Raw genomic sequence first — 57,671 nt, forward strand, 5'->3', positions numbered from 1 at the left:
TTCGCGGTCCCTTCGCTTCTTCCGGATTTCTCACGGACCGCCTCTTCGCGACATCCCTGTCGCTCGCCCTGAAATCCCTCATCCGCTCAGCGGTTCTGACGGCCTCCCCAACCCTCCGCTGTTATCTCTTCTTTTTGTGTTGGGTACTTTATCACTGAGGGTTTTTTGGGACTGGCTTTGACTTTGACTGTGGCTTTAAGTCCAGCAGACAACACAGCACCACAGTTAACACAAAGAAATCACAGGCGGGGGTTGGTGAGAGGCATCCGAAGCGCTGAGGAACAACCGGAGGCGAGGATGAGCCGACAGGACGTCGGCGAAAGGACGGTTCGCGCCAGGGATGGCGCGTCCGGACGGTCCGTCGGCCGCAGGGCGTGACGAAGGCACCCCGCAAAGCGGGGCGCGCAGGCAGCCGGACGCCGGGATTGTTAAGGGGCGGGCGTCCGCCCCTTGACGCGTCCGCCTGCACGGACAACCTGAAACTCCCGACCGCCTGGCGGGCGTAACCTTCTCAGAGCCAGCCCGCTGCAAAGCGTAACCTACTCATAGCCAGCCCGCTGCAAAGCGTGCCCCGCCGCCAGGCGAAAACGCCCTCAGATCAGCGCCCCACCATCATATTGGCCACCAGATACTTACGTCCATGCTCATCCTCTTCGGTGTAAACACCCTGCAGCTCCGGGGAGAAGCCGGGCAGCAGATTCAGCCCCTCCTCTAGCGCCAGGAAGTAACGCTGCACCGCGCCGCCCCAGACTTCTCCCGGCACGACGCACAGCACGCCCGGTGGATAAGGCAGCGCGCCTTCCGCAGCGACCCGGCCTGCGGCCTCGGCGATAGGCACCAGCTCCACTTCGCCGCGAATATAAGCCTGATGTGCATCCTGCGGATTCACGCTGACCGGCGGGAACTCCGCGGCGCGGAACATCAGGCGCTGTAGATCCTTCACGTTATGACTGACGTAAAGGTCGTGCATCTCCTGACAGAGGCGACGCAGGGTATAGCCGGCATAACGTTGCGCGTTTTTGCGGTAAATCGTCGGCAGCACTTCGGCCAGCGGCGCATCCTCTTTAACGTGCTGCTCAAACTGCGCCAGCATCGCCACCAGATTCGTCATCTTCTCCGGGCTCTCAGCCGGGGTCAGCAGGAACAGGATCGAGTTGAGATCGCACTTCTCCGGCACGATGCCGTTTTCACGCAGGTAGTTGGCCAGAATGGTGGCCGGGATCCCAAAATCACTGTATTCCCCGCTGGCCGCATCGATCCCTGCCGTGGTCAGCAGCAGCTTGCAGGGATCGACCCGATACTGATCGCGCGCGTAACCCGCAAAACCGTGCCACTTCGCCTGCGGTTCAAAGCTGAAGTAGCGCAGATCGCGGGCGATCGTTTGCGTGGGCGCATCCTGCCAGCGCTGTCCATCAACGATCTCCGGCACAAACGGCAGGATCATTTCGCAGCGTTCCAGGATCGCTTTACGCGCCTCAATACCCAGCGTGACGCACTCATCCCACATGCGACGTCCCGCTTCGCCCTGATGCATTCTGGCGTTGATATCCAGCGCGGCAAACAGCGGATAAAACGGACTGGTTGAAGCATGCAGCATAAAGGCGTTATTCAGTCGCTTATGCGGGCAGAAGCGCCGCTGTCCGCGAATGTGGTTATCTTTTTTATGAATCTGCGAGGTCTGCGAAAAACCGGCCAGCTGCTTATGTACGGACTGCGTGACAAAGATGCCAGGATCGTTTTCATTCAGCTCCAGGGTCAGCGGCGAACAGCCTTCCATCAGCGGAATGAACTGCTCATAGCCGAGCCACGCGGAATCAAACAGGATGTAATCACACAGATGACCGATGCGATCCACCACTTGGCGGGCGTTGTAGACCGTGCCATCGTAGGTGCCGAGCTGGATAATCGCCAGACGGAAAGGCCGCGCCTCTTCTGCACGCTGGGGGGCGACGACCGCGATCTGCTCGCGCAGATAAGCCTCATCAAAGCAGTGCGCGTCAATGCCGCCAATAAAGCCGAAAGGGTTACGTGCTGCTTCAAGATAAACCGGGGTCGCGCCCGCCTGAATCAGCGCGCCATGATGGTTCGACTTGTGATTGTTACGGTCAAACAGCACCAGATCACCGCGGGTCAGCAGCGCATTGGTCACTACTTTATTAGCGCTTGAGGTGCCGTTGAGCACAAAGTAGGTTTTATCGGCGTTAAACACCTTTGCCGCATACTTCTGTGCATCTTTAGCCGAACCTTCGTGGATCAGCAGGTCGCCCAGTTTGACGTCGGCGTTGCACATGTCAGAGCGGAAAACATTCTCGCCATAGAAGTCATAAAACTGTTTGCCCGCCGGATGCTTTTTAAAGAATGCCCCACCCTGATGTCCGGGGCAGGCAAAGGTGCTGTTCTGCATATCGACATAGCGGGTCAGCGTCTCGAAAAAGGGTGGCAGCAGCGCCGCTTCATACGCCTGCGCAGCGGCTTCCAGCGCAAGCCACTCCTGCGGCTCGCCATTCAGCTCACCGCTAACGCCAGGCAGGTGCATCACCTCTTCTTCAAACGCATTCGCGACAAACACCGGCAGATTAAAACCGGTGTGACGCAGCAGCGCCAGCACACCGCTGCGGGTATCCGCCAGCGAGACGACGACCGCCGCCACATCCGTAAAGTCGGTATTATCCAGCGTCACTACGTCACGCGCGGTGTTCAGGGTCAGGCTGGGTGCGACAGCAGCGCTGGCAGCAATTTTCAGTGGAGTCATAACAGGATCCCTAACGTCAGGGAGGGCGTGCCAGAAGCACAATTATGGGGACAGCGCCCCGGCGAATAATTGACCGTCAGAAGGCATAGTGCAGTGTGGCGAGCAGATCCACAGCCGCTGCCTGGCTGGCCTCACCGCATGGTGAATAACGGAGAGTGTGGAAAAGAGGAAAACCCGGTGAGCGCCGGAAAAAGCGAACGGTAATCCGGGCAAGTGCGCGGTGAACCGGACATGGCGACGTCCTCTGTGGTGAACAAGCAGGGCCAAAACGTGGCGGTCATAATGTCATCTTTTTTATGCACGAACAACCCGACCCAGGGAATTATTCAGTCATGTAATAAAAAGATAACAACATGATTTTTATAGTCTATTTATTATAAAAAATTCATAATACGACTAATTATATGAATTATATGCAGATTTATGCAAACGTCATGCTGCGCAATTTTGCGCTCCTGCAGTGGCCTTCATCCGCAGACTCGGCCATTGCCCTACCGCATTACCGCAGCCAGGCGTAAACTGATCCTCTCATTCCCACTCTGCCGGAGGCTGCATGTTCAAGGCACTGGTCATTGAAAATGACGAACAAGGTTACCGTTCCCTGCTGAAAGATCTCCCCGAATCCCAACTGCCCGACTACGATGTCACGCTCGACGTCAGCTACTCATCCCTGAACTATAAAGATGCCCTGGCTATCTGCAACAAAGGCCCGATTGTGCGCCAGTTTCCGATGGTGCCAGGTATCGATTTTGTCGGCCGCGTGACGGCCAGCCGTCATCCCGACTGGAAAGAGGATGATGTGGCGCTGCTGACGGGCTGGGGCGCAGGCGAAAAACAGTGGGGCGGCCTGGCGCAGAAAGCCAGCGTCAGCGGCGACTGGCTGGTGCGCGTGCCCGCCTCTCTTAGCCCGCTGCAGACCATGGCCATCGGCACAGCAGGGCTGACCGCTATGCTCTGCGTCATGGCGCTGGAAAAACAGGGCATCACGCCCGGACACGGACCCGTGCTGGTGACCGGTGCCAGTGGCGGCGTCGGCAGCTACAGCGTCAGCCTGCTGGCGCGTCTGGGTTATCAGGTGATCGCCTCCAGCGGGCGCGCCAGCGACCATGCGTATCTTATCGATATACTGGGCGCGGCATCGGTGATTAACCGCGAAGAGCTTTCTCATCCCGGCAAGCCGCTGACAAAAGAGCGCTGGGCCGCCGCGATAGACAGCGTCGGCAGTCACACTCTGGCGAACGTGCTGGCCGGCATTCAGCGTGACGGCGTGGTGGCTGCCTGCGGTATGGCGCAGGGACTCGACCTGCCCGCCAGCGTCGCACCTTTTATTTTGCGTGGCATCACGCTGGCGGGTGTCGACAGCGTGATGTGTCCGAAGCCGCTTCGTCAGCAGGCATGGCAGCGGCTCGGTGAGCTGCTGGATAGCGATCGGCTCCGCAAACTGAGCCGGGTGATCCCGCTGAGTGAAGCCAGAGAAGGTGCGCAGGCATTGCTGGATGGCAGCGTACAGGGTCGTCTGATTGTCGACTGTCGCTAACCCGCGTTTAAAGGCGCGTATCGCGCGCCTTTATCGACTGGTTCGCTGCAGTCGTTTGATCAACCCTTCCAGCGCGAACTGCGTGCCCTGCTCCATCACGGACTTCGGATCGCCGCTGAACTGATGGCACTCCGCATCGTCCCTGCCGTCGGGCAATACCCAGCCAAACCAGATAGTGCCTGCTGGCGTGCCATCTTCGCCACCATCGGGTCCGGCATAGCCGGTAATCGATAACCCCACCGGTTCACCAGAGCGGGCGCAGGCTCCCTGTACCATTTCACGTGCCGTCTGCTCGCTCACCGCCGTGTGCTGTTTCAGCGTATCAGGATGCACGCCCAGCAAACGGATTTTGGCATTTTCGCTGTAGGTGACGAAGCCGCTGGTATAGAAGTCGCCGCTGCTTTCCACCGCGGCCAGCGTCATGCTGATCAGCCCGGCGGTACAGGATTCGGCGGTCGTCAGATGAAGTCCGGAGGAGAGTAAAATGTTACCCAGTTGCTCAGCGGTTTGATCTAATGATTTTGCCATTATGGTCTCCTGAATCTTCTGTCCTGAACACCAGGTATAGCGCAAAACCAGTGATTAAAAACACGCAAAGCAATGTTTTTAAAGCGAAACGGCCAGAATACACAGCACAATATCGGGCGGTTTACACGTAGCCTGTTTCCCCCTCAGCAACAGAGACTGAGAGCAGTAAGTCAGCATTTTACGAATCTGTGAGTGTGCCGGGTAACGTCTGTTGAAGCTGATGCCGTTTAGTCAATCTCCTAAAACGTAGTGACACAGGAGCGAATCACCTGATTAGTTGTTAGTATTCACTCGCTTGCTCGCTGGCATCACAAAAACAGTTCTGCATAAAAGCCGTAAAAAAACAAAACAGCAGGCTGATCAAGCGAGGCTCTTATCCCATCTATTGCACTTAAGAATGGGATTCAACAGCTTTATGAATTCATCAATAACCACAGCGCACAAATTGTTAACCCGAATGCATCTGCGTTTATCAATACGTAAAGGAAGAGAGTTATGGCGCAAAAACCTGTGGTTGTTATTCACTACTGTATGCAATGCAACTGGCTGATGCGGTCAGCGTGGATGGCACAGGAACTGTTGCATACCTTCGCTGAGGATCTGGCAGAGGTCACGCTGAAACCCGGCACCGGCGGTATTTTTGAGATTACGCTGGATGGTCATCTGCTGTGGGAACGTAAGCGGGACGGTGGTTTCCCGGATGCGACTACCCTGAAACAGCGCGTGCGCGACATCTGTTTCCCGGATCGTACCCTGGGCCACATCGACAAGAATAAAGGTGAAATCAGCTGATTAACTGTGGGTGATTTTATCAGCCGCGTCGTGCAGCGCCCTAATCAGCGTCTGCAGCGCGGCTTCTGAAATATCTTCCTGCGCCAGTCGTTGATTCAGAGCCACCTTCAGCCCGTGAATTGCCTGCTCCACAGCAGGAATGCTGCGGTTATTGACCACGATTGCCAGCGTAGAGAGACGCGTAATCAGGCTGGCTACCGTTTCGCGATTATCCGCCAGCTGCGCCTCACCAGCCGCCGTCAGTCGGTAGGCTTTACGCGCTGCCTGCGCATCCACCACCTGAATCGCCTCCATCTCTTCCAGCAGCGTCAGGTTGGGATAGATGATCCCCGGACTGGGCGAATACTCTCCCTTTGACAGCTCCTCAACGGACTTGATCAGCTCATAGCCGTGCGCCGCATTCTGCGCCAGGAAATGGAGCATCAGCAGGCGTATCTCACCCGCTTCCAGCATCTTTTCACGTCGTTTACGTCGTCCGCTGCAGCCGCCTGCGCGCGAAGTCTGTTCGTCAGATGACGTGGAAGTCGGATGCTGTTTCATGGCCTGCCCTGCTGAGAAAAGTGGGATTGATGGTAGTGCGCCGCCTGGCAAAACTCAATTGCCAGCGCGGCTTACTTCTGATGCCAGTAGGCCACCGCCCGCACGAAGTCGCTGTCGAGACCACGCTGCGATGTAAAGTAGTCAGACAGCGCTTTAACAAACTCCCCCTCGCCGGTCAGCCAGATAAAGTAATCCTCCGTCGGAATAGCGATTTGATCCAGCCGGGTAATCAGCTGGCTGAGCTGCGCTTTCTGCATCTGACCGCTGCCCAGCCAGTTTGCCGTTACGCCTGTCGTATCTGTAAAATAGTCGCGACCGGTCGCTTCATCGGTAAAGGCATAGAGATGCAGCGCCTGGGCGCGGGCATCACGCTGACGGCGGGCAAAAGCGGGCAGCCCGGTTTCGTCGCAGACGTAAAGCTGAAATGCGTAATCGGTCGGCACCACCAGCGAGCCGCGTGGCCCACCAACAATCAGTTGATCGCCTACCTGCGCCTGCGCGGCCCAGTCACTGGCTACGCCCTGCTGATGAATATAGAAGTCGAGGGTCAGTGAAGACTCACCATCGAATTCCAGCGGCGTGTAATCACGCGCCTGCGGACGTAAACCTTCAGGCCAGACAATGCCTGCGTCGGTAATCTGTGGCAGAGCCAGAGTTTCGCCTTCAGCAGCAGGGAAAAACACCTTGATGTGGTCATCAAAGCCTGGCGACGTAAAGCCTGCCAGATCGCTGCCGCTGAACCGGATGCGCCAGAATTTCCCGGCAATATGCGTTTTACTCTCGACCTGGATATGGCGAAAACGCAGTTCATTGCGGACGCGCTGCGGCGTTCGCTTTTCGGCTGTTGTAGTCAAAATCTCTCTCCTGAAACAGGGTCTATGCCCGATAGTCAGGGGCATACCCGCCATGATTAAACAACAATGGAATAACAATCATTCTCATCTGAAGCCACAAGATTAGCTATGATATATCTTCGGCACAAGAACGAAAAATGCGATTCTGCGACTTAAGATATATTTTAAACAGCGTCGTAAGAGAAGTAATACGGACGGAACGTGGCATGAGTGAGAAGCATCAGAGATGCAGCATGCAGGTAAAGAGTGTTTCAGATGCAGGCGAGTGGGCCTCAGAGAGGAAGCCGCAGGTGCAGAGTGTGAGCAGGTCAATCAGGCGGAAGCTGTCCGGCTCCTGACGAGCCGGGCATCATCTCGCGCCGCCGGTTCTGGCAGCACATCAACACTTACAGCGTGTCGTTGAATCCGGAAAGGGAGGCATTACTGCTGGTGTGATCCGGCAGTTCACCATCACCCAGGATTTCATGCTGGGTGACCTGAGAGTGTGGATGCAGTCCGGCAGGCGGTGAGAAAGGCTCAGCCTGCTGCGCCATCGCCATTGCAGGCAATGCCAGGATCAGGGAAATCATTAAGCGTCGCATAGTTGTCTTCGATTGTCGTTTTGGCCAGAAAAGGCCTGAAATGCAGATGAATGTTCCAGCCCTGCCACAGAAGTACGATGATTCAGATATGGCAGGGTTTCGGGGGAGGATTTTACGCCAGAATAGCGACTTATTTTATAAAATCGTGCGGTTTGTCACGGTTTATCGCACGAAAGATGCATTGGCAGAAGCGATCGCCCCTGCCCTGCCGGCTACGCTTGCATCACCGGAATAGAAAAAACACCGCTGAGCCAGTCGGGCTTACAGTGCGCAAAATCAAGACGCAGCAGGTCTTTGCCCGGACGGCGTGACACGCCCAGCATGGGCAGATGCTGATAGTAGATATCCTCGATAAAGCGCGTCAGCTGCTCCGGCCTGCCGCTCCAGCGGATCGACGCATAAAGGCCACACACCTCGCTCCAGCTGGCGGTATTGTCACCCAGCAGCCCGGCATGTTGTGGTGCCAGCGCCTGAAACAGGCTGATATTCTGCTGGTCAGCAGAGCTATGGCCGGGACCATACTGAAAACCTAACCAGCCGTGCGTCGTATGGCTGCCCGCCAGCGCGACCAGATGCCGTGCCTGCTCTGCCACACGGTGGTCGTGGTCGGCAATATACTCACCAAACCTGCACTCCCACTCCAGTGTCTCTCCGCACAGGTGCAGTTCTTCCTCACGTTCCACCAGCGTCGCACGCTCTGCCAGCGAGCGCACCAGAATGCGCCCATGGAAGTTTTTAACCGGCAAATGAGGAATACGGCGAAACGCGCCAGGCGTCAGTGCAAAGTGGCCTTTGAACACCCTCGTGAAGTTTTGCTGATTATCAAAGCCAAAACGTACGGCGATATCGATCAGCGTCATACGCGTCAGACGCAGCGCCATGGCCGCCATCGTCAGACGCCGTTTGCGGGTATACGCCGCCAGCGTCTGTCCGGTCATCTCCTTGAACATGCGCTGCATGTGCCATTTGGAATAACCTGATTTCAGGGTGATTTGATCGATATTGAGATCGTCGGTGAGGTTGGCTTCTATCCACTCGACCAGATCGTTGATGTGCTGTTTTTTAATGGCCTGACTAAGCATGATGGCGATTTACGACGCGGGTTAGGACTGGAATTTCAGTTACAAAAGGATAACAAAAATCGCAAATCGGTGTAAGGAATGGGTAAGCATTGCGCGCCCGTTCAGGGCGTTTCCGCATTAATTGCTTAGGTTACTAACTAAAAAAGGCTGGCTTACGTCAGCCTTCTGATTATTGATAAAAACTGCGCCGGATAGCGGCAAGACGGAGCCTGCGAAGGGAACACGGTCAGATCGGAAAGTCGCAAAACCCGTCATCCCTGACACGCCTGGCCCGCGCGATTACGCACCTCATCCCTGAGGTGCGCCCGTAAACGGGCCAACGCGTTGCGTTGTACAAAAACGCCTGGCGTTTTTGTCCCTGGCGCGGGACGCTTTCCTCTTCTGCCCGTGTTACCTGCGCGTTGGGCTTAGTCGTTGCTGCCAGCATCACCCGGAATGAGCTTTGTCAGCTGCCTGAATATAGATCCGCATCAGCCTGACTCATGCCTGCGACAACTAATGACTACGCATACCCGCCGCAGTCATCATCATCCGGAACAGCGAGGCGACAACACCCAGCGCCAGCACGCTGGCGGCGTAGATAAACACCAGCCACATCACCCGCTTCCACCACGGTGCTTTCATCTCTGCGTTGTGGTTGTGGTCTTTCATGCTGCTAAGGCTTTTCATATCAATGATATCCTGCGTCTGCTTTGATTTTTCCACGGAATACGTAGTAGCTCCAGAAGGTATAGCCCAGGATCATCGGGATAATCAGCAGGCTACCCACCAGCATAAAGGCCTGACTCTGCGGAGGTGCCGCAGCGGCCCAGATGGTCACGGATGGCGGAATAATGTTTGGCCAGATACTGATGCCCAGTCCAGAGAAGCCCAGGAAGATTAGCGCCAGCGTCAGCAGGAACGGTGAATAGTGTGCCTCGCGTTTGATGGCGCGAATAATGCCCCACGAGCAGAGCAGCACCAGCACCGGAACCGGCAGGAACAGGAACAGATTTGGCGTGCTGAACCAGCGATGAGAAATGTCGGCATGCGCAAACGGCGTCCACAGGCTGACGATGCCAATAATCACTAATAGCGCAATCACCAACGGCGTCGCCAGCGCAGACATCTTACGGTGTAGTTCATTCTCGGTCTTCATGATGAGCCAGGTACAGCCCAGCAGCGCATAGGCCACTACCAGACCCACACCGCAGAACAGCGGGAACGGTGCCAGCCAGTCCATTGCGGAACCGGCAAAGCGGCGCCCCTCAACAGGAATGCCATCCAGCAATGCACCGACCGCCACACCCTGACTGAAGGTGGCGATAATCGAACCGGCAATAAACGACTTGTCCCAGAATGCACGATGGCCTTCCACCGCTTTAAAGCGGAACTCGAAGGCAACGCCGCGGAAAATCAAACCAATCAGCATGGCGGTCAGCGGAATCGACAGTGCATCGGCGATGACTGCATAGGCCAGCGGGAACGCACCGAACAGGCCTGCGCCTCCCAGCACCAGCCAGGTCTCATTACCATCCCAGACCGGCGCGACGGTATTAACCATCATGTCGCGCTCGCCAGCATCTTTATTGAACGGGAACAGCAGACCAATGCCCAGGTCGAAGCCATCCATCACGATATACATCAGGGTTGCGAAGACGATAATCACAAACCAGATAACGGAAAAATCGATCATCTTAGTGGTCTCCATCCTTAAAGGTGGCAGCGGAAAGTGGACGCGCTGGCGTTTTCTTCTGACCCGGTCCACCCTCTTCGGTGGTATGACCTTCGCCGACAACCGGTCCCTGCTTAATCAGACGCATCATGTAGTGATACCCCACGCCAAACACCGAGCTATAGACCAGAATAAAGGCCAGCAGGCTGATGCTCATGTGCATATCGCCATGTGCCGAGACCGCATCGATGGTACGCTGAACGCCATAAACCACCCACGGCTGACGACCGATTTCAGTAGTAAACCAGCCAGCCAGAATCGCAATCAGACCCGATGGTCCCATCAGCAGCGCAAACCACAGGAACGGACGCGACTCATAAAGACGCCCTTTAAAACGCAGCCACAGGCTGATCACGCCGAGCGTGATCATCAGCAGGCCCAGCGCCACCATCACGCGGAAGGACCAGAAAATCACCGTTGAATTAGGTCGATCCTCTTTCGGGAACGACTTCAGCGCCGGAACCTGCTTGTCCAGACTATGCGTCAGAATCAGACTGCCGAGATAAGGCACTTCCAGCGCATATTTGGTGCGCTCCTGCTCCATGTCGGGAATACCAAACAGAATCAGCGGTGTGGCTTCACCCGGCGGGTTTTCCCAGTGTCCTTCAATTGCCGCGATCTTGGCAGGCTGATGCTCCAGTGTGTTCAGACCGTGAGCATCACCAATCATTGCCTGAATCGGCGCGACGATCAGCGCCATCCACAACGCCATGGAGAACATCCTGCGGATGGCAGGATTATTGTTGCCCTTCAGCAGATGCCAGGCCGCCGACGACCCAACAAAGAAGGCACTCGCCAGGAACGCCGCCACCGACATATGGAACAACCGGTAAGGGAAAGAGGGGTTAAAGACGATTTTGAACCAATCCTGCGGAACCACGATGCCATTCTGAATGATGTAGCCTTGCGGCGTATGCATCCAGCTGTTAGAGGCCAGGATCCAGAAGGTCGAAATCAGTGTCCCCAGGGCGACCATGCAGGTGGCAAAGAAGTGCAGACCCGGACCTACGCGATTCCAGCCAAACAGCATCACGCCCAGGAAGCCCGCTTCCAGGAAGAACGCCGTCAGCACTTCATAGGTGAGCAGCGGGCCGGTGATACTGCCGGCAAACTCTGAGAAGCCGCTCCAGTTCGTACCGAACTGATAAGCCATTACCAGCCCTGATACCACACCCATACCGAAGTTAACGGCAAAGATTTTGGACCAGAAATGGTAGAGATCGCGATAGGTTTGATCGCGGGTTTTGAGCCACATACCTTCGAGTACAGCCAGGAAGCTGGCGAGACCGATGGTGATGGCGGGAAAGATAATATGGAAGGAAACAGTAAATGCGAACTGAATCCTGGCCAGATGAAAGGCATCTAATCCGAACATTGCTTACCTCTTTGCCACATAGAACACCATGTATTTACTTATTATTAACAACTTAAGCCTGATGCGCTGACTTCTCTGCGCTTATTGAAATTCCCGCCGCAAATTTAGAACTATCCGCGACGAGGAAACAGAAACAGTGGGGTTAATGAAAACTATAACAGTCTTTGTTGATTTTGATCATTGTTTTTAGCGGGAATTATTTATTTAAAAATAAGGATTAAAGGTTAATCAGAGCGTATTTATGTGTCGTTAATGTTACGGTATTTGTCACTTTAAAATTTCACGTCGGCAAAGCAACACCTGACTAAAAAAAGCCTTCAACCGGCTGTTTTCAGAAGCTATTTTTTTATAAATCCGGTTTTAAAAAAGGGCAAAATTGAGAGTAAATAATTTAAATAACCTTATTTCTTAAAGAGTTACATTAGTAAATAGTTATCTGAACCGCTTTGTTTAATTTTTTGCTTTACCCGGGTTAATCCAGACCTGGATCCTGGCGAAAAATAGCCAGAGCAGCGCAGTTAAGCGCCACCAGAGATGTTAATAAAATGGGTCAAAAAGCCGTTATGAATTAACAGCACGTACGAAGCAGTCAGTTATTCCAGGCCTGAGCTTGATAAAATGATTTAATAACCAGCAAAGAGGCGTAAAAACCGCTGGGGTTATTTTCGCTGCCGTTACGTTATTCCGGTTTCAGGGAGTGAAGTAAGAGAAGAGCAGATCAGAAATCTTCTGCCAGCATCCCCCACTTCACGACGAGATAGCTGACAGGCTGAGAATTTTACTCAGCTGCAGATTTTTCACGCTGTGCCAGAATCCGGCTCAGATTCAGCTCCAGCCAGTCCGCCAGCCCCACCACCTGTTCACTGACTTCGCGGCCAAGCGGGGTCAGACGATACTCTACGTGCGGCGGCACAACATCGTAAGCGATGCGCTGCACGAAGCCATCTTCCTCCAGATAGCGCAGATTCTGCGCCAGCATCCGTTCGCTGACGCCACCGACCGCACGGCGCAATGCACTGAAGCGTAGCGTCTGATCCTGCAGGGCCAGCAGGATCAGTACGCTCCAGCGGCTGGTCACCCGTTTTAGTACGTCGCGCGACGGACAGTTAACGTTAAGCAGTTCACCACGACTAAATTTTTCACTGAGTTTTTCAGACATTTAATCTGCACACCTCAAACTAACAATTCTGTAAGTACTTACTAAAAATTAGTTTATATCTTAGTCTGGATTTCACCAACAGCCACAGGAGTCATCCCATGATTGCAGTTACAGGTGCCACCGGCCAGCTGGGCCGAATCGTTATCGATGCATTACTGAAAAAAGTGCCGGCGGCAGAAATTGTTGCCGCTGTGCGTACGCCCGCCAAAGCGGCCGATCTTGCTGCGCTGGGCGTGATTGTGCGCCAGGCCGATTATGGCCAGCCAGAGACGCTGGAGGCCGCTTTTGCAGGCGTGGATAAGCTGCTGCTGATCTCGGGCAGTGAAGTGGGCCAGCGTGAGGCGCAGCATAAAGCTGTCATCGACGCTGCAAAGGCGGCAGGCGTGGGCTTTATCGCCTACACCAGTCTGCTGCATGCGGATACCTCACCGCTGGGTTTAGGTGTTGAACATCGCGCGACTGAAGCGCTGCTGAAAGCCTCGGGTATCCCGTTTGCCCTGCTTCGCAACGGCTGGTACACCGAGAACTATGCCGCCAGCATTCCTCCGGCGCTGGCGCATCATGCGTTTATCGGCGCGGCGGGTGAAGGCCGCATCGCCTCAGCTGCCCGTCAGGATTACGCTGAAGCGGCGGCTGAAGTGATGACCCGTGACGATCAGGCGGGCAAAGTCTATGAGCTGTCCGGCGACGACAGCTACACGCTGGCGCAGTTTGCTGCGGAGATTGCCGCACAGAGTGGGGAGAAGGTCGATTACGTCAACCTGTCTCAGGCTGACTTTGCCGCCGCGCTGAAAGGCGCTGGCCTGCCAGAAGGTCTGGCAGAGATGCTGGCAGATTCTGATGCTGGTGCAGAAAAAGGGGGTCTGTTTGATGATTCGCGTCAGCTGAGCAAACTGATCGGTCGCCCGACCACAAGCTGGCAGGCGGTGATCCGCGCAGCATTGGCGAACCATTAATCCAGCCTTCTCAGAGCGGGCAACCTGGCCCGCTCACTTCCCACTCCTGCCCTGATTTCCGTTGCGTATGCCATTTTCTGCACCCTTTGCAGCTGCGGTTTCTTTTACAAAATGTGAATAAACGCCAGTTTTCTTCAGGTTAAATTTTTTTATTCGGGTCGCTAAGAGATTCATCTGAAATGCGTTTTTTGTGAACACCGCTATATTTGGTTGAATTGACTGGAATTTATTAAAAAAGCTCGATTAATCGACAATTTTTATTACGTTCATAGATATTCTGCATTGTTGTTCCCTGGGATGAGAGGTCTATAATTTGTCCTTTGTGCAACCACGACCGCTCAGGAGGCCGTTATTAATACCCATCGCCAGCAACAAAATGCACTTGAAGAGGTTCGTGCCGGGGCGGAAGTTGAGTATCAATACGATCCCCATGAACTGAAACTGGATCGCATGCAGGATTCTGAACCGGAACCGGAGCTGATTGAAGGCTTACCGGCGCCGGATGCGCTCACGCCTGCCGATCGTTATCTGGAACTGTTTGAACATGTCCAGATGTCGCGGATTTTCGAGGACAGCAAAACCTTCCCCGACTGTTCGCCTAAGTACGATCCGCTGGATGTGCTGATGCGCTATCGTCGACAGAAACGCAGCAGTGATTTTGACCTGTCGCGTTTTGTTGCCGATCACTTTTATCTGCCTGGCGTAAACGAAAGTTTTTATGTCTCCAACCCGGATAAATCGCTCAATGAGCATATCGATGACCTGTGGCCAGTTTTGACCAAAATGCCACAGCAGCATATGCCGCACTCATCGCTGCTGCCGTTACCAAAACCTTATGTAGTTCCGGGCGGACGCTTTGGCGAAACTTACTACTGGGACTCCTACTTCACCATGCTGGGCCTGGCGGAGTCGGGCCGTGATGACCTGCTGCGTCACATGGCGGATAACTTTGCCTGGCTGATCGATAACTACGGTCATGTGCCAAACGGCAACCGTACTTACTATCTCAGCCGTTCCCAGCCGCCGGTATTTGCCCTGATGGTGGAGCTGTTCGAAGAAGATGGCGTGCGCGGTGCTAAGCGCTATCAGGAACAGCTGATGAAGGAGTACCAGTTCTGGATGGATGGTGCCGGCTCACTGATGCCAAACCAGGCTTATCGTCACGTCGTGCGGATGCCAAATGGCTCGCTGCTGAATCGTTACTGGGATGACCGCGATACGCCACGTGATGAGTCGTGGATGGAAGATGTCGAAACCGCGCGCGAATCCAGACGTCCGGCCAGCGAAGTCTATCGTGACCTGCGTGCTGGTGCAGAGTCGGGCTGGGATTACTCCTCGCGCTGGCTGCGTAACCCGAAACGGCTGTCGAGTATCCGTACAACGCAGTTTATCCCCATCGATCTGAACGCGTTCCTGTACAAGCTGGAGCTGATGATTGCCACTCTGTCGCACGCCAAAGGTGAAGAGCTGACGGCGCTGGCCTGGCAGAAAAAAGCGGAAACGCGGAAACGTGCTATCACCCGTTACCTCTGGGATAGCACCGCTGGTGTGTTCCGCGACTACGACTGGCGTCGTGAACGTTTCGGTGCTTTTACCGTTGCCTCTGTGGTTCCGCTATTTGTGGGTCTGGCGACGCCGCATCAGGCGCATCTGCAGGCAATCTCACTGCGTCATCTGCTGCTGAGCAACGGTGGCCTGCTGACTTCAATGGTGGAAAGCGGTGAGCAGTGGGATCGTCCCAACGGCTGGGCACCGATGCAGTGGATGGCCGTTGTTGGCCTGAATAACTACGGTGAAGAGACGCTGGCAAGTGAAGTCGCGGTAAACTGGCTTAATACGGTGAATAACTTCTATCAGCTTCACCACAAGCTGGTCGAGAAGTATGACATCAGCGGAGAACGCGCGCGCCCCGGCGGCGGCGGTGAATATCCGTTACAGGATGGCTTTGGCTGGACGAACGGCGTTACCCGTAAGCTGATGACGATGTATGGGCATTTAATGGCTGACTGAGTGTCGCAGCCTCCAAATTACTAAAACGCAAAAAGCCGGGCAATTCCCGGCTTTTTTCATGCAGGCTGTCAGGCGTTACTTCTTCGCTTCAGTGCCCGGCTGTGATGCACGTTGCAGGAACTGCTGAGTCACGTCAGGCAGGTTCTGCAGCAGCCACTCCGCCATGGCCACTTCCTGATCGCGGATCTCGTTGAGAATGCGAACGCCCTGCGTATCGCCTACCTGCTCCGCCGCGGCGATCAGGCTGGTGTAGCTGGCGATCTCAGCATTCTCAAAAACGTAGCCACTGATGGCACCCTTCACCACTTCATCTGAGTTAAACATACCGCCCACCGCCTGGCCGGTCGCCGCCATTTTACCCATCGCATCTTTCATCACAGAGTGATCGATACCGTGGCTGTCGAGCAGTTGTTCCAGCAGGGTCAGCTGATGCTTAGTCTCTTCCAGATGTTGCGCCAGACGCTGTTCCAGCGCCGGATAGTGTTCAAGACGGCCTGACATCTTGCTCAGCATGCTTTCTGCCTGCTTTTCCATCGCATGCGCATCGCGCAGCCAGTCATGATAGTGTTCGATCGCTGTCATGTGTTACTCCTTAAGAGACAGTAATAGCTTCGGCTACCGAGGTGAGTTTCTCATCGGTTTGTTTCTCTTCATCCAGAGTCGCGGCCAGCAGCTCTGCCGCTTTGGTATAACCCAGCTTCAGCGCCAGCGCATGCAACGTACCGTAAGTCGCAATCTCATAGTGCTCCACTTTCTGCGCTGCACCGATCAGCCCCTGATCGCGGATTTCGCCCTTCTCGACCGAGTCAATAATTTCCTGCGCCTCTTCAACCAGACCCTCGAGCGCATGGCATTTCATTCTTTTGATTTTGACTTCAGGTGTTACTTCCACCAGTTCATCAAGTCGTTCAATCTGAGCACGGGTCTCTTCCAGGTGCTGATTGAACGCAGCGATAAGGTTTTCGTCACTGGCTGCGCGCGCCATTTTAGGCAATGCACGGGTTATCTGTTTCTCAGCGCTGTATACATCGGATAGGTCATGGATGAACAGATCGTTTAACGTTTTCACTGTCATAAGATAGCCTCATTGTTTAAAAAGCTGCGTCGATAATAACGCAACGCCAGTCATGTCGTTGACACCTGAAAAGTCTAGTGGAGATTCTTAATATCGCACGTTTCATCAGCCTGAATTTAAGACAGAACTAGCATATAAAATGCATTTTCCTTTTCACAGCAGTGATTTAGCGGATAAATTTTTTATGGCTCCGGCTTCGCCAGGCAGGTTGAATTTGTACAAAGCAATAAATCGCTGCATAAATTTTTTCAGATTATGTGCATGAAAAAAGCGCCATTTAAAACTTAGTTGTACAGGACTTTATTAATTCGTATAACTTTAAACGATAGAAAATAAAAAACCGGCAGGGAAATCCCAACCGGTTTAATTAACGGTGTCTCTCTGTGCCGATGATAAATCAGCGACATAATTCAGGAGGTAATTATCTTGCAGGCAAATAAAAAGAGAATCTGCACAGCCCGGCAAACGCATTAAACTGCTGTTACAGCAACCTTAAAAGCGTTTAGCTTCTGCGGCTTACCTTACCTCCCTTGCGTCCGGCTTCAATGGCACGTTCGGGATCGTTCTTAAAATTCCCGCCGCTTTTCTGACCGCCCTTGCGTCCTGCTTCCGCAGCACGCTCCTTATCAGCCGCAAAATTTCCGGCCCCACCGCGATATTGAGTCATTCTGTGTTCCTCTTTGAAGTTGAAATCAGAATTTGCACAGTTAATGCTTCATCAGGCCGATTCAGCAACATAAATGTAGACAGAAAATCGGACCGATCAAGAAAGACAAATAAAAATCTGTTACAGCATCACCTTATTGGCAGTACAAACTTCATCCGGATTGGTAACGCCTTTCAACTATCGCTCTGTACTATTTAAAAAAGGGATACGGCGTAAAAAAGATTGCTTACAAAAATCGCCGCGCCCTATTAATCGATCATTTTCGAAAAATGTCCAATTGAAAAAATAGTAACCGAAGCGGTATTGAGAAAACTACATCAATATCAGTTAGTGAAGATGATCAACAAACGATCAAATTCCCTAAGCGAAGCGGCAAATAACACTAATTTAGTTTTTCATGACGTTATAAATAAGCGAAGCGTAAAGAGTTAAATCCACCCGCTTAAAATAGCTGAAATTGATCATTAAATGATCAGTTATGCTGTTTTAACGAGAGTTTTAATTCAAATAACACTTCTGATTCTGGAGTGGTAATACCAGGTAAGCGAAGCGGAAAAAGCGAGGCAATTTGCTTCTAAAAACCATAATTAAGAATAATACGAAAAACCTTTTTTTGTCGGTTACTACTGCTTTATCGCACGTCGCGCCAAAGGCAAGGCTCAAAATTATGGATTAAAGGTAGCCGGGACGAGAGATAAGATGACGTACTAACAGCAGGCCAGGCTGCTGTCCGGTCCAGTAGAGCAGTATCAGAAGGGATCCGGGAAAGCGGGCTCAAAGGCCACACCGCGTTTGCCATTTTTCTTAATGCGGTACATGGCTTCATCAGCCCGTGCCAGGGCGGTATCAAAGTCATCTTTTACCCGAACCTGTGACACGCCTACTGACGCGCCTATGTGCGCTTGCCCGTTAGCCAAATCAAAAGGGGTAAGTACCGCGTCAAGGCAGGCATGCGCCAGCTGTCTGACCTGCGGCTCGCTTAGTGCAAACGGCAATAGCAGGACGAATTCATCGCCGCCAAGCCGGCCGATGATAACCTCTGCCGGGGAAAGATCAGTCAATCGCTGACTTAACTGAATTAACACTTCATCACCGCTGCGATGCCCCAGGGTGTCGTTGACGTTTTTAAAGTTATCCAGATCAATAAAAACAACGCAGAGCGGCCCCTGCGCTTTCATTTCACAGAAATCATTTTGCAGAGCATGGCGATTGTTGAGCAGCGTAAGAGGATCGTGCAGCGCCAGCAGGGCGAGCTGCTCTTCATATTGCTTCTCTTTGGTCATGTCGATGTGAGTGCCAATGACTTTAACCGGCTCGCCGTGCGCGTTCCACTCACTGACCCGACCGCGATCCAGCACCCACGTGATACTGCCATTTTTGGCAATCATGCGATGCAGCGCTTCGTAGTAAGGCGCTCTTCCGGCAATGTGATCGTTAAACGCTCGCAAAACCTCGGCGGCGTCATCGGGATGCAGGCTCTCTTTCCACGATTCGAAGTTGGCGTCGGTCTCTTTTGGCTGGAAGCCGAGCATCGCGCCCCAGCGCCGGTTAAAGATCACCAGCTTGCCGCTGGGAATATCGAGCTGCCACAGAAACAGTCCGGTGCCATCCAGCGCCGCATTGAGTTTGGTGCGGGCATCATGCGCTATACGCTTCAGACGCGCATTGTGCTTTTTCAGGTTCTGTATTTGCAGACGCAGCGCTTCTTCTGACATAACCATGTAAGAGGAGGAAAAAGGGGTATTGTGCCTGTCAGGATGATTCTGTAAAGGGTGGCTTATAAAACACGATTAGCCACGGTCAATTGCAGGCTGGACAGGATATCAGGCGGTGCCAGTCTGGCAACGCAGCACAGAGGCGAAGCGGCAAATTGATTTCGCCATGAAATCTGTTTGTATCGTTGTAGAATTGAGACAAGCAATGGGCCGGAGAGCGGTGAAAATCAGAATCTTCAGGCAGTAGTGAGTACATCGGTATTACATTCCACTGACCGCAGCAAGGCGCTGTGCATAACCCGCGGCTACGCCAGACCAGGAACCCAATTACCTTACGTGTCACAGCCTGCCGCGGTTAAACCCCACAGTGGCGGTGCCTTGCCGGGTGAGTCAGGTTTACGGATTAAGGACGTCAGGAGCAGATGAAACAGCAAAATAAACAAAAGAGAAAGGATAGTAAGGCAGCGCTGCAGGATTGTGTCCTGTCAGACGCTGGCTCAGCGTAATTCTGACTATGCTAAAAAGCTTAATTAAGTTAACGCCCTCACAGCATCTTTATTGTGCGAGCTTATAAAGTTGACCAGGCGTAACCCCGAACATGCTTTTAAAATTTCGCGTGAAATGTGCCTGGTCGGTGAAACCTAATTGAGCTGAAATGTCAGATATAGCTTTCCCCTGAATAATCATATTCTTACCTTGACGCAATCGTGCTCCTTTAATCCATGCAAAAGGCGGAAGTCCCTTAACGTTAGTAAACATTCTGACCAGTTTGACGGGTGAGACGCCTGTTTCATTTGCCAACATTTGAAGCGTAGGAGGAAAATGAAAATCATCCATTAGTCTCCTTACCACATAATCAACAACAGTTTTATCTGTTGTTTTTATCGCGATATGCGGATGTGCGCCTGACCGAGAAAGCACTGATTGCAGAACACTCGCCACGCGTTCGTTAATCTCGCAATCTGACGTGTGGCGATCGAGTGCAAATGCAGCGACCTGACGTATTTCCGCTGCCACATCAGGCGCTGCGATAATGTTTTTTTTGAAATGATCATCACAATGGAGACCGGTAAATTCCATCATTGACTCGGGGGAAACATAAAAGCTGTAGTAGTACCATTCATAGGGTGTAGGCTCAGCAGCCTGAATCTGACCTGGATTATAAATGGTTATCTCATCAACACTGGCCTCAGCATTTTTTCCATCTAACTAAATCTTTTCTCTTCCCGAGACATTAGCACCAATGTAGAACTCATCATGAGAGTGCTTTGGAAAAATATGATTGGTGCTGTCTGATAATGTGACCTCAATTCCGGCGATCTTCCGATATATCGTGATACCCATCTGATTCAACCTTTCCTTTCGGCTTTACGCCCCATATCTCTGACGCAAGAGAGAAGAAAAATATTAACAGAATTGCAACAAGTGAGGAAAGTGATGGCGATAATCTCGGGTCAAATAACTGAAAAATGAAAGTAAAAATCGGATTTACAGAAATAAAAACCATAACTCTGGCAGGTGGTAAAGATTTTATGCCGTACTGCAGACACCAAAGTGGTATAACCACGCCACATATAGCAAGGATGACGATACCCGGTGACAGGGTTTCACCTATCGCACTATAACCAAATGAATCCATGCTATAACTCATTGTTATAAATACTGTAATGTAAAAGCGATGTGCCATGATCGAAGAGGGTAAGCAACCTTTGTCACTCAGTTTTCTGCTAAAAATATTAGAGAAGATACTGAAGACAGAGCAGAGCACCGCCATCATCACGCCAGCCATAACGTCTGATGAAGAATAGTTATAGATAAACCGGCCCTGATGCAAACTAATCAGAGCGAGCCAAAGAGAACAAACAGTAATCCCGGAAATATATATAGCTTTGTATTGATGAGATTCATTTTTAAAAAACATTGGTGCAATGAAAATAATCATTAACGGTGCTACGCCTGTTATAATAGCAGACGCCACCGCGGGCTCAAGACACTTCATGCAATAGAAAAATGTTATCCAGGAACCCGCTGTAGTAATATTTAAAATTACTACGGGTGCAAAAAATCGCACCGTAGAAACATAATTCCTTCGGTTAAAAATAACACCATAAGACTGAAAAAAGAGCATTGCAATTGAAAAGACAATAAAAGTGATGCTTAAAGGATGATTATCCTGAACAAGGAATCCCGAATAAACCTCCTTTACAGCATCAAGAAAATTATAGAGGAAGACCATCAATAGACCAAAAAGATAATTTTTATTATTCATATTATTCTCAGGCTAAATCAAAAAGTTTACCTTCTTTTTCATAAATTCTGATCTTTGCATGATCACTGTCAATTTGCTTTTCATCTTCATGACACAAGTAAATAATACCTGGATTAGTAAAAAGATCCGTCGTCCTGTATATATTCTCGCCTGCATCTGGCGTGTGCATCATGCCGAAATAGGATGGGAGTAACTTAAGCAATTTTTCGCAATTATTAACTTTAACCACACCCTCAAATTCTGAAGCCAGTGTAATACATTGCAGCTGAGTTTTGAGCATATAATTCTTTCCAAGCCTGGCAGCAAAACGTTCAGGTTTCACATAACGTTCGGCAGTAAGTGTGACATGGCTATATCCCAATGCAGACACAACCGCGTTGTGCATGATAGTTCCCTGCATTCGGGCAGCGGTTTCAATAAGCACAGGCCCGGATTCCGTCATCATTACTTCACTATGAGACGGGCCATTGGCGATACCGAGAAGAGTCAGCGCTTTTTCCATATATCTGACAAGCTGATCCTGTACTTCACCCGAGTAAGGCAGAAGAATTTCCCTTTCACAGATCAGCGATGCATTCTCAACTTCCTTTTTGTCATCAGACCATATCTCTGTAATCAGATGCTGTCCATTGATGCTGACCGCATTGACAATATATTGCCTTCCGATAAGGCGTTCCTGCAAAAGAACAGTGCTATTTTTTAAACCTAATTTATTTTTTTTACCATATATTTTATTAAAGGCATTCTGTACTTCATCAACCGTGTTGCAAAAGCGAACACTATCCGCTCCAGCGCTATCCACGGGTTTGACGACGACAGGCCACTTATTCAGCTCACCAGCCCATTTCTTTGCCTGTTCAACAGAGTCGGTTAAAAACTGAGGTATAGAGCTGATTCCCCCTGATTTTAAGGCCTCCTGCATTGCATATTTATTGCGACGCAAAGCACTGGTGTCTATTGAATTCCCGGGGGTACCCACTAACGAAGACAGGAGGTCTGCGATATAAACACCGGTTTCGGTTCCAGGTATAATATATTCTGGCGACAGTTGCTTAAGTTCTTCGGCTATCCTCAAAAATTCACTGTGAGATTCATCACCCGGCGAAATCAGGAAATCAAAGGTTTCATGTCTGAATGTTTGCTGATATTCCAGTGGAATCTCCGGGGATGATTGAATATGAATGCAAGTCCAGCCATCTTTTTTGAAAACAGGCGCTAACTCAGCACCTGTAGAATACGCATCAACAATACAGATGTATCTTTTCATTTTAATCCTTTACGTGCAATGATAACCAGATTGTCGTCTTTCTCTTTTTTCTTCAAAGAGAAATCACCCTATAACGACACGCTTTCAAAGCCTGCATTTAATAACTCATCTCTGAGCATTTCTTTCTCATAGAGCCTTGTGAGGCAACTCCAGTGCTGGGATTGATTATGATAATCAACCCTAAGCAGTCTCTTATTCCAATCCATATGAAGATATTCCGTAACGCCATTATCTTCCCGGACTAAAACGCCCTCTGCATTAATTCAATTTCTTGCTCTTTCCATATCAGCAAGTTCCATTACAAGAACACCGCCCGGACGTAATAACCCATACCAGTATCTGAAAAGTGACAGATCTTCTGCCTCAGTGGTGTAGTACCCGAAACTTTTATATATATTAATTAACAGGTCGTAATTTTTACCGGGATTATCTTTCATATCAGCCTGGTAATAACCTGGGCCTGAGGCATCCTTTTTTGCTATTTCAATTTGTTCAGAAGATAAATCTATGGCAGTCACTTTATACCCCTGAAGAAATAAAGCATGACTCATTTTTCCTATGCCGCAGCATATATCTAATACAGACGCGTATTCAGATGGAGGGAACAAATTAGCAAATTTTTCTGATGCGAAAGTATAGTCCTGATAGCGACCGAGATTATTGGGCACTTCTGTAAAAAACACAGGAAATCCTGTTTTATCGTTCATGCCACCTGCTGACATTGTACCCTCCATTATTCTTACTATTTTTTATTGAGCTGTATCTTGTGGATAAATCTCTTCCATTGAATCATGTGTCAGCGATGCGTCGTTAAAGTCCAGCTCATTTGCATACGTAAAAACGATAACTGTGCGACGAGATTCCTGCGTTAACGGCGCTATACGATGAAGAGCATCCCTGGCCCTTAGCAGGTAACACTGGCCACGAGCAACATGACGACTAATAACCGGATATTCAGCCAGCGTCTTTTTAATCCACTCTCTTGTATTCTCTTTCTTCTAGGGAATGCGCGGGATAAATTCAACCCGGGCGCCTGAAAGCACATCAGGCTCATCAATTACCCATACTAAAGCATACGAATAGTCATCCCAATGCCAGCCATGAGTATCGCCACTTTTATTTTGGGAATTGATGATAAATTCTTCAGGCTCGTAAGGTACGCGATAAATTTCCTCACCGGTAATTCGGGAAAGAAATTTCAGGACACCTGGGCTGTCGAAAAAGGCAGGAATATATTTCCCTTCTTCACGAATAGCATTACGGCCAACACTATCGTATGCCCTTGGTGTGCTTCATAGTCGTTTTTAAAATAGTTGATCAGCGACTCTGGTAATCCATTAATGTGCTGAGAAATTTGTGTTTCAATCTGTTCCACAGTTAACTCCCTTATTTTTATAAATACCCTTTTATGCCTTGTCTTAGACGTTTTAAGCATGCCTTAGCAACATTCATAAATCTTGTATCTCATTTCAATAATCGAACAAAAAACGAACAATCAATTAGGTTCTTCCAGGCCGGGCCGTACGAAAAACGGCCCCATAGCGCAGTCGTTCTTTATCTGCTTACGACGAATCTGTTGGCTCGCGAAGTGCAGATTAACGCTGAAATCAGCGCAGAGGCATACATTCGCTGAGTATTGTCTTTAAACGCAAAAACCCCCGCCGAAGCGAGGGTTTCAAATTATGGAGTCACAGGATGTGGCGAGTGAATCGAACCGTCGATAACGGGTTCGCCTCAAAACGCAAAAACCCGCCAGAGGCGGGTTCTTTAAAGATGGTGCCCGAACCCGGACAAAAATGCCGGGAGCATTTTTGCATCGCGTGCCAGCGCGACCCGAAGGGCGAGTCACAGGATGTGGCGAGTGAATCGAACCGTCGATAACGGGTTCGCCTCAAAACGCAAAAACCCGCCAGAGGCGGGTTCTTTAAAGATGGTGCCCGAACCCGGAATCGAACCAGGGACACGGGGATTTTCAATCCCCTGCTCTACCGACTGAGCTATTCGGGCAACGGGGCGCATTAAACCAAAGCGGCCCGGCAGCGTCAAACGCTTTTCACCAAAATCACATCGACTGACGGCTTTTCCATCAACTCAAATATCGGGTTTGACCTGATGCAAAAATGTCGTGGCTGACCGGGTAAATTTTAGTCAGCAGAGCGGTAAAGGCTCCATTGTGCCGCGATTTTGCCGATATAGGAGGTGAGACCAATACTAATAATAAGGATCGCCATGTTTTCCACCATTACATCAGGTATCGCTTCACGCCACGGCTGGCAGAAGCGGGCACACTCAGCGGCCACGCTGAGCTCACTCAACGGCTCCATCGCCATGGTTGAGTTCTCCCCCGATGGCACCATTCTCAGCGCCAATGCGCTGTTTCTGGCGCGCATGGGCTACACGCTGACAGAGATTGAAGGCCAGCACCACAGCCTGTTTTGTACGCCGGAACAGCTTCAGTCGCGCAACTATCATGATTTCTGGCTGCGACTGAACCGGGGTGAAAGTTTCAGCGATAAATTTCTGCGTATGGCGAAAAACAGCCGCCCAATCTGGCTCGAAGCCAACTATGTGCCGGTGCAAAACCGCCATGGCCGGGTAATTAAAATCGTCAAACTGGCCACCGACATTACAGGTCATATCAACGATGCACAGGAGCAGCGCGCCATCACCACCGCCATTGAACGGTCGATGGCGGTGATCGCCTTTAACCTCAAAGGTGAAGTGCTTAAAGCCAACGACAACTTCCTGAAAACCATGGGCTACCGTCGTGAGGAGGTAGAAGGGATCCACCACCGTCACTTCTGTTCGCAGGCTGTACGCGACAGCCGCGAATATAGCGAGTTCTGGCAGCAACTGAACCGGGGTGAATTTGTCTCGGGTCAGTTTCCCCGGGTGAATAAACGTGGCGAGACGGTCTGGCTGCGCGCCACCTACAATCCGGTATTTGACGAGCAGGGCCGGCTCTACAAAATCGTCAAATTCGCCACGGATGTGACGGCACAGGTGGAAAAGAATCAGCAGGAGCATGATGCGGCACAGCGGGCTTATCACACCGCGCTGCAAACGGATGAAAGCACAAAGCTGGGTGCCGATGTTATCGCCAGCAGCGTGCAGACTATGAATGCGCTGGCGGGCGAATTGCAGGGGATCTCCGGTGATATTACCGGCCTGAGTGAGTCCTCCGATCGTATCGGCGCAATTGTGGAAGGCATCCGTCGGATCGCCGATCAGACTAACCTGCTGGCGCTGAATGCCGCCATTGAAGCAGCAAGGGCCGGCACCCATGGCCGTAGCTTTGCGGTGGTGGCTAACGAAGTCCGCACGCTGGCAGCCAACATTAACCGCGCCACGACCGACATCGAAAACCGGATTCAGCAAAATCATCTGCTGGCCAGCCGGGCGCTGAAAGGTATTGAGTCGAACCTGAAACGTGCCGATCAGGGCGTACAACTGGCTCAGGAGGCGGGCGGCGTGATTGCAGAAATCCGTGAAGGCGCAACGGACGTGGTGCGCGCCATCGGCCAGGTGACCAAAACGCTTAAAGTCTGACACTCTTCGGGGGCGCTCGCCCCCTATTTATCAGGTGTGCCCTGCACCGGCGCGTCTGGTACTGGCGGGATAAAGATATGGTCCAGAATATCCCGCATCACGGGCGCAGCCGTTATCCCTTCACCGCCACCATTCTCCAGAATCAACGCCACAGCCACTTTCGGGTCATTAAACGGGGCAAAGGCGGTATAGAAGATATGGTCGCGCAGCCGCACCGGGATCATCTTCGCGTTATAAGTCTGGTTCTGACGCAGGCTGAACACCTGCGACGTCCCGCTTTTCGCGGCGATGCCATAAGGCGCCGTATGGAAATATTTATAACCGGTGCCGTTTGGTGCGTTAGCCATGCCAAACATCGCGTGACGCACCAGCGACCAGTAGGGTGAGTGAGGATCGCCAATCTGTGCCTCGTGCTGCTGTGGATGGTAGTTCTCCACCAGCGTGCCGCGCTGGGTTTTCTCCAGCAGATGCGGTGCGATGACCCGACCGTTATTGATCAGCGCGACCATCGCTTTCACCATCTGAATCGGTGTCGCAATCCAGTAGCCCTGACCAATGCCAACTGAAACCGTATCGCCCTGATACCAGGCCTTTTTGTGCACCTTCAGTTTCCATTCACGGCCTGGCAGCAAACCGTTGTACTCCTCATTGAGGTCGATGCCGGTCGATTTACCATAGCCAAACTGGCTGAGCATGGTGTGAATCCGGTCAATGCCCATCATGAAAGCCACCTGATAAAAGAAGGTGTCGGCCGACTCTTCTATCGCGCGAGTGACATCCAGCATACCGTGCCCGGTTTTCTTCCAGTCGCGATAGCGCCGGTCCGTCCCCGGCAGCGTCCAGGTCGGCGCACCAAAGAACTGCGACTGTGGCGTAATCACATGAGTCAGCAGCGCCGACATCGCCATATAAGGCTTCACCGTCGAGGCGGGCGGATAGAGTCCCTGCGTGACGCGGTTGATCAGCGGCAGGTCTTTATCCTGCAGCAGCTTTTTGTAAGCCTGATAGCTGATGCCTTTCACAAACGGATTCGGGTCGTAGCTGGGACTGGAGACCATCGCCAGCACGGAGCCGTCGTGCGGATCCTCAATCAGCAGCGCCGCACGCTGCCCTGCCAGCAGGCTCTCCACATACTGTTGCAGATGCAGATCCAGCGTCAGCGTCAGGTTTTTACCCGCGACCGGCGGCACCTCTTTCAGCACTCGCACAATGCGGCCATGGTTATCCACTTCTACTTCCCGATAGCCCGGCTTGCCATGCAGCTGCGCTTCGTAATAGCCCTCAATCCCCTGCTTGCCGATGTTGTGGTCAGCCGCATAGTTTTCGGCGATACCTTCCGCATTCAGTCGTTTGTAGTCGTTATCGTTGATTTTCGAGACATAACCGATCACATGGGCCAGATCGGCTCCATAGGGATATTCACGATCCTGGTAGGTCTCAATGCTGGCACCGGTAAAGCGGAACTGATTGACCGCAAAGCGGGCGACCTGCTCTTCGGTCAGCTCCTCTTTCAGCACGACCGGCTTGTAACGGCTGGTCTGCTTCAGCGCACGGCGGAAAGTGTCAATCTCATCGGGTGTCAGATTTACGATCGGCGTCAGCGCCCGCAGCGTGGCGTCCATATCGTCGATTTTATAAGGCGTTAGCGTGATGGCATACCAGCTGACGTTGCGCACCAGTGGAATACCGTTGCGGTCATAAATCAGCCCGCGCGTCGGGGCAATGGGGATCATCTTGATGTCGTTCTGGTTGGAGCGCGTCTGGTAGTAGGCATGGTCGCGCACCTGTAAGCGGAAAAGGTTTACGCCAAGAAGGGTGAAACAGAGACAGACCAGGGCAAAGGCGATTGCGGCGCGACGGGCAAACAGCTTCTCTTCAGCGTCGAAGTTACGAAAGTTCATCAGGGGACATTATCAGGCGATTAATTATTATCTGTTGTTGCGCACCATGATAAAGCGCGATCGCAGGCGTGCCAGCGCGAAGATGCACAAGCCTCAGCAAAAGTGTGTCATTTGATGTGAATGTTACCGGGAAAGCGAGGCGGGAACTCAGATCCTCCGGTCAGGGAGGATCTGAACAGGCGATTGGCCAGCGGGCGGGAATCGTCACCCGCCGCGTGCATTAATCACCCAGCAGGACAGACTCCAGCGCAATTTTGATCATGTCGTTGAAGGTTGTCTGACGCTCAGCAGCCGTCGTCTGCTCGTGCGTACGGATATGGTCTGATACGGTACAGATGGTCAGCGCTTTTGCACCGAACTCAGCGGCCACACCGTAGATACCTGCAGCTTCCATCTCAACGCCGAGGATGCCATATTTTTCCATTACGTCGAACATCTGCGGATCCGGCGTGTAGAAGAGATCGGCAGAGAAGATGTTACCCACGCGCGCTTCAACACCCAGGTTTTTCGCCGCATCAACCGCGTTACGCACCATGTCGAAGTCAGCAATCGCCGCGAAGTCGTGATCTTTGAAACGCATACGGTTCACTTTGGAATCGGTGCAGGCACCCATACCAATCACGATATCACGCAGTTTTACGTCGGCACGTACGGCACCACAGGAGCCCACACGGATGATTTTTTTCACGCCGAAGTCCGTAATCAGCTCTTTGGTGTAGATGGAGCAGGAAGGGATACCCATTCCGTGACCCATCACAGAGACTTTACGGCCTTTGTAAGTACCGGTGTAGCCCAGCATGCCGCGCACGTTATTCACTTCAACCGCGTTTTCCAGAAAGGTTTCTGCGATGTGTTTTGCGCGCAGCGGATCGCCAGGCATCAGTACAACGTCTGCAAAATCGCCCATTTCAGCATTAATATGTGGAGTTGCCATTGTTTAATCCTTATTAAATTGCTGATTTACAGCATGTTCTTGCCATAGTCCATCTCGGACAGGCCAAAATAGTGTGCAATTGTCTGACCAATATCGGCAAACGTTTCGCGGTATCCGAGTGAACCCGGCTCCACTTTTGGTCCGTAGATCAGAATCGGAATGTGCTCACGCGTGTGCTCCGTGCCTTCCCAGGTCGGATCACAGCCGTGGTCAGCGGTCAGGATCAGGATGTCATCTTCTCCGACCAACTCCATCAGCTCAGGCAGACGACGGTCAAACAGCTCCAGCCCACCCGCATAACCGGCGACATCACGGCGATGTCCCCAGGTGGAGTCGAAATCAACGAAGTTGGTAAAAACAATCGCCTGATCCGGCGCAGTTTTCATCTCCTGAATCGTCGCGTCAAACAGCGCATCCAGACCGGTCGCTTTGACCTTTTTGGTAATGCCCTGCTCAGCATAGATATCGGCGATTTTACCCACGGAGATCACGTGACCGCCCTTCTCATCCACCAGCTTTTTCAGCATGGTGGCGGATGGCGGCTCGACTGCCAGATCGTGACGATTGCCGGTGCGCTCGAACTGACCCGCTTTGTCACCCACAAACGGACGGGCAATAACCCGGCCAATGTTGTAGCCACCTTCAGTCAGCTCTTCACGGGCGATTTCGCACAGCGCATAGAGTCGATCCAGACCAAAGGTCTCTTCGTGACAGGCGATCTGGAACACGGAGTCCGCAGAGGTATAGAAAATCGGCTTGCCGGTTTTCATATGCTCTTCGCCCAGTTGGTCAAGGATCACCGTACCTGAAGAGTGGCAGTTACCGAGATAACCCGGCAGGTCGGCGCGCGCTACCAGCTTGTCCAGCAGTTCCTGCGGGAAGCTGTTCTCTTTGTCGCTGAAGTAGCCCCAGTCAAACAGCACCGGCACACCGGCGATCTCCCAGTGGCCTGACGGCGTATCTTTACCTGACGAAAGCTCACTGGCGTAAGCGTACGCGCCGGTGATTTTTGCCTCAGGATCCAGACCCGCCGGGAAGCGGCCGGTCGACAGCTCGGCGGCTTTACCCAGCCCCAGCGCGGTGAGATTAGGCAGATGCAATGGACCTTTACGTCCCTTGTCTGCTTCACCGTTAAAACAGGCTTCGGCGATATGACCCAGGGTATCTGAACCTGCGTCGCCGAATTTATCGGCATCTTTACTGGAGCCAATTCCAAAGGAATCGAGAACCATAATAAAAGCACGTTTCATGCAAGTCTCCTGCGCATTGGCGCGTGACAAGTCAAAAAAAAGCGATCAGATCAGTATACCCGAATGCATCGTGGCTGGCACCGGTTACTGGTCAGTTAGCTGAGATCGCTCACACGGCGATAGACAACCGGCGTCTCAGCCGGGGCGGAATCCCCGAGCACCAGCGCAGCTTTAACCGCTGCGGCGGCCTGCTGCCATTTGTCTTCGCTGCTGGCGTGAATGACCGCCAGCGGACGTTGTGCATCGGCACGTTCGCCCAGGGTGATCATTTCGCTGAAGCCAACGCTGTAATCGATGCTGTCGCTGGCGCGCTGACGTCCGCCGCCCATCGCCACCACCGCCAGACCCAGCGCACGGGTATCCATGCTGCTGACGATGCCTGGCTGGTCGGCATAGACCGGTTTGCTCAGCATTGGCGCGGGCAGATAGGCGTCGTAGCGTTCAACGAAATCGGCAGGTCCCTGCTGGGCAGCGACCATGCGACCAAACACCTCGGCTGCTTTGCCGTTATCCAGCACTGTCATCAGTTTCTGACGCGCGTCGGTGTCGCTGGCGGCGAGTTTGCCGGAGATCAGCATTTCGCTACAGAGCGCCAGCGTCACGTCCAACAGGCGCGGATTCCGCTGTTCGCCGGTCAGGAAGCGGACCGCTTCGCGCACTTCCAGCGCGTTACCGGCTGACGAGGCAAGTACCTGATTCATATCCGTCAGCAGTGCAGTGGTCTGGCAGCCTGCGCCATTGGCGACGCCAACAATCGACTGCGCCAGACTTTCTGATGCTTCATAGGTTGGCATAAATGCGCCGGAACCCACTTTGACATCCATCACCAGTGCATCCAGCCCTTCTGCCAGCTTCTTCGCCAGAATCGAGGCGGTGATTAGCGGAATAGAATCGACGGTGGCGGTGATGTCACGCGTGGCGTAGAAACGCTTATCTGCCGGCGCCAGCGAGCTGGTCTGGCCGATAATCGCCACACCGACCTGCTTGATGATGTCGCGGAAACGGTCATCACTGGGGAAAATATCGAAGCCCGGAATCGCTTCCAGTTTATCCAGCGTACCGCCGGTATGACCCAGGCCACGACCGGAGATCATCGGCACATATCCGCCACAGGCGGCGACCATCGGCCCTAACATCAGCGATGTCACATCACCAACGCCGCCGGTCGAGTGCTTATCCACCACCGGCCCGTTGAGGTTGAGTGATTTCCAGTTAAGTACCGTACCGGAATCACGCATCGCCATCGTCAGCGCAACCCGCTCCGGCAGCGTCATATCATGGAACCAGATGGTCATTGCCAGCGCGGCAATCTGACCTTCCGAGACGGTGTTATCACGCACGCCGTTAATGAAGAAGCGAATCTCCTCTTCAGTCAGCGCCTGGCCGTCACGTTTCTTTCGAATAATTTCTTGTGGCAGGAACAAAGTAGCCCCCTGGTTCAGGGAAATCAGGATGGAGAACAGGCGGTCAGCGACCGCCTGAGGGATCAGTAACCCGCTTTGCTGGTGTCGCTGTCATGACCCAGGGTGTTGAGCAGGCTCGCCAGCAGGCTTGATGCACCAAAGCGGAAATGGCGCGCATCAGCCCAGTCAGCACCCAGCGTCTCTTCTGCCATCTGCAGATAGATCGCGGCATCTTCAGCGGTGCGCACGCCGCCCGCCGGTTTAAAACCAACCTGCTGGCTGACGCCTTTGTCACGGATCACATTCATCATGATCTGCGCCACTTCCGGCGTGGCGTTAACCGGTACTTTACCGGTGGAGGTTTTAATGAAGTCAGCACCTGCATCGATGGCAATCTCAGAAGCCTGACGGATCAGCGCTTCTTCCTTCAGCTCACCGGTTTCGATGATGACTTTCAGCAGCACGTCCGCTTCAGCGCAGGCGGTTTTACAGGCTTTTACCAGATCGAAACCAACCTGGCTGTTACCGGCGATCAGCGCGCGGTACGGGAACACCACATCCACTTCATCCGCACCGTAGGCGATGGCGGCACGGGTTTCTGCCAGTGCAATATCGATGTCGTCATTGCCGTGCGGGAAGTTGGTCACCGTGGCGATGCGGATCTCCGGCGTACCCTGCTCGCGCAGCGTTTTACGCGCAATCGGAATAAAGCGCGGATAGATACAGATGGCGGCGGTATTGCCTGCCGGGGATTTAGCCTGATGACAAAGGGCAATCACTTTTGCGTCGGTGTCGTCGTCATTCAGGGTGGTTAAATCCATCAGTTTCAGGGCGCGCAGGGCAAGAGGTTTAATATCGGTCATGAGGCTCTCCAAAGGATCGGGGTGCAACCCACCGGCTTGCCGGCGGAATGTTATAATAATAACACTCAGAAGCGGCCTGATATGTGCCAGTAGTCACATAGGGATAAGAAATTGGTGCAATTTCGTCACACTCACTGTGACGAAAATCGCAGATAACAGCGTCTGGTAGCCATTATACGCCAGCTGGCCGAATGTTACTATTATCACATTTAAGCGCAGGTTAGGCAGATCCGGTCAGTTACGCAGCGCCGGGAAAGCGGGATCGAGCCGGAACAGCTGCTGGCTGTTGTGCCACAGCGCATGGGCAATCTCTTCGGGTGACTCCTCTCGCAGGCTGCAGAGCACCTCCCACACCTGACGCGCCCGTTCCGGGCGGTTTGGCTGGCCCTGAAAGCCCTGCAGCGGCATATCGGGTGCATCGGTTTCCAGCAGCAGCGACGAGAGCGGCAGTTGCGCCACGGTCTGACGGGTTTTGCTGGCGCGTTCATAGGTAATAGTTCCGCCAACGCCAATCGCATAACCCAGCTTAATAAAGGCCTGCGCCTGTTGCAGGCTGCCAGCGAAACCGTGCACCACGCCACGGCGCGGCAGATCGTGACGACGCAGAATCTGCGCCAGCTTGTCATGGGTGCGCCGCGAATGCAGGATCACCGGCAGCTGATACTGTTTCGCCAGCTTCAGCTGCGCCTCAAGAAAGCGTTGCTGCTTATCAAACTGCGGATTGTCGCGATAGAGATCCAGCCCGATCTCGCCGATCGCCACCAGCTTACGTGGCCGCTGTTGCAGTAAGGTTTCCAGCTGCCCAAGATGCGCCTCAAGGTGATTTTCAATGACGATAGGGTGCAGGCCCAGCGCCGCGAAGAGCGGCGGGTGTTCCACGGCCAGCGCGCAGACGCGCTCAAACCGGCTGGCATCAATTGCCGGGATGATAATCTTCTCTACACCCGCCTCAGCGGCGCGCGCCAGGCTGCCGGGAACATCCCCTTCAAAAGGCGGGAAGTCGAAATGACAGTGCGTATCGATAAACGTCATGCCAGCGATCCTTTGTCGTAATTCGCATCATTGTCCGCCAGCGGCGGCGTAATGATCCGTCGGGTATCCGGTGCATTAGCGACCGGCGCAGGTGGGGTGACAATGCGCGCTGAGATCATAGGTTCAGCATCGCTCAGCCACTGGCCCAGCGTGGCGAGGAAATAGCGACCACAGCGCCGTCCCAGATGATAATCCTGATTCAGCGCGGCAACACGGCTGCCCAGGGCACTGCTGGCCAGCACGTGCGGTGGGAAGATTTCAATGATGCGCAAATCGTCGGGCGGATTCTCGATAAACTGCTGAATTTCGCGATAGCTCTGCTCATGCTTATTCAGCACGTTAATCATCGGCTGCAGCGCGCCGGTGCTGAGCCAGCGCTCCATCCGTTTAAACCATTTCGGGGTATAGAACATCTGCGACGGTACGGTGCGGATCACCACAATCGTATCGGCCCCGCGCCGGGCAGCTTCACGCACCGGAATGGCATCGCTGATGCCGCCATCGAGATAGCTTATCCCTTCCAGATTGACACCCAGCCGGTAAAAACCGGGAATGGCGCTGGAGGCTTTAATCAGATCCAGCCAGTTCTCGGCGGTGGGCGTAAAGTAGCCGGGCGAATAGTCGTCGCTGCGGCAGGCGCACATATAAAACTCGCGGCCGCTGGAGAAGAGCTGTTCCGCGCTGCTCATCGCCAACGGAAATTCACTGCGGGTAATATCGATCAGCCAGTCGAGGTCGATCAGATTGCCTCCGCGCACAAAGCGCAGCGGATCAAAAAAGAGTTTACTGGTGGTATAGCGGGTAATCACGCGACGGGCGTAGCCGGGCTGACCACAGACAAAGGCAGAGAGATTTTGTGCACCGGCAGAAGTGCCGAGCATCAGTTGAAAAGGGTTGAATCGGGCGCGCTGGAATTCATCTAATACGCCTGCGGTGAAAATGCCGCGCTGACCGCCGCCTTCACAGACAAGGGCAATTTTCTGAGCTTTGAAGGGTGTCAGGGCCAGAGGTTCAATGGCGCCGAGCGTGACGGGAATGCGTATACCCACTGTGCGAACCTCAAAAAAGGGTTCCGGGTATGCTGGAGGAGGGATCCGTTAAAGACAGCAGCATTCCGGAGAACCAGTCATCTATTCCTTTAACCGGCAGGCCAGCTGAACTGGCTTGCCATCGCAGCGATGTGAAGGTGTCCTTCTCTTCACGTCAGTCGCTACAGATGACTGGTCTCCGCTCTATGCTTTGCGTTGCATTACGCTGCAGGACTCATCGGCTAAAGCTTTTTACGGCCGGTAAACAGGCTGATGAGGAACAGGATAATACCAACGACGAAGACAACTTTAGCTGCCCATGCTGCTGTGCCCGCTAAACCGCCAAAACCTAATGCTGCAGCGATCAGTGCGATCACCAGAAAAATAATGCCCCAACGAAACATAAGCCTCTCCTTACCCTATTTAAAATCGAACTGCTTATTTAATCCCCGGATGGGTGTTTTTATACAAGCGGCCACCAGAGTGGCCGCTTGCAAGCTTAAGATTTAACCGTCAGGTCATTCTTAACGCTTTTCACGCCTTCAATGGCTTTCGCGATGCTTTCTGCACGATCTGACTGTGCCTGATTAGCAACATGCCCTGAAAGCTGAACAACACCGTCGGTAGTCTCAACTTTAACGTTGCGCGACGGAACAATGTCATCTGCTAACAGCTTAGCTTTAATTTCGCTGGTTGTAGCGGCATCGCCGGCATAACCTTTCACTGAAGAGGTTTTGCTGTCTCTGACGTGTAGTTTGTCGCTGACGGATTTAACACCTTCGATTTTCTGCACCACTGCCACAGCCTTTTCAGCCTGATCCTGTGAGGTGACGAAACCGCTTAAGGTCACGACGCCACTATGCGTTTTTACCGAGATATCCGTACTTTTAATAGCGTCATCATCCACCAGTGCCGCTTTGGCTTTGGCGGTGATGCCGCTGTCATCCATATAACCATCGACTTTTTTCATAGAACTATCGATTTTCGAACCCGCGCTGTCGGCTGTCTGTGACGCTTTCTGCGACATAGATTCGTCAGCCAGTGCGCTGCCGCTGATCAGTGCTGAGCCAATCATTGCGGCCATCAGGGTTTTAGCAATCTTAGTCTTGTTCATCGATATCTTCCTTCTATCAGTTAACTCACCCAAAACTGTGGGCGAAACAGAGGCACATATGCCGCTGCGTTACAGGACGTAAGGACAAGAGAAGTCTCTTCCGCCGTCCGATAGAATAATCATAGACGGCATTTTGCGATTTGCCTGGCTAACTGGTTGATCACACGTCAAAACAGAAGAAAAAAGGGTTTTTTAGGAGGAGTCTGGAGCGAGGAAATCAGGGCCACTCCCTGCTGGAATGGCCCGGAAACAGGCGATTAGTGCTCGCGTGTTTTACGGAAACGGACGTCAGGGTAACGTTCCTGGGTAATATTAAGATTCACCATGGTTGGCGCGATATAAGTCAAATTATCACCGCCATCGAGCGCCAGGTTAACTTCGTTTTTACGCTGGAAGTCCTCAAACTTTTTAGCATCGTCACATTCAACCCAGCGCGCCGTTGAGACGTTAATCGCTTCGTAGATCGCTTCGACGTTATATTCGCTTTTCAGACGTGCCACCACCACATCGAACTGCAGTACCCCGACCGCGCCCACGATCAGATCGTTGTTATGCACCGGACGGAACACCTGCACTGCACCCTCTTCCGACAGCTGAACCAGCCCTTTCAGCAGCTGTTTCTGCTTCAGCGGATCGCGCAGACGAATACGACGGAACAGCTCTGGCGCGAAGTTCGGAATACCGGTGAACTTCATGTTTTCACCCTGCGTAAAGGTGTCGCCAATCTGTATGGTGCCGTGGTTATGCAGACCGATGATATCGCCAGGATAAGCTTCTTCAACGTGTGAACGGTCGCCCGCCATAAAGGTCAGGGCATCGGAAATCACCACATCTTTGCCAGTACGTACCTGACGCAGCTTCATCCCTTTTTCATATTTACCGGAGACCACACGCATAAAGGCCACACGGTCGCGATGTTTCGGGTCCATGTTGGCCTGGATCTTAAACACGAAGCCGGTGAACTTCTCTTCTTTCGCTTCTACCGTGCGGGTGTCGGTATCGCGTGGCATCGGACGTGGCGCCCATGCCACCAGGCCATCCAGCATATGGTCTACGCCAAAGTTACCCAGCGCGGTGCCGAAGAAGACCGGCGACAGTTGGCCGTTCAGGAAGGCTTCCTGCTCAAACTCGTGCGATGCACCCTGCACCAGCTCCAGCTCTTCACGCAACTGTGCCGCCAGATCGTCACCGACTGCGGTGTCGAGGTCCGGATTGTTCAGCCCCTTCACGACGCGGACATCCTGAATGGTGTGGCCTTTACCGGTCTGGTAGAGATAGGTCTCATCTTTGTAGAGGTGATAAACCCCTTTGAACAGCTTGCCGCAGCCGATTGGCCAGGTGATCGGTGCGCAGGCAATTTTCAGCTCGCTTTCCACCTCATCCAGCACTTCCATCGGATCACGGATGTCACGGTCAAGTTTGTTCATAAAAGTCAGGATCGGCGTATCGCGCAGGCGGGTAACTTCCATCAGCTTGCGGGTACGATCCTCAACGCCTTTCGCGGCATCGATCACCATCAGACAGCAGTCAACGGCGGTCAGCGTACGGTAGGTATCTTCCGAGAAATCTTCGTGACCTGGGGTATCCAGCAGGTTTACCAGGCTATCGCGGTAAGGAAACTGCATCACCGAGGTGGTAATAGAGATACCACGCTGTTTCTCCATCTCCATCCAGTCCGACTTGGCGTGCTGGTTAGAGCCACGGCCTTTTACGGTACCGGCGGTCTGGATAGCCTGTCCGAACAGCAACACTTTTTCGGTAATGGTGGTTTTACCGGCATCCGGGTGCGAAATGATCGCGAAGGTGCGGCGGCGTGCCACCTCTTCTAAAAAGGGATTAGACATGGAATTCTTCTCAATAGGCAGCGCAACATACTGGCGCTGCTGATAAATCACGGTGGCCGGCAGAACCTTACCGGCGGGTAAACGGTGCCAAAAACGATCTTTCATCGTTGGCGGGTCAGCGCGAAGTTACATTGGCGTGAAGTCCGGTTACCTGGTCAGCTTTAAGGCGGCATAGCATACAATATTTTGCGCGCGCGGCCTACAGGGAAGGGGCAGGATTTCAGGGGCGGAGAATCGGAGAATAGCGGAGGCGGCAACAGAGTCGGGCGGGTCTGCACCCGCCCCCACTCTGTTATCCCAGTACTTTTCTGACGCAGGCTTTGAAGATCTGCACACCAATCTCCAGCGAGCTGAGATCAAAACGCATATCGGGATGATGCAGCCCTGGCGTCAGGTTGGTGCCCAGCCCCCAGAAGCCCGCCTTCACACCCGGACGCTTCACGGGATAGTAGAAAAAGTCCTCGCTGCCTGGCGTGGTGCGGGTCGGCAGTGCGCCCTCTTCACCCAGCACTTCAACGATGGCCGCGCGGATCACCGCCGTCGCGTCATCATCAATCTCGGCAGCCGGCATCTCTTTCAGCACGCGAACCTCGGCGGTGGCTCCCAGTGCCGCGACGCTGTGAGTAATGGCGCGCGTGACCTGCTCTTTCAGCTGCGTCATCGGCCCGTTCTCCTGCGAACGCAGATCCCACACCACGCGGGCTTCATCCGGTACCGAGTTGGTGACACCCGCATCGCACAGGAAGCGGGTCGCTTTGACGCTCCATGTCAGGCCCGGGGACAGATGGAGGGCATTGACGGCCTGAACCGCCTGCGCGGCCGCATCCAGCGCATTGATGCCAAGATGCGGTCGCGCCGCATGGGCGGGCTGACCTTTGATGGTCGCTTCCAGCGTGCTGCAGGCGGAGTAGAGCACGGCAGGCACTGCCTGGCCGACCACGCACTCCTCCAGCGGACGCAGATGGAAGCCCAGAATCATCTCCACATCATCCAGTGCGCCGCCTTCGATCATTGAGAGCGCACCGGCGCCCAGCTCCTCGGCAGGCTGGAACAGGATCTTCAGCCGGCCACGTTTCACCACGCCCTCCTGCAGCAGAGCCGTCGCCGTCGTCAGCACGACCGAAGAGTGACCGTCGTGACCGCAGGTGTGGCGCGCACACGGCACGCCATCAATGATGTGCCCCAGCGCATCCATATCCGCGCGCAGCGCCAGCACCGGCCCCGGCACCCCGCTGTCGATCTCCGCCACGATGCCGGTGGTGTTACTGATGTTGCGCGTTACCTTCAGGCCCGCTTTCTCCAGCTGATCGGCGATGTAGGCCGAGGTCTTTATCTCCTGAAAGCCCAGCTCCGGAATTTCGTGCAGATAGTGATAATGCTCTAATACCTTAGACACAGCGTTACTCCTGAATAAACAGACGCATAACAGACATCGCGATCAGCGCGTTGATGATGCTCACCAGCATCAGCAGCGGCCAGTATTTTTTGGGCACATCGGCCACACCCAGCAGCCGCCCCATATATTGCAGTTGCGATCCCATCAGGAAAATCGCCGGTGCCAGAATAGTAATATCCGCGCCGGTCAGCAGCCCTTTGGTCAGCAGGCTTACCGCAACGCCAGTGCCCGCCGACGATGAAAGCCAGGCGGTAAGCAGCACGGTAATCGCCTCGCCCGGCAGGCCGAACAGCCCCATCACCGGCGCAAAGGCATGTCCAAGGAACTGCATAATACCGAGCAGGTTCAGCACTTCCGCCAGCACATAGGCCATCACCACATTCGGCATCAGGTTGTGAATGGCGATGTGAAAGCCTTTGCGTGCGCCAGTCACAAACACATCGAACGGATTACTGCAGGTCGCAATTTTATTTTCCATCGGCGAAATCCTTCTTATAAACACTGTTTAACACAGCGCGCGTTATTGCCGCACCGATAAATTTCAGCACGAACATTAATAACAGCGGAATAATAATCGGCAGCGTCATAGAGGCGAACAGCGCTGAACCGATGGCGAAGTAATTATTGATTAATCCCGCACCGGAATATTGCCAGGCACTCATCACCACCAGCTCTTTTTTGCCAATCAGTTTCTGATCAGCCATCTCTTTTGTTAATGCCGCGCCCGCGTCGGTGCTTTGCAGGTCAGTGATTAACGCCAGACCGCAACGGCCCGGCAGGCCCATCAGCGGCTTAAGCAGCGGTGTCAGCAAGCGATGTGCCGCGCGAATCGCACCATAGTGGGTAAAGATTTCGAGCACGCCCAGCGCCAGCATTACCGTGGGCGTCAGCGACAGGGCAAACAGGAAGCCCGCTTTAGCACTGAGTCCGCCTGCGCCGACAAAGGTGTTGCTGGCGGGATCTTTCATGGTGCCGAAGCTGCCGCCCAGCGTAGTGAAGTCAAACGCCCCCAGCCATTTAAGGCCCTCGACGTTATAAAACAACCCTGAAAAAAACAGAATGGCAAAAATTAATGCGATATAACTGCCTCTGGTCGCCGTCATTTTTACCGGATTAACCACACTCTCATCTGACATTACTTTCTCCTGATAACATGGTCTGCCGCCTGTTCCCTGCCGTAGCAAGTTTCAATATATGGAACTCAGTTCTAAGCAGGATTTATGCCAGAGCCGCTAAGAGAGAGATTGTTAACACCTTATTTCCCCACGCAGGACATTTAATCCACGCTATACCTCTTATCACGCTCTGAAATTTATTTTTCAGACCACCCGGTGATATTTTCGGGACGGCATCAGATTGCGAATATTTCGTCTGTTACAGCGACTTATTGCACCAGCAAAATAACCATCGCCCGCACTATCATGGTGCTGATTCGCCTGACGTTGTTGCCTGATAGCCGTGATACAGAATGAGAATTGCTCGCATTCAATTTCCGAAATAATTCTATTTAAATCAATCAGATAAATTAGCTTATTTTGCGGAAAAGGCTTCACTTTACTAACATGTATGATGCATAATTCACCGCTTCCACCTGTTTATTTAACATCTTCTTAAAAGGACTCGGCCATGCTGACTGCTGAAATGACTGGGCGTTTAAACGACCAGCTGAACCTGGAATTCTTCTCTGCCAATCTTTATCTGCAAATGAGCGCCTGGTGCAGCGACAAAGGCTTTGAGGGTGCCGCTTCCTTCCTGAAGATGCATTCACGCGAAGAGATGCAGCATATGCAGCGTCTGTTTGATTACCTGAGCGATACCGGCGCGATGCCGGTGCTGGGCACTATCGCTGCGCCACCGGTTTCTTTCACCTCGCTGAATGAAATCCTGCAGCAGGCGCTGGAGCATGAGCAGCTGATCACCAGCAAAATCAATGAGCTGGCTCACGCTGCTATGACGTCACAGGATTACTCTACCTTTAACTTCCTGCAGTGGTATGTTGCCGAGCAGCACGAAGAAGAGAAGCTGTTCAAAACCGTGCTGGATAAACTGGCGCTGGTCAGCAACAGCGGCAACGGTCTGTTCCTGGTCGATAAAGATCTGGGCCGCATGAGCACCGAAAACCACGCAGAATAATATTTTTCGGGCCTCTCAACCGATTAAGACCACTGACAATTCCCTAATCAGTTATCTGGAAGCAATGATAAAGCCAGGATAGCAGGGAATATGGTCAGAGGAGGAAAGCGTCCCGCGCCAGGGACAAAAACGCCAGGCGTTTTTGAACAACGCAACGCGTTGGTCCGGCTACGGGCGCACCTCAGGGATGAGATGCGAATTCACGCGGGTAGAGCGCCCGGGGACTGGCTTGAGCGTCTTTCCGATCTGACCGTATTTCCTGTGCAGGCACGGTTTGGCAGCGGACCCGCTTTTGCCAGCTTCCTCGTCGGCCCCTCTCCGGGGCCGAACTTATTTCCGTCTAACGGCCATCACGCCACCGCTATTCCAGCCGGTAACTCGCCGCTTTCTCGCCGTTCACCCACAGCTCACGACGTTCACCCGCAGGCAGTAACAGCGCGATCTCCCGCCAGGCAGGCTGATAGTCGCCGCGTTTTTCCACCGTCAGGTCGATTCGGCTCGCGCTGCTGCACAACGTCCAGCCCAGCCACAACGCATTGCCCTGCTGCCAGCCATGGCTCTCACCATCATCGTCAAACATTTCGCCCTGAGTGGTTACACCTTCCGGTGCGGGCCATAACTGCCACTGCCGCACCCTGTCGCGTCGCGCATCGGTGGTGCTTTCGCATTCGCCCAGCGGGATGATCGCACCGGCTCGCACCAGCAAGGGCAGCCGATCCAGCGGCGCATCCAGCATAACCGTTTCGCCGCCCGCAAACGCCCTGCCGCTGTGCCAGTCATACCAGCCGCCCTGGTTGCGTGGCAGATAGACTTCACGGCTGCGCGCGCCCTGCTCCACGACGCTGGCGACCAGCAGATCGCGTCCCAGCATAAAATCATCACACTCCTCATACGTCAGCGGATCCTGCTCATGATCGAGGAAGGTCGGACGCAGCATCGGCTCATCTTCCGCGCTGGCCTGCCACGCGAGGTTATAGAGGTAAGGCATCAGACGATAGCGCAGGCGGATCGCTTCGCGGATCATTGGCGTGACCTCCGGGTACATCCACGGCTCGTTCACGGTGTGATCGTCATTCCACGAATGGATAGTAAAGCGCGGATGCATTACGCCATTCTGAACCCAGCGCACAAATAGTTCGGCATCCGGCTTGTCGCCTGAGAAGCCGCCGACATCGTGTCCGACATTAAACAGCCCGGACAGGCTCATCCCTAGCCCCATGCGGATGTTGTAACGCAGAGTCTGCCAGCTGGTGCGGTTATCGCCGCTCCAGGTCTGCACATAACGCTGCATCCCGGCGCAGCCGGAGCGGGAGATCAGATAAGGACGTTTGTCTGGCGCAAACTGCTGCTGCGCTTCCATCGAGGCGCGCATCATCAGCAGCGGCATCACCGGCCGGATATGCTTGATGGCGATCGGCTGACCAAAACCGTGACAGCGCGCTTCGCCATCCCACACCTCATATTCGTTGTTATCGTTCCAGGTTGAATCAATGCCCTTCTCCAGCAGCTGCTGCGTGACATTTTCCTGCCACCAGCGCACCGCCTGCGGATGGGTGAAATCAAGGTGCGATCCCTCATCATCCCAGAACACCGAACGCTCCGGGCGATCCTGTTCCGAGTCACGAATAAATAGCCCCTTTGACGCCACTTCCTGGTAACGCGGGTGATCCTGCAGCAGACAGGGCTTGATGTTGGCCGCCAGCTTCATTCCGGCACGATGAAAGGCATCACTCAGCGCGTTGGGATTCGGAACTTTGTCGTAGTTCCAGTTGAAGACATAGCGTTTGTTATTGATCGAGGTGTAACCGGAAGAGAGCTGGAACGAGTCGCAGGGAATTTCATGCTCGCGACACAGGCGGATAAAGGATTGCAGCTGCTGCTGTGCGTCCGGCGCGTCGGTGTAGTGCATGGTAGAACCGCTGTAGCCCAGGCTCCACTTTGGCTGAAAAAGCGTGCGACCGGTCAGGCGCACAAAGGCTTTGGTGACATCAAGCAGCGTCGGCCCGAGCATCATGTAGTAATCGAGATCGCCCGCCTCGGCGCGGTAACGGCGATAAGGCAGATGGTAGTTATCCAGCTCATTCCCCAGATCGAGCCAGCTGCTGCTGAGGTTGTCATAAAACAGGCCAAAGCTGACGCCATCGCGCTGCGTCAGGGTAAACGGAATATGTTTATAGAGCGGATCGGTGCTGGCGGCGTTATAGCCCATCGCATCGAGATTACGCATCTCAAACCGCCGGTTAACGCGGTTCAGGTCGCCACTCTTCTCGCCCAGACCATACACCCGATCCTGCGGCTGACGACGCTGATAGTGCTCGACGCCGTCGCCGTGCGCATTGAGCAGATAGGCACCGGTATGACGATCGGCGGTCAGCGGCTGCCAGCTGACACCATCAAACTGCTCCCAGCTCAGGCAGAGCGGCTGATGCACCGTCACCCGCAACTGTGGTGTGCTGATGCGCAGCTGCTGCGCATCGTGATCCACCTGAAATGCGGGCAGCGTAAAGCCATCCAGCGCCTCGCGGTCACGTCCCTGCCAGGGCACATCATGCTCAGGCGCAATGCTCCAGGTGCGGTTCAGCGCCAGATCACCGTCGCGCTTCAGCAGCACACGCATCAGCTTCTCTTCCAGTACATAAAGTCGCAGGAAATGTCGATCGTCGACCTTGAGTTCAACAAAGTGATCGGCCTGCTGATGCAGCGTCCAGTTCTTCAGGGTTTTCATCGCGATATCCTTATGGGTTAGCAGGGCGCTGGCGGCGTTCGGCGATCAGCATCACCAGGAAAACGGCACCAATCAGGTCAAAGATGCCCATCGCCACAAACAGCGGATTAAAGCCGATGGTATCGGCGGTCACACCAATAATCAGCGAGAAGATAAAGCTGGCGATCCAGGCGCAGGAGCCGCGCATGCCGTTGACTGTAGCCATCTGGCGGCGATCAAAACGCTCTACTACCAGCGCGCTCAGCATGCAGGAGATCACCTGATGACCGAAGCCGCCGACGGAGATCAGGGCGATCGCCAGCCAGGGATCTTTCACCAGCGTCATCAGCGCCAGTGAGAGCATCAGCAGTGCGCCGGTCACCGAACTTGCAACAATGGAATTCACGCGGGTCATGCCAAACCAGCGCACATAGATTCGGGTCAGATAGCCGCTGGCAACGCTGCCGAGGTCGGCGGCCAGAAATGGCAGCCAGGCGAACATCACGATCTGTTTAAGATCCATGCCGCGCTCGTTGGCAAGATAGAGCGGCACCCAGAAGCTCAGCACCGCCCAGGCGGGCTCAGCCAGAAAGGCCGGAATGGCGATGCCGTAGAATTTCTTCTCTTTACCAATCACTTTCAGCGCGGTGAAGAACGGCAGCTTTTCACCAATCGCCTCGTTATCCTGGTTAATAAAGGCGCGTTCATCATCGGAAAGACGGGGATGACTCTCCGGCGAGTGATAGCCCCACCACCAGAGTCCCACCCACAGCAGGCCCAGGCCGCCGGTCAGCAGAAATGCGCCCTGCCAGCCAAAGGTAATGTGGGCAACATAGATAATCGGTGGCGCCAGCATCGCACCAATCGAAAAGCCGACGCCCGCCCAGCCCGCCGCAACCGGACGCTCCTTTTTCGGAAACCAGTCACCGATCGCTTTGGCGTTAGCAGGCGTGGCCGCCGCTTCGGAAGCACCCATGACAAAACGCAGCAGCGCCAGATGCAGCCAGCTTCCCGCACCGGCGTGCAGCAGACAGGTTACCGACCAGATCAGCGCGCAGATCAGGAAGCCCATCTTCAGTCCGATTACATCGATCAGCCAGCCGCAAATCGGCTGAAACAGGGTATAGGCGAGCTGAAATGCGGCTACGACCCACGAATACTGTTCGGTGGTCATGTTCAGACTGGTTTTCAGTTCCGGTGCCAGGATGCCGAGGGAGTTACGGGTGATGTAGTTGACGGTCACACCCAGCAGGAACATTCCCAGCATCCACCAGCGTAAATTTTTAATCACGCGCACCGTGCGTGATGCACTGATGGGTTTGGTTGTTGATTCGAGGCTCATTGTGCCACTCCTGATTGCCATTGATGACGCACACCGCCTGCTGGCGTACCGCGTGTCCTTTTATCGAACTTAAAAAAGTGTGAAACGTGGGTACAGCCACTTTTTTGCAACAGTTTTCATGGCAGGCTGGATCCCGACAGAAAATGGCACTGAAACGCTTATCTGACGCGATTCAGCAGGCTATGAAAAATTTTTCATTGGCAGATTTGAAGGCGATCACAGAATGAAACAAAGGCTGAAAATCGGTGAGATTGCGGCGCTGAGCGGTGTCTCGATCAGTACGGTGTCGCGGGTGCTGGCGGGGAAAGCGAATACCCGACCCGCGACGCGGGACAAAGTGCTGGCCGTGGCGCAGCAGCAGGGCGTGCTGGATAACCTGCACAGCGGTCGCCTCCTGCTGAATAACCTGATGGTCTTCGCCCCGCCGCGCGCCTTTGACGTACGCAGTGACATTTTCTACTACAAGGTGATTCAGGGGATAAGCCAGGCGGTGGAGCCACATGAGGTGCGGCTGCGCTACTGTCCGCTGGAAGAGGTGGAAAGTGATGCCGCGCTGTTTATCGATAAGATGCAGCAGACCGAAGCCGCCCTGCTGATCGGCATTGATGATGAGCATATTCATCAGCTGGCGGCGGAGATGAACAAACCCTGCGTGCTGATCAATGCCCTCGATCGCCGGATGCGCCTGCCTTCAGTCTCGCCGCATCATCAGCTGATTGGTGAATTCTCCGCGCGCTATCTGTTTGAGCAGGGACACCGCCAGATCCTGTCGCTGCACTGCCTGCGCCGCTATACCATGGAGCAGCGTCTTCAGGGGGTGCGCGACGCCTGGCACGCCATGAATCTGCGCTTCGACAGCCGCCAGCACCTGCTGACCCTGAACAGCTTCAGCAGCAATGAGGCGGCGGAACGGCTGGGTGACTATCTGCGCCACTGCCCTGACGCACTGCGTCCGACGGCGATTCTCGCCAGCGGGGATTACATCGCCGCTGGGGCGGTCACTGCGCTGGAGCAGGCCGGATTACGGGTGCCACAGGATATTTCAGTGATGAGCATGGATGGGTTTAACCTGGCCGCTATCCACGATATTCCGCTGACCTCGGTGCAGGTGCCACGTGATGAGCTGGGCGCAGCGGCAGTGAGAATGCTGCAGGAGATGCGGCTGAATCCCGGCACACCCACCGGCAGCCTGCTGCTGAACGGCAGGCTGGTGGTGCGCGAGTCGGTGCGCCGTATCCGCGATAATCTCAGCCATGCGCCGGTTCAGCAGCATGGCCTTTATGATTAACCCGGCGCGGATTAACCCAGCGTTTTCAGCCGCAGCTCCGACGGCTGAGGTCGTCCGAACAGGAAGCCCTGAAACAGCGTACAGCCCTCATCGCGCAGCTTCGTGAACTGCTCATCGCTCTCCACGCCTTCAGCGGTAATCTGGATATCCAGACTGCGGCTCATGCCGGTAATCGCGCGGATTATCGCCAGCGCCTCGCGGCTGTCGCCCATATCGTTGATAAACGATTTGTCGATTTTGATTTTGTCGAATGGGAAGGAACGCAGATAGCTCAGCGACGAATAGCCGGTGCCGAAATCATCCAGCGCAATCTGTACGCCCAGCGCCTTGAGATTCTGCAGGGTACGGATATTCCCCAGCGAGTCATCCAGCAGCACCGATTCGGTGATTTCGACTTCCAGTCGCGCCGGATCGAGACCCGACTCTTTCAGCGCACCTTCAACCACCGGCACCAGCGAGCTGTTTTTAAACTGCAGCGGTGAGAGGTTGACCGAGACTGACTGCTCCCCTTCCCAGCTCGCCGCTTCACGACAGGCTTCATAGAGCGCAAAGGCTCCCAGCATATGAATCAGGCCGGTCTCTTCCGCAATCGGGATGAAGTCGTTGGGCATAATCAGCCCGCGGATAGGATGATGCCAGCGCATCAGCGCTTCATAGCCAATAATCGTGCGGTGATCGCCATTGGTAATAGGCTGATAGTAGAGCCGCAAATGCCCGCCGCTGATCGCATCGCGCAGATCGTTTTCAATCAGGCGTCGGCTGCGTGCCACATCATCCATCTCCAGCGTAAAGTGCTCATAGCGGTTACGGCCATTACGTTTGGCTTCATACAGCGCCATATCCGCACAGCGCAACAGCTGCTCCGGCGTATTGGTGATGGTGGTGCTGAGTGCAATACCCACGCTCAGCCCGACCGACAGATTATGACCTTCAACGTTAACCGGCGGACGAATCGCCTCGATCAGACGCTGCGCCACAATGCTCGCCTCCTCACTGTTTGCTACCGAGGGCAGCACGATAGCGAACTCATCGCCACCAATGCGCGCCAGCGTATCCTGATCGCGCAGCGTGTTTCGAAGACGCTTAGCCACGCTGCGCAGCAGCTCATCGCCAATCTGATGGCCCAGCGCATCGTTCACATTTTTGAAGTTATCCAGATCAAGGCACAGCGCGGCGGTCTGGCGCTGCGTCTGGCTCGCAGTGCGCAACGCCTCACTCAGCCGCTGGCGGAACAGCATGCGGTTCGGCAGGCTGGTCAGGTTGTCGTGGTGCGCCATATGGTGAATACGGGCATCGGCGGCGCGCTGGTCGGTGACATCTTCCACCAGCAGCATCAGGTAGTTGCGGCGCGCATCCTGGCCATTAATCGCGGTGGCGCGGGTATGCAGAATGCGTTCGCCGCTGGCAGTCATAAGTAACTGCTCACGCTCATGCATGCCCTCACTGCGCAGTGCAACGTCCGCCAGATTGTTAAAATAGTCACTAAGCTCAGGCGACATGCATTCGTGCGGACGCTTGTTGACGATCAGTGCTTTCGACAGGCCAAACAGCTGCTGGGTGCGGTCATTCACCAGCAGGATCTCGCGGGTAATCGCATCTTCAACAATCACGCAGGAGGGAATGTTGGCAATGATGTTGTCCAGAAATTTAGACAAGGCGGTTTTCTGCGTGCTCTGCGCTTCGGCCAGATCACGGGCGCGCAGGATCTGCTGCTCCTGCTCACGGCCTTCCGTGCGGTCGCGGGTGATCTTGGCGAAACCGATCAGCTTACCGTCATCATCATGGATCGCGTCGATAACCACATGCGCCCAGAACGCGCTGCCATCTTTACGGTAGCGCCAGCCCTCATCTTCAAAACGACCGGTTTTCAGCGCGATACCGAGATTAGCTTCCGGTGTCCTGTTCAGCCGCTCCTGAGCACTGTAAAACAGCGAGAAGTGCTGACCGACCACTTCTTCCGCTTTGTAACCTTTGGCGCGCTGTGCGCCGGCATTCCAGTTCACAACCACGCCGTCGGTATCAAGCATATAGATGGCGTAATCCGTTACGCCCTCAACCAGCAGGCGAAAACGCTGCTCCTGCTCGCGCTGCTCGCTGCGGACACGCTGCTGTTCAGTGCAGTCACGGGTGATTTTGGCATAGCCCAGCAGCTTGCCCTGATCGTCACGGATCGTGTCGATCACCACATGTGCCCAGAACGCGCTGCCATCTTTGCGGTAGCGCCAGCCCTCATCTTCAAAACGGCCGGTGCGATAGGCAGTTTGCAGGTTCTGGCTGGGGATATGATTGAGTCGATCCTGTGCGCTGTAGAAACGGGAAAAATGCTGGCCGACAATCTCTTCCGCCACATAGCCTTTGGCCCGCTGTGCGCCGGCGTTCCAGTTCACTACGTTACCGTCCTGATCGAGCATGTAGATGGCGTAATCGGTGACGCCCTCCACCAGCAGGCGGAAACGCATCTCCTGCTCCCGCTCTTTGCGCTGCTGCTCCTGCTGCCGGGTGCAGTCACGGCAGACCGCAGCAAATCCAATCAGCTGAGCGGTCTCGTCGCGGATGGGATAGATGACCACGTGTGCCCAGAAGCTGCTGCCATCTTTACGGCAGCGCCAGCCTTCGTTTTCGTAACGTCCGGTGGTGGCGGCGATATCGAGTTCGCGCTGCGGCTGACCGCGACGGCGATCCTCTTCGTTGTAAAACAGGGCGGCGTGCTGTCCAATAATTTCGTCTGGCCTGTAACCAAGGACGTGCAGACCCCCGCCGTTCCAGCTGGCGACAGTTCCGTCCGGTTTAAGCATGGTGATCGCATAGTCGATCACGCTTTGTACCAGCATGCGATACATGACATCAGAGTTATTATCCATTGTTATTTGCCTGCTGCTCGGGAGCCCGGTAAAGGCTTAGGAATGTTCTTAATCGCGAGCCGAGACTAAAGCGGAAAAGGTCTGCGAAGACAAGCGTATTAAGAAGAATAACTAATCTTATCAGGGGAGTTATCGGCAGCGGCGAGCAAATGTTCAATGGTGTAATGATTGGGATAAGCGCCTGAGCTCAGGCGTTCAGGCAGGTTTTACAGTCAGCAAGGTCAGAGCGCGAGGCTGGCTCGCGCTTAATCATTTCGCGACAGAAACGGCGTTTACAGGTCCATCTGTTGCTGTAAATGCATCGCGGCAATCGGCTGCCAGATTTCGGTTAACGCGCCCTCTTTGCCGGTAAACGGGTCCTGGGTCGGCAACGGCACTTTTTTCACCTGCTCCTGCGCCATCTTCAGCTTCGCGGGTTCGTCGCGCAGCGTCTCAGGCGACATGCCACGCGGATAGGCACCGATCACCATAAAATCGTCGCTGGCACTGACCTGACGATGACCGACACCCGCCGGGATCAGCACCGCATCGCCTGCGCGCAGGGTGACCATCCGGCCACTGTCGCCGCCAAACAGCACTTCCGCCCAGCCTTCCGCAACGCCGAGCAGTTCATGGGTGTTGGGATGGAAGTGGGTATAGGGGAAAATCGGATAGCGCCAGGCGGGTGGCCAGCCGTTTTCGTCGAACGTTTTCTCAAACCACGCTGCGATCTCCTCCTCTTCCGGCACCACGCGCGGCCAGATAATCAGAGGTAACGGGTTATTAGGTACGCCACCCGACGGAATGGCGAGCATCAGATGCTGAGGATTATCAGAGGCCCCGGCCGAAAAAGTACCTGCGGCAAAGGACATCATTAACATCAGACTGGAGGATGAGGCACGCATACAGGTTCTCCGCTTTTTTTATAAGTGTGGCAAACCCGCGGCACAATGCAATGTGCGCCGGACGACACAACTGAGATAATTGACTGATATTGCTGACTAAAGCCAAATGTGTCGCTAACAATAGGGCGAGACCGTGCCTGTACGGCGGCAGATAGCGGTTCTTACTGCGGTAAAGTGTTGCAAAATGTCAGGCGGCCCGGCACGCAGATACGGCAGCCCGATGCCAGGGCAGTCTTTTGATAAACTGTTATACAAAAATCGCACAAATCTGTTTCTGATATGCTTGACTGTTATCTGTTGTAATAGCTAACAGATGACAGTGAGGTAACCAATGGACGCTATTAAACAAATCCTGATTGACGAGATCGCCACGCTTAACCGCGAAGAACGTCGCGACAACCTGCCGCGCTTTAGCCTCTCGTTTCTGAAGAACCATCCCGGCCTCTGGGCAGTTATGTATCTCTGCTACGGCCTGTGCGTGGCGCTGATATTCACCACCGAGATGCTCGGCTGGCCCGCCTTCTGGTTTGCCACCGCATTTGTGCTGGTAATGAGCGTGCTGATGCTGCTCGATATCAACCCGAAATATCGCTTTGAAGATATTGATGCGCTCGATCTGCGTGTCTGCTACAACGGTGAGTGGTATTACGTTCAGCCGGTGCGCGAACAGGCTATCTCACGCATTCTGTCGCTGCCTGAAACACCGGAACGGGTAAAAAGCGGTATCCAGCGTCTGCTGACGCAAAAAGGGGAAGTGGACTTTTATGATGTCTACTACCTGACCTGGGGCCACCAGGAAGCGGCGCGCGTCTAATCCGCCTGCGGTTCCGCCATTAACTGACCCAGCGTCGCTATTGCCGCCTCGGCCCGACTATCCCACGGCCAGGCGGTATTCAGTCTGAAGCAGTGACTGAACTGCTCTCCTGCCGAAAACAACTGCCCCGGTGCAATACTGATCCCCTGAGCCAGCGCCTGCTGGTAGAGCCGGGTAGTGTTGATGCTGTCCGGCAACGTCACCCAGAGAAAATAGCCGCCGCGCGCTTCGCTGACCGTAGCCTGAGGCGGCAGCACCTTCAGCAGTGCCTGACGCACCATCTGCTGTCGCTTCGCCAGTATCTGTCGCAGCCGCTTCAGATGGGTGTCGTAACGCCGCGTGGCAAGAAAATCGGCCAGCGCCAGCTGCATCGGTGCGCTGGTTGAGAGCGTGCTCATCAGCTGCAGTCGCTGAATGCGCTGCGCATGCTGTCCCGCCGCCACCCAGCCGACGCGAAAACCCGCCACCAGCGACTTGGAAAAGGAGCCACAGTGCAACACGTTTCCCTGCCGATCCCAGGCCTTGGCGGGCAGCGGCGCAGCCTCACCCGCCCAGAGTTCAGCATAAACATCATCTTCAATCATCGGCACCTGATAACGCGTCAGCAGCGCCACCAGTTGCTGTTTGCGCTCCGGCGTTAACGTTACGCTCAGCGGATTCTGCAATGTTGTCATCAACCAGCAGGCTTTTACCGGCCAGCGTTGCAGCGCCTCCTCCAGCTGGATGAGATCGATGCCCTGCTTTGCATCGACCGGAATCGCCAGCGCCTTGAGCTTGAGCCGCTCAATCGCCTGTAGCGCGCCATAAAAACTCGGTTGCTCAATCACCACATAGTCGCCCGGCTCGGTCAGGGATTGCAGGCTGAGGTTCAGCGCCTCCAGCGCCCCGCTGGTGATGACAATTTCATCCGGCGACAGGGTGATGCCCTGACGCGCATAGCGCTGCGCCAGCAGCTGTCGCAGCGTGGCGTTGCCGGGCGGCAGATTGTGCAGCGCATCGGTTGGAGTCAGATGATGAGAGACGTTCGCCAGTGAACGCATCAGCTGACGCTGAGGAAAGAGTGCCGGATCGGGGAACGCGGAGCCAAACGGCACGATGGCGGGATCGCGCGTGGCCTGTAGTACATCAAACACAAAGTCGTTGATATCGACCTGCTCGCTGATCGCCACGCTGAGCGGTGCGGGCGCTAAGGCGCGCGGTGCCACATAGTAACCTGACTGTGGACGCGAGACGATCCAGCCCTGACTCTCCAGCAGTTCATAGGCATGCAGCACCGTCATCAGGCTGACACCCTGCTGCGCGACCTGCTGACGCAGCGACGGTAAACGGGTGCCGGGCAGCCAGATGCCGGCCTCGATCTGCTGCTGAATCTCATCCATCAAGCGCTGGTATTTCGCCACGGGTCGCCTCTCCTTGTTTACCGCGAGTAGTCTGACCGCGAGACTTTACCACGCACGGCAGCCAATGACAGGCGGCGCGCATCGCTTATCGTACTGATTACGCTGATTCAGCTCTGATCAGGTGCTTCAGATTACCGCCACCTGCGGCGTCAGTGGCTGATCGGCTTCAGCAATCGGGCTCACGTTTGCCATCGCCTCTTCCGTTTCCGCCACCACAAAGTTAGCCAGATTCGGCACTCGCTCAGGGGGAACCGGCTTGCCCAGCAAATAGCCCTGTAGCGTATTGCAGCCCAGGCTGGTCAGAAAGGCCTGCTGCTCAGCGGTTTCAACACCTTCCGCCACCACTTTCAGCTGCAGCGACTGCGCCAGCGCCACAATCGCCGACACGATGGTGGCATCTTCTTTCTGATGCTGCAGCTCATTAACAAAGGCCCGGTCAATCTTAAGCTCACTGGCCGGCAGGCGTTTCAGATAGAGCAGGCTGGAGTAGCCGGTGCCAAAGTCATCAATTGAAGCTTTCACGCCGAGCTGGGTCAGCTCGGTGAGAATACGCACGCTCTCATCGGGATCGCGCATCGCAGTGGTCTCGGTCACTTCCAGCGTCAGCAGTTCGGCCGGAATCTGATGTTTTGTCAGCGCATCCACCACCGTCTCCACCAGATTCGATTGCTCAAACTGCAGTGCCGACAGGTTCACCGCTACCGACCAGTCCGGATGGCCCTGCAGATGCCACTGGCGCAGCTGACGACAGGCTTCATGGATCACCCAGTTGCCGATGTTGACAATCATGCCGGTCTTTTCCGCCATCGGCAGGAATTTATCGGGCGACAGCAGGCCGCGCTTCGGATGTTCCCAGCGCAGTAACGCCTCAAAACCGAGGATCGGGCCGCGCGGCGCACAATATTTTGGCTGATAGAACAGGCGCAGTTCGTCGTTATCCAGCGCATGCCAGAGATCGTTATTCAGCTGAAGCTGGCTCTGCGCCTGGATGTTCATAGAAGGCTGGAAGAAGGTGTAGCCGTTACGGCCATTATTTTTAGTGTGGTACATCGCTGCATCGGCGTTGAACATCAGTTCCCGCTCATCCACGCCATCGCCGGGATAGACGGCGATACCAAGACTCAGTGAGACCACCAGTTCGTAGCGTGAGATATTAAACGGACGCCCTGTTGCTTTAACCAGCTTATCAGCAATGGCCGCGGCATCGTTGGGATCGTCGATCTCCACCAGCAGCACAAACTCATCCCCGCCGAGCCGTGCCAGCGTGTAGTAGCCGGTCATCTGCTGACTCATCCGCTCGGTCACCCCGACCAGCAGACTGTCGCCGATGTGATGTCCGAAGGCGTCGTTAACTGCCTTAAACCCATCGAGATCCATAAACATCAGGGCAAACTGCGCCTGCTCACGGTTCGCTTTATTGATCGCCTGCTCCAGTCGATCTTCCAGCAGGATGCGGTTCGGCAACCGGGTCAGGTTGTCGTGCAGCGCCAGCTGAGCCAGCTCGCGATTCGCATCAGCCAGCGAACTGGCGAGAATCGAGGTACGCGCCTGCATCCGCGCATCCAGCATTGAGACCAGCAGGGTAATGCCCAGGATGGAGATGGTGACTACCGTGACCAGAATCGCCAGCCAGTTGCTGTTAACGCCCTGCCCGACCGGATGGCTGTGGACGGGAAACTCTGCCGCCATCATGCCGGTATAGTGCATGCCTGCAATCGCACAGCCCATGACCACAGAGGCGCCAATACGCAGTAGCGTGACCCGGCTGGTCTGCCCCTCACGCAGGTTAAACGCCAGCCACAGCGCCGCGCCCGAAGCGGCCAGAGCAATCGCCACCGACAGCGCCACCCAGCCCCATTGCCAGACGATACCGGGCGAGAACATCAGCGCCGCCATGCCGGTGTAGTGCATCGCCGCGACACCACTGCCGAGGATCAGCGCGCCGCCCGCCAGACGCGGCAAAGGCATATCCCCATTGCAGACCAGCCACAGTGCAAATATCGACGCGCAGACGGCGATGGCGGCGGAGAAAGCGGTGAGTCCGGCGTTGTAGCTCATGACCATCTCCATGTTCATCGACAGCATGCCAATAAAGTGCATTGCCCAGATGCCAATGCCCATGGAGAAACCACCGCCGAACAGCCAGACCAGCGCCACTTTGCCGGTAGAATGTACGACCCGTCCCGCCATATCTAAAGCGGTAAACGAAGCCAGCATCGCCACAAGAACGGAGACGATGACGATAAAAGTGTCGTATGAGGTCGCTAACATTGTGCATTCCCGCGAAAGCCGTGCTGGTGGTAGGGCAGAGGTTTTTTAAAATGTGTATTAGTTATCGGCATAGACCGGTAGTTAATGAGCCGCGCACCCTGCATCCTTTCCACTCATTGTGAGTGATGAAATCTATCGTCAGCCTCAGCCAGATACCGACACCACTGGCTGTCGCAGTGCAGGAATACTGAACGCCTCAACCCGATCCGGAGGTGTGGGTTTACCCAGCAGATACCCCTGCAATGCATCAAAGCCCAGGCTGGTGAGCAGATGCTGCTGCTCTTCCGTCTCAACCCCTTCCGCCACCATGCGCAGGTTGAGACTCTGCGCCAGTGTCAGCATGGCGCTGACTACGGTCGCATCTTCACTGCCAGGTCGCAGACAGTTGATAAAGCTGCGATCAATCTTGAGTTCACTGGCATCCAGGTCTTTAAGATGTAACAGGTTGGCATAGCCAATGCCAAAGTTATCAATGGCGACGCTGACGCCCGCCTGTTGCAACTCACGAATCCGCTGCTGGCTGAAAGCGGGGTCGCGCATGGCAATCGCTTCGGTAATCTCCAGCATCAGCGCACTGCCTGAAAGCTGGTAACGCGCCAGCGTCTCGTTCAGCGTGCTGAGCAGATCACGCTGATGGAACTGCAATGCCGAGAGGTTCACCGAGACCGTCCACTCGCCGTGGCCCTGGCTGTGCCAGATCCTTAACTGACGGCATGCTTCCCCGATGACCCAGTTTCCCAGCGCTACAATCTGGCCGGTTTTTTCAGCGCGTGGCAGAAACAGCTCAGGCGTCAGCAGACCGCGCTGCGGATGCTGCCAGCGCAGCAGCGCCTCAAACCCCATCAGGCGTGTGCCGCCGGAACGGAATTTGGGCTGATAGAACAGCCGCATCTGCTGGCGATCGATCGCTTCCCATAAATCGTTGGCCAGCTCCAGCTGATGCTGCGTTGCCGCGCTCATAGCAGGTTCAAACAGGCACCAGCCGTTTCGTCCACTGTGTTTGGTGTGGTACATCGCCGCGTCGGCATTAAACAGCAGCTCCTGCCGGTTGCGACCATGCAGTGGAAAGATTGCAATACCTGCACTAAGTGAAACGTGCAGTACATAGCGGTCAAGTTCAAACGGCGTACCGATCACTTTAACCAGTTTTTGCGCCAGCTGCCGGGCCGGGTTGATGTCACACTCCGCCATCAGCACAAACTCATCCCCGCCCAGCCGCACCAGCAGCATAGTGTTACTGAGCTGACTGCGCAGCCGTTCCGCCACCGCCACCAGTAACCGGTCACCGACATGATGCCCCCAGGTGTCATTGACCGCTTTGAAGCCATCCAGATCCATATAGATCACGGCAAAGCGATCTTCATTCAGCAGCGCCTGTTTGATGGCGAGATCAAGCTGCTGCTCCAGCATCACCCGGTTGGGCAGCGCGGTCAGGTTGTCATGCATCGCCAGCTGACGCAGCTCCTGGTTAGCGCGATTGAGCCGGGTTGCCAGCCGCGCGGCACGCATCTGAGCGTCCAGCATCGAACTCAGCAGAGTGATCCCCAGAATAATTAACGTAATCAGCGTGACCCATACCGCCAGTCCCGGATTACTGACGCCATACGGCTGCATTATGCTGCCGTGGCGGAACACCGCCGCCGCCATCCCCACATAGTGCATGCCCGCAATCGCGATCGCCATCACCAGTGAGGCCAGCCCTCGCATCAGCAGCAGATGATGGTCACCCTGCCGCAGATGAAACGCCAGCCACAGCGCCACGCCTGAGGCCGCCAACGCAATCAGCACAGAGAGCGTCACCAGCAGCCTGTTCCACTCAGGTTGGGGATTAATCAGCAGAGCATACATACCGAGATAGTGCATCACTACCACACCCACGCCCAGGATCAGCGTACCGCGCAGCAGCCGCTGACGGGTGAGATGTAAACCGCTCACCGTCTGGCTGAAAGCACATATTGACGCCAGGATCGCCACCAGCAGCGAGAGGATCGTCAGCCGCGTGTCATAGCGCATCGTCATCGGCATCATCATCGCCAGCATCCCGATAAAATGCATTGCCCAGATGCCAATCCCCATTGTCGTGCCGCCCACCAGCAGCCAGAACCGCGCGCTCCAGCCATGGGAGACCGCCACCCGTCCGGCGGTATCCAGCGCTGTAAAAGAGGCAATAAACGCCACGATCAGCGAAACGCAGATCAGAACGCCATTCCAGGTGACAAGCAACATGTGCAACTCCTCACCACCCGCAGAAAAACAGGTGCTGTATAAAGTCAGAAAAGTAATCTTAAAAACACCCAACGGGTGAAAGTTAATAAACTCCGGTATTTCCTGACCCTGAAGACCGGGCAAAAAAGGCCCACGAACGCAGGCCATTAATGACCTGCATCTTATTTCCCGCCTGCTGAGTCTGCGGGTAAATCGTTATTATGTCTGATTGGTACAGGAACATATCACCGAAGCTGAAAGCAGGCCAGAGGCCGAAAAAACAAAGATGTTTGTTTTGCCGCCTCGCTTTTATGCCTTGCTGTAACTGGGTTATCGGCCAGAGAGGCCATTTGATTAACGAAAATTAAACGGCAGCGCTTCGCCTAACGCTTTAACTGATCTATAGTAAGTAAAACTGATATAAATCATAATCCTTAAGTCTAAGATTTTTCTTAAGACTGCGGCGCTGCCCGCCTTATTGTTTTTATTTCCTTACTTTGGGTTGAATCGTTAATAAACACCGGGTGAAAAAGCACTGACTCTCGATAATCCGTAAGGAAATATTATGAAACTCAAGCTTTT

Annotated in this window: 48 protein-coding genes and 1 tRNA gene (1 of these 49 only partly in view); 9 read left to right on the top strand and 40 right to left on the bottom strand. The window is 54.2% G+C overall.

Annotated elements, in window-relative coordinates; translation table 11 throughout:
* Nucleotides 1-598: 598 nt before the first annotated feature.
* Nucleotides 599-2,752, bottom strand: coding sequence for an ornithine decarboxylase (locus NIM72_RS08960; RefSeq protein WP_161732667.1), 2,154 nt, complete (start codon nucleotides 2,750-2,752; stop codon nucleotides 599-601).
* A gap of 553 nt (nucleotides 2,753-3,305) precedes the next feature.
* Here NIM72_RS08960 and NIM72_RS08965 point away from each other — a divergent pair.
* On the top strand, nucleotides 3,306-4,289 hold the full coding sequence (locus NIM72_RS08965; RefSeq protein ID WP_253420006.1) for an MDR family oxidoreductase: 984 nt from the start codon (nucleotides 3,306-3,308) through the stop codon (nucleotides 4,287-4,289).
* 30 nt (nucleotides 4,290-4,319) lie between these two features.
* On the opposite strand, the gene NIM72_RS08970 is transcribed toward NIM72_RS08965, so the two are convergent.
* Complete coding sequence (locus NIM72_RS08970) at nucleotides 4,320-4,817, bottom strand: CinA family protein (RefSeq protein ID WP_161732671.1); 498 nt, start codon at nucleotides 4,815-4,817, stop codon at nucleotides 4,320-4,322.
* A gap of 495 nt (nucleotides 4,818-5,312) precedes the next feature.
* Here NIM72_RS08970 and NIM72_RS08975 point away from each other — a divergent pair, with 495 nt between their 5' ends.
* On the top strand, nucleotides 5,313-5,609 hold the full coding sequence (locus NIM72_RS08975; protein WP_161732673.1) for a SelT/SelW/SelH family protein: 297 nt from the start codon (nucleotides 5,313-5,315) through the stop codon (nucleotides 5,607-5,609).
* Here NIM72_RS08975 and NIM72_RS08980 read toward each other — a convergent pair whose 3' ends face one another.
* The 8 genes from NIM72_RS08980 to NIM72_RS09015 all read right to left on the bottom strand — a co-directional run bounded on the left by NIM72_RS08980 (nucleotide 5,610) and on the right by NIM72_RS09015 (nucleotide 12,914).
* Entirely contained in the window at nucleotides 5,610-6,149 is a 540-nt protein-coding gene (locus tag NIM72_RS08980; RefSeq protein WP_222925000.1) for a PadR family transcriptional regulator, read from the bottom strand. It lies immediately after the preceding gene.
* Between the two features lie 71 nt (nucleotides 6,150-6,220).
* Nucleotides 6,221-7,057 (bottom strand): siderophore-interacting protein, encoded by an 837-nt coding sequence (locus NIM72_RS08985; protein ID WP_371876285.1) that lies wholly within the window; start codon nucleotides 7,055-7,057, stop codon nucleotides 6,221-6,223.
* Between the two features lie 332 nt (nucleotides 7,058-7,389).
* Entirely contained in the window at nucleotides 7,390-7,572 is a 183-nt protein-coding gene (locus NIM72_RS08990; RefSeq protein ID WP_223811653.1) for a hypothetical protein, read from the bottom strand.
* A 224-nt stretch (nucleotides 7,573-7,796) separates the two neighbouring features.
* Nucleotides 7,797-8,666 carry a helix-turn-helix domain-containing protein gene (locus tag NIM72_RS08995; RefSeq protein ID WP_161732679.1) on the bottom strand — a complete coding sequence of 290 codons (870 nt, stop codon included), beginning with the start codon at nucleotides 8,664-8,666 and terminating at the stop codon, nucleotides 7,797-7,799.
* 495 nt (nucleotides 8,667-9,161) lie between these two features.
* Complete coding sequence (locus tag NIM72_RS09000) at nucleotides 9,162-9,335, bottom strand: DUF2474 domain-containing protein (RefSeq protein WP_253420012.1); 174 nt, start codon at nucleotides 9,333-9,335, stop codon at nucleotides 9,162-9,164.
* A gap of 1 nt (nucleotide 9,336) precedes the next feature.
* Complete coding sequence (gene cydB / locus NIM72_RS09005; RefSeq protein ID WP_013359001.1) at nucleotides 9,337-10,341, bottom strand: cytochrome d ubiquinol oxidase subunit II; 1,005 nt, start codon at nucleotides 10,339-10,341, stop codon at nucleotides 9,337-9,339.
* A gap of 1 nt (nucleotide 10,342) precedes the next feature.
* Nucleotides 10,343-11,755: a cytochrome ubiquinol oxidase subunit I gene (locus NIM72_RS09010; RefSeq protein WP_253420015.1), complete on the bottom strand. Its 1,413-nt coding sequence runs from the start codon at nucleotides 11,753-11,755 to the stop codon at nucleotides 10,343-10,345.
* 778 nt (nucleotides 11,756-12,533) lie between these two features.
* Complete coding sequence (locus NIM72_RS09015) at nucleotides 12,534-12,914, bottom strand: helix-turn-helix domain-containing protein (RefSeq protein WP_033784031.1); 381 nt, start codon at nucleotides 12,912-12,914, stop codon at nucleotides 12,534-12,536.
* 98 nt (nucleotides 12,915-13,012) lie between these two features.
* Between NIM72_RS09015 and NIM72_RS09020 the strand changes: the two genes are divergently transcribed.
* Both NIM72_RS09020 and treF read left to right on the top strand, forming a co-directional pair.
* Nucleotides 13,013-13,870, top strand: coding sequence for an SDR family oxidoreductase (locus NIM72_RS09020; RefSeq protein WP_253420018.1), 858 nt, complete (start codon nucleotides 13,013-13,015; stop codon nucleotides 13,868-13,870).
* A gap of 351 nt (nucleotides 13,871-14,221) precedes the next feature.
* The gene (gene treF / locus NIM72_RS09025; RefSeq protein WP_161732733.1) at nucleotides 14,222-15,880 is read left to right on the top strand and encodes an alpha,alpha-trehalase TreF; all 1,659 of its coding nucleotides are present in this window, start codon (nucleotides 14,222-14,224) and stop codon (nucleotides 15,878-15,880) included.
* A 75-nt stretch (nucleotides 15,881-15,955) separates the two neighbouring features.
* Here treF and NIM72_RS09030 read toward each other — a convergent pair whose 3' ends face one another.
* The 10 genes from NIM72_RS09030 to NIM72_RS09075 form a co-directional block, all read right to left on the bottom strand.
* The gene (locus NIM72_RS09030) at nucleotides 15,956-16,462 is read right to left on the bottom strand and encodes a ferritin-like domain-containing protein (RefSeq protein ID WP_136196597.1); all 507 of its coding nucleotides are present in this window, start codon (nucleotides 16,460-16,462) and stop codon (nucleotides 15,956-15,958) included.
* Between the two features lie 10 nt (nucleotides 16,463-16,472).
* Nucleotides 16,473-16,955, bottom strand: coding sequence for a ferritin-like domain-containing protein (locus NIM72_RS09035; protein WP_150015696.1), 483 nt, complete (start codon nucleotides 16,953-16,955; stop codon nucleotides 16,473-16,475).
* Nucleotides 16,956-17,457: 502 nt separating this feature from the next.
* On the bottom strand, nucleotides 17,458-17,622 hold the full coding sequence (locus NIM72_RS09040; RefSeq protein WP_004571242.1) for a general stress protein: 165 nt from the start codon (nucleotides 17,620-17,622) through the stop codon (nucleotides 17,458-17,460).
* A gap of 749 nt (nucleotides 17,623-18,371) precedes the next feature.
* Nucleotides 18,372-19,337, bottom strand: coding sequence for a sensor domain-containing diguanylate cyclase (locus tag NIM72_RS09045; RefSeq protein WP_253420021.1), 966 nt, complete (start codon nucleotides 19,335-19,337; stop codon nucleotides 18,372-18,374).
* A 555-nt stretch (nucleotides 19,338-19,892) separates the two neighbouring features.
* Nucleotides 19,893-20,420 (bottom strand): helix-turn-helix transcriptional regulator, encoded by a 528-nt coding sequence (locus NIM72_RS09050; protein ID WP_253420024.1) that lies wholly within the window; start codon nucleotides 20,418-20,420, stop codon nucleotides 19,893-19,895.
* Nucleotides 20,421-20,643: 223 nt separating this feature from the next.
* On the bottom strand, nucleotides 20,644-21,606 hold the full coding sequence (locus tag NIM72_RS09055; protein WP_253420027.1) for a DMT family transporter: 963 nt from the start codon (nucleotides 21,604-21,606) through the stop codon (nucleotides 20,644-20,646).
* A 7-nt stretch (nucleotides 21,607-21,613) separates the two neighbouring features.
* Complete coding sequence (locus NIM72_RS09060; protein WP_253420029.1) at nucleotides 21,614-22,873, bottom strand: ATP-grasp domain-containing protein; 1,260 nt, start codon at nucleotides 22,871-22,873, stop codon at nucleotides 21,614-21,616.
* 263 nt (nucleotides 22,874-23,136) lie between these two features.
* A complete protein-coding gene (locus tag NIM72_RS09065) occupies nucleotides 23,137-23,595 on the bottom strand; it encodes a bifunctional 2-polyprenyl-6-hydroxyphenol methylase/3-demethylubiquinol 3-O-methyltransferase UbiG (protein WP_253420032.1) in 459 nt (152 codons plus the stop codon).
* A 476-nt stretch (nucleotides 23,596-24,071) separates the two neighbouring features.
* Nucleotides 24,072-24,248 (bottom strand): hypothetical protein, encoded by a 177-nt coding sequence (locus tag NIM72_RS09070; protein ID WP_253420035.1) that lies wholly within the window; start codon nucleotides 24,246-24,248, stop codon nucleotides 24,072-24,074.
* A 556-nt stretch (nucleotides 24,249-24,804) separates the two neighbouring features.
* Nucleotides 24,805-24,880 (bottom strand) — tRNA-Phe (locus NIM72_RS09075).
* 222 nt (nucleotides 24,881-25,102) lie between these two features.
* Between NIM72_RS09075 and NIM72_RS09080 the strand changes: the two genes are divergently transcribed.
* A complete protein-coding gene (locus tag NIM72_RS09080) occupies nucleotides 25,103-26,422 on the top strand; it encodes a PAS domain-containing methyl-accepting chemotaxis protein (protein WP_161732689.1) in 1,320 nt (439 codons plus the stop codon).
* A gap of 23 nt (nucleotides 26,423-26,445) precedes the next feature.
* On the opposite strand, the gene mrdA is transcribed toward NIM72_RS09080, so the two are convergent.
* From mrdA to NIM72_RS09145, 13 genes are all read right to left on the bottom strand, one after another.
* Complete coding sequence (gene mrdA, locus NIM72_RS09085) at nucleotides 26,446-28,323, bottom strand: penicillin-binding protein 2 (protein WP_253420038.1); 1,878 nt, start codon at nucleotides 28,321-28,323, stop codon at nucleotides 26,446-26,448.
* A 220-nt stretch (nucleotides 28,324-28,543) separates the two neighbouring features.
* Nucleotides 28,544-29,257 carry a purine-nucleoside phosphorylase gene (gene deoD / locus NIM72_RS09090; RefSeq protein ID WP_090965956.1) on the bottom strand — a complete coding sequence of 238 codons (714 nt, stop codon included), beginning with the start codon at nucleotides 29,255-29,257 and terminating at the stop codon, nucleotides 28,544-28,546.
* A gap of 26 nt (nucleotides 29,258-29,283) precedes the next feature.
* On the bottom strand, nucleotides 29,284-30,507 hold the full coding sequence (gene deoB, locus NIM72_RS09095) for a phosphopentomutase (RefSeq protein WP_161732693.1): 1,224 nt from the start codon (nucleotides 30,505-30,507) through the stop codon (nucleotides 29,284-29,286).
* Nucleotides 30,508-30,602: 95 nt separating this feature from the next.
* On the bottom strand, nucleotides 30,603-31,931 hold the full coding sequence (deoA, locus tag NIM72_RS09100) for a thymidine phosphorylase (RefSeq protein ID WP_161732695.1): 1,329 nt from the start codon (nucleotides 31,929-31,931) through the stop codon (nucleotides 30,603-30,605).
* 62 nt (nucleotides 31,932-31,993) lie between these two features.
* The gene (gene deoC / locus NIM72_RS09105; RefSeq protein WP_161732697.1) at nucleotides 31,994-32,773 is read right to left on the bottom strand and encodes a deoxyribose-phosphate aldolase; all 780 of its coding nucleotides are present in this window, start codon (nucleotides 32,771-32,773) and stop codon (nucleotides 31,994-31,996) included.
* A 234-nt stretch (nucleotides 32,774-33,007) separates the two neighbouring features.
* Nucleotides 33,008-33,805 carry a TatD family hydrolase gene (locus NIM72_RS09110; protein ID WP_161732699.1) on the bottom strand — a complete coding sequence of 266 codons (798 nt, stop codon included), beginning with the start codon at nucleotides 33,803-33,805 and terminating at the stop codon, nucleotides 33,008-33,010.
* On the bottom strand, nucleotides 33,802-34,854 hold the full coding sequence (locus tag NIM72_RS09115) for a DUF6363 domain-containing protein (RefSeq protein WP_253420041.1): 1,053 nt from the start codon (nucleotides 34,852-34,854) through the stop codon (nucleotides 33,802-33,804). Before NIM72_RS09115 ends, NIM72_RS09110 begins: the two co-directional genes overlap by 4 nt.
* A 221-nt stretch (nucleotides 34,855-35,075) precedes the next feature.
* Nucleotides 35,076-35,237, bottom strand: a complete 162-nt coding sequence (locus NIM72_RS09120; RefSeq protein WP_003848537.1) for a DUF1328 domain-containing protein — start codon at nucleotides 35,235-35,237, stop codon at nucleotides 35,076-35,078.
* 95 nt (nucleotides 35,238-35,332) lie between these two features.
* Nucleotides 35,333-35,947 (bottom strand): molecular chaperone OsmY, encoded by a 615-nt coding sequence (gene osmY, locus NIM72_RS09125; protein WP_161732703.1) that lies wholly within the window; start codon nucleotides 35,945-35,947, stop codon nucleotides 35,333-35,335.
* A gap of 257 nt (nucleotides 35,948-36,204) precedes the next feature.
* Nucleotides 36,205-37,791: a peptide chain release factor 3 gene (gene prfC / locus NIM72_RS09130; protein ID WP_222925452.1), complete on the bottom strand. Its 1,587-nt coding sequence runs from the start codon at nucleotides 37,789-37,791 to the stop codon at nucleotides 36,205-36,207.
* Between the two features lie 292 nt (nucleotides 37,792-38,083).
* The gene (locus NIM72_RS09135) at nucleotides 38,084-39,187 is read right to left on the bottom strand and encodes an amidohydrolase (RefSeq protein ID WP_253420044.1); all 1,104 of its coding nucleotides are present in this window, start codon (nucleotides 39,185-39,187) and stop codon (nucleotides 38,084-38,086) included.
* Nucleotides 39,188-39,191: 4 nt separating this feature from the next.
* Complete coding sequence (locus NIM72_RS09140) at nucleotides 39,192-39,665, bottom strand: YjiG family protein (RefSeq protein ID WP_161732707.1); 474 nt, start codon at nucleotides 39,663-39,665, stop codon at nucleotides 39,192-39,194.
* Nucleotides 39,655-40,323, bottom strand: a complete 669-nt coding sequence (locus tag NIM72_RS09145; RefSeq protein ID WP_161732709.1) for a nucleoside recognition domain-containing protein — start codon at nucleotides 40,321-40,323, stop codon at nucleotides 39,655-39,657. Before NIM72_RS09145 ends, NIM72_RS09140 begins: the two co-directional genes overlap by 11 nt.
* A 490-nt stretch (nucleotides 40,324-40,813) precedes the next feature.
* On the opposite strand from NIM72_RS09145, the gene ftnA reads away from it, so the two are divergent.
* Nucleotides 40,814-41,320: a non-heme ferritin gene (gene ftnA / locus NIM72_RS09150; RefSeq protein ID WP_033733871.1), complete on the top strand. Its 507-nt coding sequence runs from the start codon at nucleotides 40,814-40,816 to the stop codon at nucleotides 41,318-41,320.
* A gap of 361 nt (nucleotides 41,321-41,681) precedes the next feature.
* Here ftnA and NIM72_RS09155 read toward each other — a convergent pair whose 3' ends face one another.
* Together NIM72_RS09155 and NIM72_RS09160 are read right to left on the bottom strand one after the other, a co-directional pair.
* Nucleotides 41,682-44,045: a glycoside hydrolase family 31 protein gene (locus tag NIM72_RS09155; RefSeq protein WP_253420047.1), complete on the bottom strand. Its 2,364-nt coding sequence runs from the start codon at nucleotides 44,043-44,045 to the stop codon at nucleotides 41,682-41,684.
* A gap of 10 nt (nucleotides 44,046-44,055) precedes the next feature.
* On the bottom strand, nucleotides 44,056-45,366 hold the full coding sequence (locus NIM72_RS09160) for an MFS transporter (RefSeq protein WP_253420050.1): 1,311 nt from the start codon (nucleotides 45,364-45,366) through the stop codon (nucleotides 44,056-44,058).
* Nucleotides 45,367-45,589: 223 nt separating this feature from the next.
* Here NIM72_RS09160 and NIM72_RS09165 point away from each other — a divergent pair, with 223 nt between their 5' ends.
* The gene (locus NIM72_RS09165) at nucleotides 45,590-46,654 is read left to right on the top strand and encodes a LacI family DNA-binding transcriptional regulator (RefSeq protein WP_161732715.1); all 1,065 of its coding nucleotides are present in this window, start codon (nucleotides 45,590-45,592) and stop codon (nucleotides 46,652-46,654) included.
* Nucleotides 46,655-46,665: 11 nt separating this feature from the next.
* Here NIM72_RS09165 and NIM72_RS09170 read toward each other — a convergent pair whose 3' ends face one another.
* Nucleotides 46,666-49,515 carry a bifunctional diguanylate cyclase/phosphodiesterase gene (locus tag NIM72_RS09170; protein ID WP_161732717.1) on the bottom strand — a complete coding sequence of 950 codons (2,850 nt, stop codon included), beginning with the start codon at nucleotides 49,513-49,515 and terminating at the stop codon, nucleotides 46,666-46,668.
* Between the two features lie 272 nt (nucleotides 49,516-49,787).
* Nucleotides 49,788-50,399 (bottom strand): cupin domain-containing protein, encoded by a 612-nt coding sequence (locus tag NIM72_RS09175; RefSeq protein ID WP_161732719.1) that lies wholly within the window; start codon nucleotides 50,397-50,399, stop codon nucleotides 49,788-49,790.
* Nucleotides 50,400-50,730: 331 nt separating this feature from the next.
* On the opposite strand from NIM72_RS09175, the gene NIM72_RS09180 reads away from it, so the two are divergent.
* Nucleotides 50,731-51,213, top strand: coding sequence for a YlaC family protein (locus NIM72_RS09180; protein WP_013359026.1), 483 nt, complete (start codon nucleotides 50,731-50,733; stop codon nucleotides 51,211-51,213).
* Here the strand turns inward: NIM72_RS09180 and NIM72_RS09185 are convergent.
* The 3 genes from NIM72_RS09185 to NIM72_RS09195 all read right to left on the bottom strand — a co-directional run bounded on the left by NIM72_RS09185 (nucleotide 51,210) and on the right by NIM72_RS09195 (nucleotide 57,110).
* Nucleotides 51,210-52,613, bottom strand: coding sequence for a PLP-dependent aminotransferase family protein (locus tag NIM72_RS09185; protein ID WP_161732723.1), 1,404 nt, complete (start codon nucleotides 52,611-52,613; stop codon nucleotides 51,210-51,212). The two genes, NIM72_RS09180 and NIM72_RS09185, sit on opposite strands and share 4 nt — an antisense overlap.
* Before the next feature lie 126 nt (nucleotides 52,614-52,739).
* Nucleotides 52,740-54,884, bottom strand: a complete 2,145-nt coding sequence (locus NIM72_RS09190; RefSeq protein ID WP_161732725.1) for a bifunctional diguanylate cyclase/phosphodiesterase — start codon at nucleotides 54,882-54,884, stop codon at nucleotides 52,740-52,742.
* Nucleotides 54,885-55,028: 144 nt separating this feature from the next.
* The gene (locus tag NIM72_RS09195) at nucleotides 55,029-57,110 is read right to left on the bottom strand and encodes a bifunctional diguanylate cyclase/phosphodiesterase (protein WP_222924983.1); all 2,082 of its coding nucleotides are present in this window, start codon (nucleotides 57,108-57,110) and stop codon (nucleotides 55,029-55,031) included.
* Between the two features lie 544 nt (nucleotides 57,111-57,654).
* Here NIM72_RS09195 and NIM72_RS09200 point away from each other — a divergent pair.
* Nucleotides 57,655-57,671: the 5' end (the start) of a spore coat protein U domain-containing protein gene (locus NIM72_RS09200; RefSeq protein WP_161735041.1), read on the top strand. 553 nt of this gene lie beyond the right edge of the window; the window shows 17 of its 570 coding nt (coding positions 1-17); the start codon lies at nucleotides 57,655-57,657; its stop codon lies off the right edge, out of view.

It is taken from the genome of Pantoea sp. B550 (assembly GCF_024158165.1).
Lineage (GTDB): Bacteria > Pseudomonadota > Gammaproteobacteria > Enterobacterales > Enterobacteriaceae > Pantoea > Pantoea alfalfae.

Coding starts and splice junctions, on each gene's coding strand:
- NIM72_RS08960 (WP_161732667.1), bottom strand. CDS start 2,752: ATGACTCCACTGAAAATTGCTGCCAGCGCTGCTGTCGCACCCAGCCTG.
- NIM72_RS08965 (WP_253420006.1), top strand. CDS start 3,306: ATGTTCAAGGCACTGGTCATTGAAAATGACGAACAAGGTTACCGTTCC.
- NIM72_RS08970 (WP_161732671.1), bottom strand. CDS start 4,817: ATGGCAAAATCATTAGATCAAACCGCTGAGCAACTGGGTAACATTTTA.
- NIM72_RS08975 (WP_161732673.1), top strand. CDS start 5,313: ATGGCGCAAAAACCTGTGGTTGTTATTCACTACTGTATGCAATGCAAC.
- NIM72_RS08980 (WP_222925000.1), bottom strand. CDS start 6,149: ATGAAACAGCATCCGACTTCCACGTCATCTGACGAACAGACTTCGCGC.
- NIM72_RS08985 (WP_371876285.1), bottom strand. CDS start 7,057: ATGGCGGGTATGCCCCTGACTATCGGGCATAGACCCTGTTTCAGGAGA.
- NIM72_RS08990 (WP_223811653.1), bottom strand. CDS start 7,572: ATGATTTCCCTGATCCTGGCATTGCCTGCAATGGCGATGGCGCAGCAG.
- NIM72_RS08995 (WP_161732679.1), bottom strand. CDS start 8,666: ATGCTTAGTCAGGCCATTAAAAAACAGCACATCAACGATCTGGTCGAG.
- NIM72_RS09000 (WP_253420012.1), bottom strand. CDS start 9,335: ATGAAAAGCCTTAGCAGCATGAAAGACCACAACCACAACGCAGAGATG.
- cydB (WP_013359001.1), bottom strand. CDS start 10,341: ATGATCGATTTTTCCGTTATCTGGTTTGTGATTATCGTCTTCGCAACC.
- NIM72_RS09010 (WP_253420015.1), bottom strand. CDS start 11,755: ATGTTCGGATTAGATGCCTTTCATCTGGCCAGGATTCAGTTCGCATTT.
- NIM72_RS09015 (WP_033784031.1), bottom strand. CDS start 12,914: ATGTCTGAAAAACTCAGTGAAAAATTTAGTCGTGGTGAACTGCTTAAC.
- NIM72_RS09020 (WP_253420018.1), top strand. CDS start 13,013: ATGATTGCAGTTACAGGTGCCACCGGCCAGCTGGGCCGAATCGTTATC.
- NIM72_RS09030 (WP_136196597.1), bottom strand. CDS start 16,462: ATGACAGCGATCGAACACTATCATGACTGGCTGCGCGATGCGCATGCG.
- NIM72_RS09035 (WP_150015696.1), bottom strand. CDS start 16,955: ATGACAGTGAAAACGTTAAACGATCTGTTCATCCATGACCTATCCGAT.
- NIM72_RS09040 (WP_004571242.1), bottom strand. CDS start 17,622: ATGACTCAATATCGCGGTGGGGCCGGAAATTTTGCGGCTGATAAGGAG.
- NIM72_RS09045 (WP_253420021.1), bottom strand. CDS start 19,337: ATGTCAGAAGAAGCGCTGCGTCTGCAAATACAGAACCTGAAAAAGCAC.
- NIM72_RS09050 (WP_253420024.1), bottom strand. CDS start 20,420: ATGATGGAATTTACCGGTCTCCATTGTGATGATCATTTCAAAAAAAAC.
- NIM72_RS09055 (WP_253420027.1), bottom strand. CDS start 21,606: ATGAATAATAAAAATTATCTTTTTGGTCTATTGATGGTCTTCCTCTAT.
- NIM72_RS09060 (WP_253420029.1), bottom strand. CDS start 22,873: ATGAAAAGATACATCTGTATTGTTGATGCGTATTCTACAGGTGCTGAG.
- NIM72_RS09065 (WP_253420032.1), bottom strand. CDS start 23,595: ATGTCAGCAGGTGGCATGAACGATAAAACAGGATTTCCTGTGTTTTTT.
- NIM72_RS09080 (WP_161732689.1), top strand. CDS start 25,103: ATGTTTTCCACCATTACATCAGGTATCGCTTCACGCCACGGCTGGCAG.
- mrdA (WP_253420038.1), bottom strand. CDS start 28,323: ATGAACTTTCGTAACTTCGACGCTGAAGAGAAGCTGTTTGCCCGTCGC.
- deoD (WP_090965956.1), bottom strand. CDS start 29,257: ATGGCAACTCCACATATTAATGCTGAAATGGGCGATTTTGCAGACGTT.
- deoB (WP_161732693.1), bottom strand. CDS start 30,507: ATGAAACGTGCTTTTATTATGGTTCTCGATTCCTTTGGAATTGGCTCC.
- deoC (WP_161732697.1), bottom strand. CDS start 32,773: ATGACCGATATTAAACCTCTTGCCCTGCGCGCCCTGAAACTGATGGAT.
- NIM72_RS09110 (WP_161732699.1), bottom strand. CDS start 33,805: ATGACGTTTATCGATACGCACTGTCATTTCGACTTCCCGCCTTTTGAA.
- NIM72_RS09120 (WP_003848537.1), bottom strand. CDS start 35,237: ATGTTTCGTTGGGGCATTATTTTTCTGGTGATCGCACTGATCGCTGCA.
- osmY (WP_161732703.1), bottom strand. CDS start 35,947: ATGAACAAGACTAAGATTGCTAAAACCCTGATGGCCGCAATGATTGGC.
- prfC (WP_222925452.1), bottom strand. CDS start 37,791: ATGTCTAATCCCTTTTTAGAAGAGGTGGCACGCCGCCGCACCTTCGCG.
- NIM72_RS09140 (WP_161732707.1), bottom strand. CDS start 39,665: ATGGAAAATAAAATTGCGACCTGCAGTAATCCGTTCGATGTGTTTGTG.
- NIM72_RS09145 (WP_161732709.1), bottom strand. CDS start 40,323: ATGTCAGATGAGAGTGTGGTTAATCCGGTAAAAATGACGGCGACCAGA.
- ftnA (WP_033733871.1), top strand. CDS start 40,814: ATGCTGACTGCTGAAATGACTGGGCGTTTAAACGACCAGCTGAACCTG.
- NIM72_RS09155 (WP_253420047.1), bottom strand. CDS start 44,045: ATGAAAACCCTGAAGAACTGGACGCTGCATCAGCAGGCCGATCACTTT.
- NIM72_RS09160 (WP_253420050.1), bottom strand. CDS start 45,366: ATGAGCCTCGAATCAACAACCAAACCCATCAGTGCATCACGCACGGTG.
- NIM72_RS09165 (WP_161732715.1), top strand. CDS start 45,590: ATGAAACAAAGGCTGAAAATCGGTGAGATTGCGGCGCTGAGCGGTGTC.
- NIM72_RS09170 (WP_161732717.1), bottom strand. CDS start 49,515: ATGGATAATAACTCTGATGTCATGTATCGCATGCTGGTACAAAGCGTG.
- NIM72_RS09175 (WP_161732719.1), bottom strand. CDS start 50,399: ATGCGTGCCTCATCCTCCAGTCTGATGTTAATGATGTCCTTTGCCGCA.
- NIM72_RS09180 (WP_013359026.1), top strand. CDS start 50,731: ATGGACGCTATTAAACAAATCCTGATTGACGAGATCGCCACGCTTAAC.
- NIM72_RS09190 (WP_161732725.1), bottom strand. CDS start 54,884: ATGTTAGCGACCTCATACGACACTTTTATCGTCATCGTCTCCGTTCTT.
- NIM72_RS09195 (WP_222924983.1), bottom strand. CDS start 57,110: ATGTTGCTTGTCACCTGGAATGGCGTTCTGATCTGCGTTTCGCTGATC.